Origin of the sequence: Okeania sp. KiyG1 (assembly GCF_014132355.1) — a bacterium.
Lineage (GTDB): Bacteria > Cyanobacteriota > Cyanobacteriia > Cyanobacteriales > Microcoleaceae > Okeania.
In genome coordinates this window covers 1-43,808 of the sequence record NZ_BLZO01000012.1, presented here as the reverse complement: position 1 = coordinate 43,808, position 43,808 = coordinate 1, and the positions used below count along the sequence as shown (strand labels likewise).

Sequence of the window (43,808 nt, the reverse complement as noted above, 5' to 3'; positions counted from 1 at the left end):
ACAATCAAGAAAAATGGGAGGAAATAGAACTGTGAAAACCTTAGAGAAATTTTTAGAGAATCTGGCTAATCAAAATGTCAAATTATGGCTTGAAGGTGAACGCTTGCGTTGTAAAGCTCCAGAGGGAGTATTGACATCAGAGCTACAGACTCAATTAAGCAATCGTAAGCAGGAAATTATTACTTTTTTACAACAAGCTAATTTAAAGAGAAATTTCAAGGAAAACCCAATTAAGCCTATAGAGCGAAATGTCGCTCCTCCACGGTTATCCTATGCACAACAAAGGCTATGGTTTATAGAAAAAATGGCCTTGAGTAGCAACGCCTACAATATGCCATTGACCCTACATCTAGTAGGAGAACTAGACTATGTAGCCCTAGAAAAAAGTCTCAACCAAATTATAGCTCGCCATGAAACCCTGAGAACCACCTTCAGGGAAATCAATGGCACACCAGTACAAATAATTCAACCCCCCTTTGAACTACAACTACCCAAAAAAGACCTCAGTGGGTTAACAGCATCTGAGCAAACTACCAAACTACAACAACTACTCCCACAAGAAAATGAACAAACATTTAATCTAGAAGTAGACCCCCCCATACGGGCTCAGTTGTTTCAACTAGGAACAACAGAACACATACTGCAAATCACATTACATCACATCGCAAGTGATGGCTGGTCACTCACAGTATTAGCCAAAGAACTCTCAGCCATTTATACTGCTACACTGGAAGAGAAACCATCCCCATTACTAGAGCTACCTATACAATATGCCGACTTTGCAGTGTGGCAAAGAAACTACTTACAAGGTGAAACTCTCGAAAGCCAATTCAACTACTGGAAGCAAAAGCTACAAAACTTACCCCAACTGCAACTACCAACAGACCATCTGCGACCCCCAGTTCAAACCTTTAATGGAGCAGGTATACCGATCAACATACCAGCAGCACTAACATCAAAAGTTAAACAACTGAGCCAAAAGCAGGGAAGCACCCTATTTATGACCTTGCTCGCAGTATTTAAGGTATTGTTATTTCGTTACAGTGGTCAACAGAGTATAGCAGTAGGTTCGCCCATAGCCAACCGCAACCGCCGAGAAATAGAAGAGTTAATTGGTTTCTTTGTCAACTCCCTAGTGATGCACACATACCTGGGAGGGGACTTGAGTTTCACAGAAGTATTAAACCGAGTTAAACAAACAGCCCTAGAAGCATACTCTCACCAAGACATACCCTTTGAGAAATTGGTAGAAGAGTTGCAGCCAGAAAGGTCTCTATCGCAAAATCCCTTATTTCAGGTGATATTTGCAGTTCAGCAGAGTGAACAAATGAAACCATCATTCAGCCTGCCTAACTTAGAGGTAGAGTTAGGTTGGGAGCGATGGATGGGAGCTCAAATGACAGTGCGGATGGACTTAGAGTTACATCTGTGGCCAGAAGGAGAGGAAATCAAAGGATTTTGTGCCTATAACCGAGACTTGTTTGAGCCACAAACAATTACTCGTATGCTGTCACATTATGAAAACTTACTATTAGCAGCAGTAGAGAGTCCACACAGACCTATTAGCAAGTTGCCATTAATGACACAGCCAGAGCTAGAGCAAATACTGAGAGAATGGAACAATACCACAACAGATTATCCAGATGACAAATGTATCCATCAGTTATTTGAAGAGCAGGTAGAAAACAACCCCAATGCAATAGCAGTAGTATTTGAAGAGCAAAGCTTAACTTACTCTCAATTAAATACTAAAGCAAATCAACTAGCACATTACTTGCAAAAATTGGGAGTAGGTTCAGAAAGCCTAGTGGGAATATGTGTAGAGCGTTCGTTAGAGATGGTAATAGGTTTACTCTCCATACTTAAAGCAGGAGGAGCTTATGTACCATTAGACCCCACTTATCCATCAGAACGTTTGGCTTATATGATTTCTGATGCCCAAGTGTCTGTATTGTTGACCCAGGAATCATTAGTAACATTATTACCAGAACATCAAGGTCAGATAGTGTGTTTGGATAGTAATAAAAATCTATGGTCTGATTGTTCTCCAGGTAATTTGAGCAGTGAAGTCAAACCATCAAACTTGGGCTATGTCATTTATACCTCTGGCTCCACAGGTAAACCCAAAGGAGTAGCCATGAGTCAAGGTGCTTTGGTAAACCTAATACATTGGCAACGGGAGGAAGCAGTAGTTAGTCAAGGGGCAAAAACTCTACAATTTGCTCCCATTAGCTTTGACGTATCCTTCCAAGAAATATTCTCCACTTGGTGTGATGGGGGGACTCTGGTGTTAGTGTCTTCAGAGCTGAGGGGTGACCCGTTAGCATTGATGGAATTCTTAACTCACAACCAAGTAGAGCGACTATTTTTACCATTTGTAGGTTTGCAACAGTTAGCAGCAGTGGCTTGTGAGTGCGAAAATTTGCCACCATTGCGGGAGGTGATCACAGCAGGAGAACAATTGCAGATAACTCCAGACCTAGTGGAGATGATGCAGCGACTACCGGTGTGTAGACTACAAAATCAATATGGACCATCAGAAAGCCATGTAGTTTCTGCTTATACATTACAAGGAGATGTGGATAACTGGCCGACACTCCCTCCCATAGGTCGTGCGATCGCTAATAGTCAACTTTATATTCTCAGCCGTGAGCAACAACCAGTACCAGTGGGGGTTCCAGGAGAACTTTACATTGGAGGAGTAGGTTTGGCCAATGGTTATTTGAGGCGCCGTGAACTAACAGCGGAGAAATTTATCCCCAATCCTTTTGAGTTTTCAAAAGCCACGAAATTATATAAAACCGGAGACTTATGCCGTTATCTAGCTGATGGGAACATAGAATTTTTAGGGCGCATTGACCACCAAGTCAAAGTGCGAGGATACCGTATTGAAACAGGGGAAATAGAATACACTTTAACTCAATATCCGACAGTTAAAGAAACAGTAGTAGTAGCAACAGAAGATCGCCAGGGTAATAAACGTCTAGTGGCTTACCTAGCGCTAGAAACTGAAACTCCAGCTAGCTCAAACCAAGAGGTATCAGAGATCGAACAAATAGATCGGGTGAAACAGTATCTCCAAGAGCAGTTGCCGGAGTATATGATACCTTCTGGGTTTGTAGTGTTGTCACAACTGCCACTGACTCCTAGTGGAAAGGTAGACCGTAAGGCATTACCTGTAATGGATAATATCGGTAGTGTGTCAACGGAGTATATAGCTCCTGAGACGGAGACCCAGAAAGTATTAGCAGAGATTTTGGCAGAGGTGTTGGGAATAGAAAAGGTGGGAATACATGATAACTTCTTTGATTTAGGTGGGCATTCTTTACTGGCAACTCAAGTTGTGTCTCGAATACGACAAGCCTTTGAGATAGAGTTTCCTTTAAGAAAACTATTTGAATCTTCTACAGTGGAAAGTATAAGTAAGTATATAGATACCTCTATTTGGGCAGCCAAAACACTTCCAATTACCCAAGATAATAGAGCTAATAAACGTAATCAAGGAGTTCTCTAGGTATGAAACAAATACAAATGATAGAAGAGTTTTTATTTGAGCTTCGCAACCAAGACATTCAACTTTGGCTTGAAGGAGATCAACTACACTATAGTGCTCCTGAAGGAAAACTTACACCCACATTGCTAGCTCAACTGCGGGAACGTAAAGCAGAAGTCCTCAGCTTTTTGTACAGTGCCAAACAATCTGTATACTCACAGCCGTATCAAATAAAACCTACTGAGCGAAACGGCAACCTGCCACCCTTGTCTTATGCACAACAAAGGCTATGGTTTATAGAAAAAATGGCTTTGAGTAGCAACGCCTACAATATGCCATTAACCCTAGATCTAGTAGGTCAACTAGATTATGTAACCTTACAAACAAGTCTCAACCAAATCATCGCTCGCCATGAAACCCTGAGAACCACCTTCAGTGAAATCAACGGCACACCAGTACAAATAATTAAACCCTCTTTTGAACTACAACTACCATTAAAAGACCTCAGTGGATTAACACCATCAGAAGCTACCACCAAACTACAACAACTACTACAACAAGAAAATGAACAAACATTTAATCTGGAAGTAGACCCCCCCATACGCGCTCGGTTATTTCAACTAGGAGCTACTGAACACATACTGCAAATAACATTACATCACATAGCCAGCGATGGCTGGTCACTGACAGTACTACCCAAAGAACTATCAGCTATTTATACGGCCCAACTGGAAGATGAACCATCCCCATTACCAGATTTGCCCATACAATATGCCGACTTTGCAATTTGGCAAAGGAACTACTTGCAAGGTGACACCCTAGAAACTCAACTCAACTACTGGAAGCAAAAGCTGCAAGAGGTACCCCAACTACAATTACCCACAGACCATCCCCGGCCTGCCTTTGAAACTTTTCGAGGAGCAGGCATACCGATAAACATACCAGCAGCACTAACATCAAAAGTTAAACAACTGACCCAAAAGCAGGGAACGACCCTATTTATGACCTTGCTAGCAGCCTTCAAAGTATTGTTGTCTCGTTACAGTGGTCAAGAAAGTATAGCAGTAGGTTCACCCATAGCCAACCGCAACCGCAGTGAAATAGAAGGGTTAATAGGTTTCTTTGTCAACTCCCTAGTCATGTACACAGACCTAGGAGGGGACTGTAGTTTCACAGAAATATTAAACAGGGTGAAACAAACAGCCCTAGAAGCATACTCTCACCAAGACATACCCTTTGAGAAGTTGGTAGAACAGTTGCAACCAGAACGGAGTCTATCCCAAAACCCCTTGTTTCAGGTGGTATTTGCGGTGCAGCAGGAGGAAATATTGAAACCATCCTTTAGCTTACCTAACTTAGAGGTAGAGTTAGGTTGGGAGCGATGGATGGGAGATTTAATGACAGTGAGGTTTGACTTAGAGTTACATCTATGGCCAGTAGGAGAAGAAATCAAAGGATTTTGTGCCTATAACCGAGACTTGTTTGAGGCGGAAACAATTACTCGTATGCTGTCACATTATGAAAACTTACTATCAGCAGCAGTAGAGAGTCCAGAGTTACCAGTTGGCAAATTGCCATTAATGACAGAGGTAGAGCAAGAGAAGATTCTGATAGAGTGGAACAACACAACAACAGATTACCCAAAAGACAAATGTATCCATCAGTTATTTGAAGAGCAGGTAGAAAAAAACCCAGATGCAATAGCAGTAGTATTTGAAGAGCAAAGCTTAACTTACTCTCAATTAAATACTAAAGCAAATCAACTAGCACATTACTTGCAAAAATTGGGAGTAGTTTCAGAAACCCTGGTTGGTATCTGTGTAGAGCCTTCAGTAGAAATGGTAATAGGTTTACTCTCCATACTCAAAGCTGGAGGAGCTTATGTGCCATTAGACCCGAACTATCCCCAAGAACGCCTAGAATATATGTTCGCTGACTCCCAAGTGTCAGTGTTGCTAACTCAACAGCAAATATTAGCTCAACTCCCCCAACATCAAGCCCAAGTAGTTTTTCTAGATAGAGATTGGGAAAAAATAGCTACAGAAACACCAGAAAAAGTCAAGAGTGAAGTCAGTCCCCAAAATTTAGCTTATGTAATTTATACATCAGGTTCCACAGGTAAACCCAAAGGAGTATTAGTAGAACACAAGGGACTGTGTAATCTGACAAGAGTTCAAAGTAGAGCATTTGAAGTCAACTCCAACAGCAGAGTGGTTCAGTTCGCCTCATTAAGTTTCGATGCCTCCATCTGGGAAATAGTCATGGCTTTAGGTTCAGGAGCGAGTTTGTATATGGGCAGCCGAGATACCTTAATGCCAGGAGCAGGAATGAATAAGTGGTTGCACAACAACAAAATCACCCATATCACGATTCCTCCTTCAGCTCTAGCAGTGATGCCCAAAGAGGAATTACCTGATTTAAAGACCATAGTAGTAGCAGGAGAAGCTTGCCCACCAGAGCTAATATCGTACTGGGCAAAGGGGCGACAATTTGTGAATGCGTACGGACCAACAGAATCAACAGTATGTGCGACAATGGCCGAATGTTCACCAGAATGTTCAATACCGCCCATAGGTAGGCCGATCAGCAATACTCAAATCTATATTCTAGACAGAAATTTACAACCAGTACCCACAGGAGTAGCGGGTGAAATTTATATAGGTGGGATAGGTTTAGCTCGTGGGTATCTCAAGCGAGAGGATTTAACACTTCAGAGGTTTATCCCCAATCCCTTTGATAACACTCAAAAGTCAAAATTATACAAGACAGGAGATTTAGGCCGTTATCTAGTTGATGGGAATATAGAATTTATGGGACGCCTCGACCACCAAGTGAAAGTGCGAGGATACCGAATAGAAACAGGAGAAATAGAAGCTACCCTAACTCAACATCCCAGTGTCAAGCAAACAGTAGTAGTAGCAAGAGAAGATAACTCAGATGCTCAACGTCTAGTAGCATATATAGTACCTGAAGTTGAAAGCAGCATCACATCAAATCCAGAACTATCAGACACTCAAATCAACAGTTGGCAAAACCTATTTAACCAACAAATTGATGAACACAAGAGTGAAGTAACCGACCCATTATTCAACATCTCAGGTTGGAGTAGCAGTTATGACAACCAATCCTTACCAGAAAGTCAAATGCGAACCTGGGCAGGAGATATTGTAGCTCAAGTATTAGCACATGAACCGGAAAAAGTATGTGAAATAGGTTGTGGAACAGGGTTGCTACTATTTCAAATAGCCCCCCACACACAAGCCTATTTAGGCATAGATATATCCAGTATATCACTAGAGTATATCCAACAACAAATACTAGCCGAACCAGAGAAATATGCTCATGTTAATCTAGCACAGAAAAGAGCAAATGAGATAGGTGACATAGCAGCTCAAAGCTTCGACGTGGTGCTCTTAAACTCGGTGATTCAATATTTTCCGAACGTAGAGTATTTGTTACAAGTAATATCTCAGGCAATTCGGATAGTCAAACCAGGAGGGATGATTATCCTAGGAGATGTCAGGAATTTGCCATTAATGAAAGCATTTCACTCTTCGGTGCAACTGTATCAAGGAACTCCATCACTGTCAGTAGAACAACTCAAGGCAAAGATAGACAGACAAATTCAACAGGATAAAGAGTTGTTAGTGTCACCAGATTTGTTTGTAGCTCTTAAAGAAAAACATCCAGAAATAACTCATGTACAAATCCGTTTACAGAGGGGAACAGAACACAATGAACTGAATAAATATAGGTATAGCGTACTGTTGCATATAAATGTACAGCCAGCATCAGTAATCACACAGACTGTAGAAAGTGGAGCGGATATGAGTTATGAGGATATCAAAGCATATCTGCAACAAAAGCAACCAGAATCAATTTGCTTTAGTGGTTTAGTGAATCAGAGAGTGGCCAAGGATGTAGATTTAGTAGAGTTGCTATCACAGCCAAAAGCAAAAGAGAATGTACAACAGTTGAGGCAGAGGTTAGAGTCAAAGGGAGTCAAAACTATAGACCCAGAAAGTTTATATGAACTGAGTTCGGATTTAGGATATAGTTTAGAGTTGTGTTGGTCAGGACAGGGAAGTCCCCAATTGATGGATGGGGTATTTGTCAGCAGTGAGTTAGCCAAAGAAGGGATAGTGCTAACACCCCTAACTCAAAAATCGGTGCCAGGAGGAAACTGGGTTCATTATGGGAATAATCCTTTGATCTCCCAGTTGAGAAAGGAACTGATACCGCAGTTGAGAGAGTATCTGGAGTCGAGGTTGCCAGAGTATATGGTGCCATCGGGGTTGATGGTGTTGTCACAACTGCCACTGACACCGAATGGTAAGGTAGACCGTAAGGTATTGCCTGACCTGGATGTGGCCAGTAGTGTGTCAACGGAGTATGTAGCTCCTGAAACAGAGACACAGAAAGTCTTAGCAGAGATTTGGGCCGAAGTGTTGGGAATAGAAAAGGTGGGAGTTTATGATAACTTCTTTGATTTGGGTGGGCATTCTTTGATGGCAACTCAGGTTGTATCTAGGGTGCGAAATACTTTGAATCTAGAATTATCCCTACAAAACCTATTTGAGAATTCAAATGTGGCAAGTCTGGCTCAGGAAATAGACACCTTATTAATGATAGCAAAAGATGTTCTCCAGAGTATAGGGGAAAGTTCTGTACAACAAGAAGATGAGGAAAGAGGAGAATTATGAAAACTATTAAGCAGTTATTGTCAGAGCTTCGTAGTTTAGGGGTTAAGCTTTGGGTGGAGGAAAACCGCCTACAATATAGTGCCCCAAAAGGAAAGATGACATCTATACTACGCAGTGAGTTGGCTGACCGGAAGGCTGAAATATTAAGCTTTATGCTTCAAATTAAACAAACTACTAATATTTTTGAGGAGCAAATCAAACCTATTGAGCGAAATGGCAACCCTCCACCCTTATCTTATGCACAACAAAGGCTATGGTTCCTAGAAAAAATGGCCTTGAGTAGCAACGCCTACAATATGCCATTAACCCTAAATCTGGTAGGGCAACTAGACTATGTAGCCCTAGAAAAAAGTATCAATCAAATCATCGCTCGCCATGAAACCCTGAGAACTACCTTCAGTGAAATAGATGGCACACCAGTACAAATAATTCGACCTCACTTTGAACTCGAACTAACGAAAAAAGACCTAAGTGAGTTAACACCATCAGAAGCTACTACCAAACTCCAACAACTACTCCAACAAGAAAATGAACAAATATTTAATCTGGAAATAGACCCTCCCATACGCGCTCGGTTATTTCAACTAAGAACAACAGAACACATACTGCAAATCACATTACATCACATAGCAAGCGATGGCTGGTCACTCACAGTATTACCGAAAGAACTATCAGCTATTTACACGGCCCAACTGGAAGAGCAATCATTCCCATTACCAGAGCTACCAATACAATATGCAGACTTTGCAGTATGGCAAAAGAACTACTTACAAGGTGAAACCCTCGAAACCCAACTTAGCTATTGGAAGCAAAAGCTCCAAAATTTATCTCAACTACAACTACCCACAGACCATCCCCGACCCCCAGTTCAAACTTTTAATGGAGCAGGTATACCCATAAACATACCAGCAGCACTAACATCAAAAGTTAGACAACTGACCCAAAAGCAGGGAACCACCCTGTTTATGACTTTGCTAGCAGCCTTCAAAGTATTACTGTCTCGTTACAGTGGTCAAGAAACTATAGCAGTAGGAACACCGATAGCCAATCGCAACCGCAGTGAAATAGAAGGATTGATTGGTTTCTTTGTCAACTCCCTAGTCATGTACACAGACCTAGGAGGGGACTGTAGTTTCACAGAAATATTAAACAGGGTGAAACAAACAGCCCTAGAAGCATACTCTCATCAAGATATACCCTTTGAGAAATTGGTACAAGAGTTGCAACCAGAACGGTCTCTATCGCAAAACCCCTTATTTCAGGTGATATTTGCAGTTCAGCAGAGTGAACAAATGAAACCATCCTTCAGCTTGCCTAACTTAGAGGTAGAGTTAGGTTGGGAGCGATGGATGGGAGATCAAATGACAGTGAGGTTTGACTTAGAGTTACATCTGTGGTTAGAAGGAGAAGAAATCAAAGGATTATGTGTCTATAACCGAGACTTGTTTGAGCCACAAACGATTAGTCGCATGGTGTCACATTATGAAAACTTACTATCAGCAGCAGTAGAGACTCCAGAGCAACCTGTGAGCAAGTTGCCATTAATGAAAAAGGCAGAGCTAGACCAAATATTGGTAGAGTGGAACAACACGAAAACAGATTACCCTACTGACAAATGTATCCATGAATTATTTGAATATCAGGTAGAGAAAACACCAGATGCAGTAGCAGTAGTATTTGAAGAGCAAAAGCTGACCTATTCGGAATTAAATAGTAAAGCTAATCAACTAGCACATTATTTGCAAAAATTGGGAGTAGTACCAGAAACCTTAGTGGGTATCTGTGTAGAGCGTTCAGTAGAAATGGTAGTAGGTTTACTCTCCATACTCAAGGCAGGAGGAGCTTATGTGCCATTAGACCCAAATTATCCCCCATCGCGTCTCAATTACATGATAGAAGATGCAGAACTATCTATACTACTGACTCAACAAAAATGGCAACATCATCTATCGGACACAAAAGCATCTGTGATTTGTTTGGATACAGACTCCGAAATTATTGCTCAACAGAGTCAGGAAACGCCTAAAAATCAGGTAACAGCCAATCAGTTAGCTTACGCGATCTATACTTCAGGTTCGACAGGCAAGCCAAAAGGAGTAACTATTCCTCATCAAGGATTATTAAATCTAGTGTTCTGGCATCAACGTACTTTTGAAGTGAAACCATCAGATAGAGCGTCTCAAATAGCAGGAGTAGGTTTTGATGCCTCTGTGTGGGAAATCTGGCCTTACTTGAGTGCAGGTGCAAGTTTGCACTTAGTAAACTCAGAAACTCGTCTGTCTCCAGAAGCATTGAGAAATTGGCTAATCTCAGAAAAAATAACAATGAGTTTTGTCCCAACGCCTCTACTGGAGAATTTGTGTGCCTTAGAATGGAGTGCCGAAACCGAATTAAGAACTGTACTCACAGGAGGAGATCGGCTACAAAAGTACCCATCGGCAGCTTTACCATTCCGTGTATTTAATAACTATGGTCCGACAGAGAATACAGTAGTAACTACCTGTGGGTTGGTAGTTTCAGGTCAAGGAAGCACTATTTCACCACCTATTGGTAAACCAATATCCAATACCAAAGTATATATTTTGGATAAAAATTTGCAACCAGTGCCCATAGGAGTAGCAGGAGAACTTCATATTGGAGGAGATAGTTTAGCAATAGGGTACTACAACCGCCCCGAACTCACAGCCTCCAAATTTATTCCCAACCCTTTTGAGTTTTCAAAAGCCACAAAGTTATATAAGACAGGAGACTTAGGACGTTATCTAAGTGATGGCAATATAGAATTTATGGGTAGAATTGACCATCAGGTAAAAGTGCGAGGATACCGTATTGAAACAGGAGAAATAGAAGCGACTCTAACTCAACATCCCACAGTTAAAGAAACAGTGGTATTAGCAAGAGAAGATAACTCTGGTAATCAAGATTTAGTAGCTTATCTAGTGCTAGAAAGTGAAACTCCAGAAGTATCAGAGGCAGAACAAATAGATAAAGTGAAACGGTATCTGAAACAGCAGTTGCCGGAATATATGATACCTGGTAGGTTTGTACTGTTGCCACAACTGCCACTGACACCGAATGGTAAGGTAGACCGTAAAGCACTACCTGTCCCGGATGTGGCCAGTAGTGTGTCAACGGAGTATGTAGCTCCAGAGACGGAGACACAGAAGGAATTAGCAGAGATTTGGGCCGAAGTGTTGGGAATAGAAAAGGTGGGAGTTTATGATAACTTCTTTGATTTGGGAGGCCATTCTTTGAGAGCAACTCAGGTTGTGTCTAGGGTGCGAAGTACTTTGAATCTGGAGTTATCGGTAAGTAAGCTATTTGAAAACCCTACTATCGCTCAATTAAGCAGTGACCTTGAAGCTATAGATGACAATAACCTATCTCTAGCAAAACGACTACAAACTACTTCTAATAACCAAGAAAAACGAGAGGAAATAGAACTATGAAAACATTAGAGAAATTTTTAGACGAACTCGCTAGTCAAGATGTTAAATTATGGGTTGAAGATGAACGCTTGCGTTGTAATGCTCCAGAGGGAGTATTGACATCAGAACTACGCATTCAACTAAGCGATCGTAAGCAAGAAATTATTACTTTTTTACAACAAGCTAATTTAAAGACAGACTCCCAGCAAAACCAAATCAAACCTATTGAGCTAAATGGCAACCCTCCACCCTTGTCTTATGCACAACAAAGGCTATGGTTTATAGAAAAAATGGCTTTGAGTAGCAACGCCTACAATATGCCATTAACCCTACATCTAGTAGGTAAGCTAGACTATATAGCCCTAGAAAAAAGTCTCAACCAAATCATCGCTCGCCATGAAACCCTGAGAACCACTTTCAGTGAAATCAACGGCACACCAGTACAAATAATTAAACCCTCTTTTGAACTACAACTACCATTAAAAGACCTGAGTGAGTTAACACCATCAGAAGCTACCACCAAACTACAACAACTACTCCAACAAGAAAATGAACTTTCATTTAATCTAGAAGTAGACCCTCCCATACGCACTCAGTTGTATCAACTAGGAACAACAGAACACATACTGCAAATCACATTACATCACATAGCCAGCGATGGCTGGTCACTGACAGTATTACCCAAAGAACTATCAGCTATTTACACGGCCCAACTGGAAGACCAACCATCCTCATTACCAGATTTGCCCATACAATATGCCGACTTTGCAGTGTGGCAAAGGAACTACTTACAAGGTGAAACCCTAGAAACCCAACTCAGTTACTGGAAGCAAAAGCTGCAAGAGGTACCCCAACTCCAACTACCCACAGACCATCCCCGACCTGCAGTGGAAACCTTTCGAGGAGCAGGTATACCGATCAACATACCAGCAGCACTAACATCAAAAGTTAAACAACTGACCCAAAAGCAGGGAACCACTCTATTTATGACCTTGCTAGCAGCATTCAAAGTATTACTGTCTCGTTACAGTGGTCAAGAAAGTGTAGCAGTAGGAACACCGATAGCCAACCGCAACCGCAGTGAAATAGAAGGGTTAATAGGTTTCTTTGTCAACTCCCTAGTCATGCACACAGACTTGGGAGGGTTCCCAAGTTTTACAGAAGTGTTAAATAGAGTCAAACAAACAGCTCTAGAAGCATACTCTCACCAAGACATACCCTTTGAGAAGTTGGTAGAAGAGTTGCAGCCAGAAAGGTCTCTATCCCAAAACCCCTTATTTCAGGTAATGTTTGCGGTGCAGCAAGAGGAAATCTTAAAACCATCCTTCAACTTACCTAACTTAGAGGTAGGTTGGTATGAAGGGGCAGAAGCTGAGATGACAGTAAGGTTTGACTTAGAGTTACATTTGTGGCCAGTAGGAGAAGAAATCAAAGGATTCTGTGCTTATAACAGAGATTTATTTGAGGCCGAAACAATTAGTCGGATGCTGTCACATTACCAAAACTTGCTCACGGCAGCAGTAGAGACACCAGAGGAACCTATTAGCAAATTGCCATTAATGACAGAGGCAGAGCAAGAGAAGATACTGATAGAATGGAACAATACTATAACAGATTACCCAACTGACAAATGTATCCATCAATTATTTGAAGAGCAGGTGGAGAAAACCCCGGATGCAATAGCAGTAGTATTTGAACAACAAAAGCTGACCTATTCCGAATTAAATAGTAAAGCCAATCAACTAGCCTGTTATTTGCAAAAGTTGGGAGTAGGTTCAGAAAGCCTAGTGGGAATATGTGTAGAGCGTTCAGTAGAAATGGTAGTAGGTTTACTCTCCATACTTAAAGCCGGAGGTGCTTATGTACCATTAGACCCGCATTATCCCCCATCGCGTCTCAATTACATGGTAGAAGATGCACAACTATCCGTAATCTTGACTCAAGAAAAATGGCAACATCATCTACCTCAAACAACAGCTCAAGTAATATGTCTGGAGTCAGATCAAGCCAAGACAGAAAGCGGAGAAAACCTAAAAGTATCAATAACATCAGAGCATCAAGCATACATGATGTATACATCCGGGTCAACAGGTCAACCCAAGGGAGTAAACATCAGACATCAAGGAGTAGTGCGACTGGTAAAAAATACCAACTATATTACCCTGACACAAGAAGATATATTCCTACAATTAGCACCCATATCCTTCGATGCAGCCACATTGGAAATTTGGGGCAGTCTGCTCAATGGAGGAACTCTAGTAGTAATGCCACCTCATAAACCCTCCCTAGCAGAAATAGGAGTAGCAGTGAGGGAAAACCAAGTCACAACCCTATGGCTGAGTGCAGGATTATTCCAACTGATGGTAGAAGAGGAACTAGAAAACTTACTCTCACTCAAGCAACTATTAGCAGGAGGAGACGTCTTATCAGTTACTCATGTGCAGAAAGTCGTAGAAAAACTGCCTGGATGTAAATTAATAAACGGTTACGGACCAACAGAAAACACAACATTCACCTGCTGTTTCCAAGTCTTGGCGGATAGTAACCTAGAAAAATCAGTCCCCATAGGTAAGCCAATATCGAACACCCAAATATATATCCTGGACTCAAATCTCGAAACAGTCCCCATAGGAGTGCCTGGAGAACTTCATATTGGAGGAGATGGTTTGGCAAAAGGCTACCACAACCGCCCCGAACTCACAGCCTCCAAATTTATTCCCAACCCTTTTGAAAACTCAAAAGCCACAAAATTATATAAAACAGGAGACTTAGGACGTTATCTAAGTGATGGCAACATAGAATTTCTAGGTAGAATAGACCATCAGGTAAAAGTGCGAGGCTATCGTATAGAAACAGGAGAAATAGAAGCAGTCCTGAACTCAGCCCCTCAAGTCAAAGAAACAGTAGTAGTAGCAACAGAAGACAAGGCAGGAGACAAACGTTTAGTAGCATACATAGTACCAGAAACCCAAAGCACAACAACCACCAACCCCGAACTATCAGAAACTCAAGTAGACAGTTGGCAAGACATATTCAACCAACAAATATACGACCAACTAAGTGAAGTAAGTGACCCCCTATTCAACACCAGAGGATGGATAAGCAACTACGACAACCAACCCATACCAGTAGAGCAAATGCGCATCTGGGCAGGAGATATAGTAACTCAAGTATTAGCAGCTAAACCAGAGAGTGTATGGGAAATAGGTTGTGGCACAGGAATGCTGCTATTTCAAATCGCACCCCAGACAAAAAAATATTTAGGAACAGATATCTCCAATGTCTCATTAGAATACATCAAAAAACAAATAGAACAGGAACCAGACAAATATAGTCATGTATCCTTAGCACAGAAACGAGCGGAAGACATGGCAGATATAGCTGAGAACAGTTTCGATGCCGTATTACTGAGTTCCATAGTTCAGTATTTCCCTAGTGTGGAGTATCTATTGCAAGTAATAGAAGAAAGCATCAGGGTAGTAAAACCAGGAGGAATGATTTTCCTAGGAGATATCCGCAGTCAGCCATTAATGAAAGCATTTCACTCTTCGGTGCAACTGTATCAAGGAACTTCATCACTGTCGCAACAACAACTAAAGGCCAAGATAGACAGAAAAATGGAGCAGGAGACCGAGTTACTGGTATCACCAGAATTGTTTGTAGCTATCAAAGAAAAACATCCAGAAATAACTCATGTACAAATCCGTTTACAGAGGGGAAGGGAGACAAATGAACTGAATAAATACCGCTATAGTATACTATTGCATATAGAAGCCCCAGCGGAATCAATAATACCAGGGACAGTAGAAAATGGAGCAGGTATGAGTTATGAAGAAATAGAAACTTATCTGCGAGAGCAAGAGCCAGAATCAATATGCTTTAGTGGTTTAGTCAATAGCAGAGTGGCAAATGATGTAGAGTTGGTAGAGTTGCTGTCACAGCCAGAATCAAAAGATAATGTGCAGCAGTTGAGGCAGTTTTTAGAGTCAAAGCAAGTCAATAGCATAGAGCCAGAGAGGTTATATGAACTGAGTTCGGATTTAGGGTACAGTTTAGAGTTGTGTTGGTCAGCTCAGGGAAAAGGAGAATTAATGGATGCGGTATTTGTGCGCAGTTTCTTAGCAAAAGAAGGGATAGTGTTAACACCGCTGACTCAAAAATCGGTGGTAGGAGGTAACTGGAATAATTATGGTAATAATCCGTTGAGTTCTCAGTTGAGAAAACAACTGATACCAGAGTTGAGAGAATATCTGGAGTCAAAATTGCCAGAGTATATGGTGCCATCAGGGTTGATGGTGTTGTCGCAACTGCCTCTAACTCCTAACGGTAAAGTAGACCGTAAGGCTTTGCCTGTCCCAGATTTTGCCAATAGTCTGTCAACGGAGTATGTAGCTCCTCAGACGGAGACACAAAAGGTATTAGCAGAGATTTGGGCCGAAGTGTTGGGTATAGAACAGGTGGGAATACACGATAACTTCTTTGATTTGGGTGGCCATTCTTTGATGGGAACTCAAGTTGTGTCTCGGGTGCGAAGCACTTTGAATCTGGAGTTATCGGTAAGTAACCTATTTGAAAATCCTACTATCGCTCAACTAGCAGAAGTTTTAGTTGAACAACAATTGGAACAAGTGGACAGCGATATACTTGAACAAATTTTAGCTGAGGTTGATCAATAATGAATGATATAAAAAAAACGTTTGGCTAATCTTTCGCCAAAACAACGAGAACAGGTATTGGAAAAGCTCCGACAGCAGCAGTTGCTCCCAACTGACAAGGAAAGTCAAGCTATTCCAATGATTTCTAGGGAACAGACGATCCCATTATCCTATGCGCAACAAAGGCTATGGTTTATAGAAAAAATGGCCTTGAGTAGCAACGCCTACAATATGCCATTAACCCTACATCTAGTAGGTAAGCTAGACTATATAGCCCTAGAAAAAAGTCTCAACCAAATCATCGCTCGCCATGAAACCCTGAGAACCACCTTCAGTGAAATAGATGGCACACCAGTACAAATAATTAAACCCTCCTTTGAACTACAACTACCATTAAAAGACCTCAGTGAGTTAACACCATCAGAAGCTACCACCAAACTACAACAACTACTCCAAGAAGAAAATGAACAAACATTTAATCTGGAAGTAGACCCCCCCATACGGGCTCGGTTGTATCAACTAGAAACAACAGAACACATACTGCAAATCACATTACATCACATAGTAAGCGATGGCTGGTCACTGACAGTATTACCAAAAGAACTATCAGGCATTTACACTGCAACCGTGGAAGATAGACCATCTCCATTACCCTCACTACCCATACAATATGCAGACTTTGCAGTATGGCAAAGGAACTACTTACAAGGAGAAACTTTTGAAAAGCAACTAAGTTACTGGAAGCAAAAGCTCCAAAATTTATCTCAACTACAACTACCCACAGACCATCCCCGACCCGCAGTTCAAACTTTTAATGGGGCCGGTATACCCATCTATATACCAGCAGCGCTAACATCAAAAGTTAGACAACTGACCCAAAAGCAGGGAACGACTTTGTTTATGACCTTGCTAGCAGCCTTCAAAGTATTGTTGTCTAGTTACAGTGGTCAAGAAAGTGTAGCAGTAGGAACACCGATAGCCAACCGCAACCGCAGTGAAATAGAAGGGTTAATAGGTTTCTTTGTCAACTCCCTAGTCATGCACACAGACTTGGGAGGGTTCCCAAGTTTTACAGAAGTGTTAAATAGAGTCAAACAAACAGCTCTAGAAGCATACTCTCACCAAGATATACCCTTTGAGAAGTTGGTAGAAGAGTTGCAGCCAGAAAGGTCTCTATCCCAAAACCCCTTATTTCAGGTAATGTTTGCGGTGCAGCAAGAGGAAATCTTAAAACCATCCTTCAACTTACCTAACTTAGAGGTAGGTTGGTATGAAGGGGCAGAAGCTGAGATGACAGTAAGGTTTGACTTAGAGTTACATTTGTGGCCAGTAGGAGAAGAAATTAAAGGATTCTGTGCTTATAATAGAGATTTATTTGAGGCCGAAACAATTAGTCGGATGCTGTCACATTACCAAAACTTGCTCGCGGCAGCAGTAGAGACACCAGAGTTAGCAGTTGGCAAATTGCCATTAATGACAGAGGTAGAGCAAGAGAAGATTCTGATAGAATGGAACAATACTATAACAGATTACCCTACTGACAAATGTATCCATCAATTATTTGAAGAGCAGGTAGAGAAAACACCAGATGCAATAGCAGTAGTATTTGAAGAGCAAAAGCTGACCTATTCCCAATTAAATCGCCAAGCTAATCAACTAGCTCATTACTTGCAAAAATTGGGAGTAGTTCCAGAAACCCTAGTGGGCATAAGTGTAGAGCGTTCAGTAGAGATGGTAGTTGGGTTATTAGCCATACTCAAAGCAGGAGGAGCTTATGTGCCATTAGACCCCAACTATCCACAAGAACGTATCAGTTACATTTTGGCTGACTCTCAAGCATCTGTATTACTAACCACAGAAAAGTTAGTTAATAAAGAAGAACATCAGGCTTCAGGAAACCCTTTGTTGAATAAGCAACAAGTAATTTACCTAGATGCTGATTGGGGAAAAATTTCTCAAGAAAATGACACAGATATTACGGAGAGTGGGGTAAGGCCAGACAACCAAGCCTATGTAATCTATACTTCAGGTTCCACAGGTAAGCCCAAAGGGGTACAAATTAACCATGGTTCCCTGACAAATTTCTTAAAGTCAATGAGTCAGATACCAGGTATCACAGACTCAGATAAACTTCTGGCAGTGACAACCATCTGTTTTGATATTGCAGCATTAGAACTATATCTACCTCTAATAGTAGGAGCAGTGGTCATCATAGTCACTAGAGAAGTAGCTAGTGACGGTAGGCAATTGTTGTCCGCCCTGGAAAATTCTGGTGCAACAGTAATGCAAGCAACTCCGGCTACCTGGCAAATGCTTCTGAGTACAGGATGGCAAGAGAATTCTCAGAAATCTTCAAGCACACCACAAAAAAAATTCAAAGTTCTTTGTGGAGGAGAAGCATTACCAGAAAAACTAGCAAATCAACTTCTAGAGACACAAGCTGAAGTCTGGAATATGTATGGACCAACAGAAACCACTATCTGGTCATCAGTGAATAAATTAGAATCTTCAACCAACAGTGACAAAAACGGGAGTTCTCAGCAAGTTAACGGTAAAAAACAATCCATACAGTCTATAGGTAAACCAATTTATAATACTCAAATGTACATCCTAGACTCCAACTTACAACCAGTGCCTGTGGGAGTAACGGGAGAATTATACATAGGAGGAGAAGGACTGGCACGGGGCTACTTGAATCAACCACAGTTAACCAAAGAAAAATTCATACCCAACCCCTTTAGAGAGCAAGCAAATACTCTATTTTACAAAACAGGAGATTTAGCCAGATATTTGCCAGATGGTCAGATAGAATATCTAGGGAGAATAGACAATCAAGTAAAAATTCGCGGTTACCGGATTGAAACTCAGGAAATAGAAACAGTTCTAGCTCAAAATGCCACAGTCAAAAAAACAGTGGTAGTAGCAAGAGAAGACAACCCAGGAGACAAACGATTAGTCGCATACATAGTACCCGAAACCGAAATTGCTGCCAGTTCAAACCCAGAACTATCAAATACTCAACTTAATAGTTGGCAAGACATATTCAACCAACAAGTAGAGACTAGAGATAGTAATATAGCTGACTCCTTATTCAATGCATCAATTTGGCGCAGCAGTTATGATAACGAAGCGATCCCAGAGTCACAAATGCGAGTCTGGGCAGAGAATATAGTGTATCAAGTATTAGCTCATAAGCCACAGAAAGTATGGGAAGTAGGTTGTGGTACAGGAATGCTGTTATTTCAAATCGCACCACACACACAAAGTTATTACGGTACAGATATCTCCAATGTCTCATTGGAGTACATCAAAAAACAAATAGAACAGCAACCAGACAAATATTCTCATGTTACCTTGGCTCAGAAACAAGCTGATGACATGGATGAGATAGCTGATAACAGTTTCGATGTCATACTTCTAAGTTCTATAGTTCAGTATTTTCCAAACATAGAATATCTGTTGCAAGTAATAGAAAACAGCATCAGAGTAGTCAAACCTGGTGGGATGATTTTTCTAGGAGATATTCGTAGTTTCCCATTAATGAGAGCATTTCACAGCTCAGTGCAGTTGTATAAAGCTAGTCCATCACTCTCACTACCCGAACTCATTCAACGCACAGAGCGACAAATGCAGCAAGAGAAAGAGTTATTGCTATCACCAGAGTTGTTTGTTGCTATTAAAGAAAAGTATCCTGAAATATCTCATATACAGATACGTTTACAGAGGGGAAGCGAGCAAAACGAATTGAATAAGTATCGCTATGATGTGTTGTTGTATAAAGAAGCTAAACCAGCAACTGTGATAGAAGTCGCTACCGTCAAAAGTGGGAGAGGTGTGAGTTATGAAGATATAGAAGCTTACCTGCAACAAAAACAGCCAGATTCAATTTGTTGGAGTGGTATAGTCAATGGCAGAGTGGCTGAGGATATACGCTCTTTAGAGTTGTTATCAGCAGCAGGGGAAATCAAGAATGTGCAGCAGTTGAAACAGAAGTTACAGCTGCAGACAGTTAATAGCATCGCTCCAGAAAGGTTATATGAACTGAGTTCATCTTTAGGGTATTCTCTAGAGTTGTGTTGGTCTGATCGTGGTTCTCCAGAATTGATGGATGCAGTGTTTGTACGTTCTGAGTTAGTAACAGACGGCATAATGTTAACACCGCTTACTCAAAAAAACATAGTAGTTGATAACTGGTATAGTTATGGAAACAATCCTTTGGCATCACAAATAGCGAAACAAGTTATACCAGAGCTGAGAGAGTATCTGGAGTCAAGGTTGCCAGACTATATGGTACCCAATAACTATGTGGTATTGTCGCAGTTGCCTCTGACTCCTAATGGAAAAGTAGACCGTAAAGCTTTACCAGCACCAGACAATGCAAGTACTTTGTCAACGGAGTATGTAGCTCCTCAGACAGAGACACAGAAGGCATTAACAGAGATTTGGCAAGAAGTGTTGGGAATAGAAAAGGTGGGAATACATGATAATTTCTTTAGTTTGGGGGGACATTCTTTACTGGCAACTCAACTCATTTTCCGTATTCGGCAATCTCTTGAGCAAGATGTACCTCTAAAAATCCTATTTGAATCTCCTACTATTGCCCAATTAGACCGAACCTTGTTGAAATCATCTCAGACGGAAGACTCATTAGGGTATGAATCTGATGTACCTCTACCCTTAATTGTGCTAGAACCAGAGCAGCGCTATCAACCATTTCCCCTCACAGAGGTGCAACAAGCTTATTGGATCGGTCGCAGTAGTGCTTTTGAGTTAGGCAATGTTGCCACTCATGGTTATATGGAGTTTGATTGTGAAAACTTAAATATAGAACTGTTAAGCAGAGCTTGGCAGCAAGTAATTGAGCATCATGATATGCTGCGAGCTATCATACTACCAGATGGTCAACAGCAAGTCCTCAAACAAGTGCATCCCTATCAAATAGAAGTTTTAGACTTGCACGAGCAGTCATCAGAGACAGTTGCTAACAAGCTGGAAGCAATTCGCCATCAATTATCCCATGAGATATTACCTGCAGACCAATGGCCTTTGTTTAAAATCACGACTACTCGTTTAGATGAAAAGCTCTACCGCTTGCACTGGAGTTTTGATATGTTACTTGCAGATGCCTGGAGTTTGATAATAATATGGCAACAATGGTTACAACTTTATCAAAATCCAGAAACTATACTGCCAAAAGTGGAAGTTTCGTTTCGCGACTATATTATGGCGGAGGTAAGTCTGAAGGAAACTCCTCAATATCGACGTTCTCAGCAATATTGGTTGAACCGTTTAGATACCCTACCACCAACCCCAGAACTACCTCTAGTTAAACCACTTTCCACCCTCAAACAACCTCGGTTTATATCTAAGGGCAATGTACTATCTAAAACAGATTGGCAAAAATTAAAACAAAGGGCTAAAAGAGCAAATCTAACTCCTTCGGGAGTATTGTTAACTGCTTTTGCAGATTTCTTAACTTGCTGGAGTAAGAGTCCTAAATTTACGATTAATTTGACCTTATTTAACCGTTTACCTTTGCATCCTCAAGTCAATCAAATAGTAGGAGACTTTACCTCTTTAACTCTATTAGAAGTCAATAATTCAGTTGCTCTTCCTTTTCAGGAGCGGGCGCAACGTATACAGGGGCAACTGTGGTCAGATTTAGACCATCGCTATGTTGGTGGTGTGGAAGTACAGCGAGAATTGCATCGTCACCGAGGCAGCTATCAACCAATGGGAGTCATTTTTACCAGCACTCTGGCTTTGGATTCCATGAATGATGGAAAACCTGATGACCAATCAGAGGAATTCCCACTCCTACAGTTGGGAGAGCCGGTATATTCGGTTACTAAAACACCTCAAGTGTGGTTGGATCATGGAGTTGTTGAACAAGAAGGAGCTTTAATCCTCATCTGGAATGTGGTGGAAGAACTATTCCCAGAAGGTCTGCTCGACGAAATGTTTAATAGTTACTGCAATTGGTTACAACAGTTAGCAACCTCTGATGAAGCTTGGTCTCAGACTAACCTCCAACTTTTACCACCAGCTCAAATAACCCAACGAACAGAAGTCAATCAAACTACTGTACCGATTTCTGAGGAGACTCTACACAGTCTCTTTGTTAAACAAGTAAAACAGCTTGGGGAAGCGATCGCCGTCATCACTCCAGAGCATACCCTTACCTATCAGGAACTCTACACCCAAGCTCACAAAATTGGGCAGAAGTTACAGCACTTAGGAGCTACCCCTAACACTTTAGTAGCTGTATTAATGACGAAAGGTTGGGAACAAGTCGCAGCAGTTTTAGGCATTTTAATGTCAGGAGCAGCTTACTTACCCATAGACCCAACATTGCCCCAGGAAAGGCAGTGGCATTTACTAGAGCAAGGAGAAGTTAAGCTAGCTCTAACTCAAGCTCATCTCACTGGTAGTTTATCTTTACCAGAACATATCCAATGTTTGTCTGTTGGTGCTGAGGAATGGGAAACGATAGAAGTGAATCCCTTAGACTCAGTGCCAAGTGTTTCTGATTTAGCCTATGTTATCTTTACTTCCGGTTCCACAGGCACCCCGAAAGGAGTAATGATTGACCATCGCGGGGCAGTTAATACTATATTAGACATCAACCAACGCTTTGAAATTCAACCTAATGACCGAATACTAGCTGTCTCAGCCTTGAATTTTGACTTGTCAGTATATGATATCTTTGGTGTTCTGGCAGCGGGAGGAACTATAGTCATGCCCAGTCCAGATGGAGCCAAAGACCCGGCACACTGGGTAGAGTTAATGAGTAAACACCAAGTCACTCTCTGGAATACAGTGCCAGCATTGATGCAAATGTTGGTAGAATACCTATCCCAGCACCCAGACCGCTCCTCATTTCCACTAAGATTAGCACTATTGAGTGGAGATTGGATTCCATTAAATTTACCAGAACAAATCAAAACTTTCTGGTCTCAAGCACAAGTAATGAGTCTAGGAGGGGCAACAGAAGCATCAATTTGGTCAGTCTACTACCCAATTACTACTGTAGACCCAGAGTGGAAGAGCATACCTTATGGCAAACCCCTAGCTAATCAACGTCTATATATACTCAATGAAAGGATGGAACCATGCCCGAATTGGGTTCCCGGTCAACTCTATATTGGTGGTATTGGTATAGCTCAAGGTTATTGGCGCAATGAAGAAAAGACAAATGCTAGTTTTATTATTCATCCTCATACTGGAGAGAAATTATATAAAACTGGAGATTTAGCTCGATATTTACCAGATGGGAATACAGAGTTTTTGGGTCGTGAAGATTTTCAAGTAAAAATCAGTGGTTACCGTATTGAACTTGGAGAGATAGAAGTTTCCTTACAGAAACATCCTGCTGTCAAAGAAACGGTAGTCACAGCAGTAGGTGAATTAGAGAATAAGCAGCTTGTCGCTTATATAGTTCTTCACCCAGAAACAACTGCTACAATAGATGAATTGCGCGACTACTTACAGCAGTGTTTGCCTGAATATATGGTTCCTCCTAATTATATTTTCCTAGAAGCACTGCCTCTGACTCCAAATGGTAAGGTAGATCGCAAGCGGTTGCCTGCTCCTGAGCTGAAATTTGCTCCAACTACTGAGAATTATGTCCCACCTCGTAATAGTCAGGAACTACAATTAGTCAAAATGTGGGAAGATATATTAGGTGTTCAGCCAGTAGGTGTTTGTAGCAATTTCTTTGATTTGGGTGGTCACTCACTCCTAGCAGTACGCTTAATGAACCGAATAGAGCAAGAATTGGGACGATCTTTACCTTTATCAACTCTATTTCAGTCTTCAACTGTGGAGCAGCTAGCTAGGATTTTACATCAAGAGCAAGTGGTTTCTGACCCTTCTCCTCTAGTTCCAATTCAGCCTCAAGGTTCCCAACTACCCATATTCTGCGTACATCCTGCTGGTGGTACAGTGTTCTGCTACTTTGAGCTAGCCCAACTTTTGGGTACAGAACAACCATTCTATGGTTTGCAATGCTTGGGTCAAGTAGAGGGAGAAGAACCTTTGACCTCTGTAGAAGATATGGCCGCTGTTTACCAGAAAGCTATTCGAGAAGTCCAACCAAAAGGTCCTTATATTTTGATGGGTTGGTCTTTTGGAGGCATGGTAGCATTAGAGATGGCTAACAATTTGCTAGTCGAAGGTGAGCAAGTTGCTTTTTTGGGTTTGATTGATACCTATGCTCCCTCTCAAATGCCCGATGAGGAAAATTTATCAGAAAATGTAGAAGTTGTGTTAGAGTTGTTTGGGGGGGACCTTTCATTACCTTGGGAGGAAATTCGGCAACTCCCACAGGAGAAACAGGTGGCTCTAATTTGGGAGCAAGCTCGACAGGCGAATCTAGTTCCTCCTGATTTTGACGCAACTCAGTTAGAACGGCTTTTGCATATAATGAAGCTTAATCACAAGGCTATGCGCAGTTACTCACCACCAACTTATCCTGGCATGATTACTTTGTTGCGAGCCGAAGCAGGTTCAGTTGCTATTTCACCAGAAGTAGTGACAGTTGATGCCACTTTAGGTTGGAAAGAAGTAGCGATCTCTGGTGTTGATGTATACACTGTTCCTGGTTATCACGAATACATGGTTCACCAGCCCAATGTAGCCATTCTAGCTGACCAGCTAGCATCCTGCATTGAAAAATCTCTGAGTACATATCAGCAGAATTCATCCCAGGGATGATTTTTGTTGCCACATTAACTGAAAATTTTTACTATGCTCAAAAACTACGAAATTATTGATGCTGACAGCCATGTTTTAGAACCATTAGACCTCTGGGAAAAATATCTAGAACCAGAGTTTAAACATTTTGCTCCTAAAGAAAACTATATGCTTGATGGTGAATCTATATTGTATAAGTTCAACCCATCTGATTTTGTGGAGTCAGAAGCGGCTAAAACTGCGCAAAAAGACCCAGATATGTATAAGGGAGCTTATGACCCTCAAGCACGAGTTGAGTTGATGGATAAGATGGGTTCTAACATGACTTTTCTCTATCCATCAATGGGATTGTGGATGTGGTCTATTGATACAATGGACTCGAAGTTAGCAGGAGCTTTTGTTCGCTCCTATAACAATTGGTTACATGATTTTTGCAATCACGCTCCTCAAAAATTGAGGGGTATAGGAGCCATTAACCAACACGACCCAGAAGAAATGGTACCTGAGTTACAACGGATTGTGGAATTTGGTTGGAAGGCTGTATTTATCCGTCCTAACCCTGTAAAGGGAAGGATTTTAAGCGATCCCGCCTACGAACCATTTTGGAGCGAATGCGAACGTCTGAATGTAGCAGTAACTGTTCACGAAGGAACTCACAGTCGTCTACCTACTACTGGTGCAGACAGATTTAACACTCGCTTTGCTCTTCATGCTTGCTCCCATCCTATGGAGCAAATGATGGCACTTTTGGCACTAATTGAAGGGGGAGTTTTAGAACGTCATCCACAACTCAGAGTGGGATTTTTTGAATCAGGTTGTGGTTGGCTTCCTTACTGGTTATGGAGATTAGACGAGGAATATGAAAACCTTTATTTTGAGGTAAAAGATAATGTCAAGATGAAACCTTCAGAGTATTTCCATCGCCAATGTTATATCGGTTTTGAGGTTGATGAGCCTTATTTAGCACAATTAATTGAATATATTGGTGCTGATAAATTACTATTTGGTTCAGACTTTCCACATATGGATCATCCGAATTTTATCGAAAGTGTGGATGAAGCTCTAGCACTTCGAGAAAGGTTACCAGAGGATACTATCAAGAAAATTCTCCATGATAATCCTTTGCGTTACTATGGATTAGCTTAAACACACTGGAGAGCTAACAGTTAGTTTATTGAAGAAGTGTGGGAGATTTGAAGCTAAGTTATCAAGGCTGCAATACCTAAATCGTCATAAAAGGCTTGGTTCTGCTATCTGCAAAAGACTTTTTTAGCAAACCCTAATAGATTGATAGATTATAGGTGCATAAGTCGATTTTAACTTCTCTGGCGTTATATTTTTCCCTTGCTAGCATCAACTAGACAGGACAGGAAGCTATTGTAGATAGCTTCCATCCCACATTCCACCGGAACTGTCGGCAGCACTCCGTCCACAGGCATCAACGGTCAAGCCGACCGCATCCAATTAGGCCTTGCTGATTAAATCTGTATTTACAGATAAAGGTTTTAGCCTTTTTGGGGCCTTGAAAAAGTGCCTGGTTTTCAGCTCTTCACGCTCAAAAAGGAGCGTATTTTAGGCGCATAGTTGGGCAGAATAATCTTGGGACAATTCTTACTCCTACCTCCTCTAATATCATGTCCGGTTGAATACTTATTATTAAGGTAGTAGGGGAGTAGGGGAGTAGGGGAGTAGGGGAGTAGGGAAAATAGAAAGATTTACTGTTTAAGCACTCGTGATAAGTTTTTTCATCACTGATTATCCGGACATGATATAAATTCCCTTTTCTCCTGTCTCCTGTCTCCTACCCTCACCTACAAGACTTTTTCAGCAAACCCTAATTACCAAACTCCTTACGCTCCAGAATATTTACACAAGCTAATAAGACTCTAAAAGTCAAACCCCCACCAATTAATATTCCTACCCACTCCAAATATGGTAAACGAGGCAACTGTCTTACAACTTCATCAACAACTTCAACATTAATAGGTTGAATAACCCCAAAATATTGCTGATAGAGGAATACATACAGTGTTCCAAACCCACCTATCAGCAATACAGATGACAAAGTACGCAAAATCACCGCCAACGATAAAGCAAACTTGTTAACTGTTAACTCAAAAGGTATAGTTCGCTGTCGGACTTGAGGCAGAATCAGATCGTTATACTCAGCAACAGTTTCTGATAATATATTCATTGATGCCATCATACTCTCCGGGCGCAAACTTTGAATTAAAGCACGACGCCCCGATTCTTTACTATACTTTTTGCTAACCTTGAAGTAATCAAAATCTGGCAACAAATACTGAAGCGAACCATCTAACGTTAAAAGAGACCGACTAACTTTCAGAAATGACCAGTTACTGGGAATACCATATTTAATTAAAACTTGAGAAAATTCTGCTGTAGCTCCACCCAGAGATTTTTCCTTGTATGATAACCCCTTAAGTCCCGATCTAGCTGCCCAAGTCTGAGTTGCTTGTGCTATCTCTACCCGTGCTTTAGAAATATTTACCTTGGGTATATCCACAGCCAACCGTATAATATAATCAGCAGCTTTAGTAAAATCTCCCTCTGATAAGGCATTATTGTATTTCACATATGTAATTCTCAATTCTTTGTCTAGAGAACCCGTACTTCCTAAATCAATCAGCACAAACTTGTTCTTACGCAACAAAATAATGTTACCTGGATGTAAGTCACCATGATAGAGATTATCTTCATATATCTGTCGCAATAATGATAAGTATAACCTTTCCCCTACCTTTTCTGGGTCTACGTCGTTTTCGTCCTCCCATCTTCTGGCTTTGGCGCGATCGCGTTGATAAGTCCTAATATAATCTGACATCAATACACCATCAATAAATTCCATCACCAAGACTCGACGTTTAGAATATTTATCATAAACTTTCGGAGCATATATCTTGTGTGCCTTTAGTGTTTTTTTCATCTGACGAATACTAGATGCTTCATAGCGAAAATCTAACTCTTCTCTAAAAGTTTTCTCAAGTTCTAATACAGCTTCATCTAAACGTAAATAACTACCAACATTTAAAGATATCAACAAATTGATAAAAACCTTAATTATGTCTAAATCTCGTTTAAAAGTATCTTCTAAACCAGGACGCTGAATCTTGACCACCACAGGAATTAGCTTTTTCCGCTTCCGCAAAATGGCTTTATGAACTTGACCAATAGATGCAGCTGCTAAAGGTTCCTCATCAAAAGACTCAAATATCTTCTCTATTGGTTTACCTAATTCTGATTCAATAGTTGACCGTACTATATTAAAAGGAAACCCAATAGCTTCATACTGTAACTTGAGTAGTTCATCACATACTTCATCTGGAAATAAGTCACTTCGCAGTGCTAGTATTTGACCTGCTTTTACCCAAAAACCACCAAACTCTTCAAAAACTTCTCGTAATTGAGTGGCTGTTTTTTGCACATCCGACTTACCAGTAAATTTGCGATATTGTACTCCTAAAAAATAAACTATGAATCGCCAAATAACGTAGGGGGTTGATAACCGACGGTCATCAAGATTCTCCACAATTTTGACTTTTTTTCGGTCTTTTTTTTCAACTATAGGTGTAGGAATATACTTCTTCTTTATCATATTTTCGACTATACTAATAAATTATTTATTAATTGTGTACTTTACTATTGGTACTTACACATTTTTTTGCAGGAAAAATACTTCCAAATCAGTCTAGACAAGGGAATTACGTCGATGCCTTAAAAATGGCTAGAACATATCCTTATTCAGGATTTATACCTTTTTGACGTAAAAGCCTCTACCCATCTATAATTTGAGTCTATATTTATGGCTTTATTTTTTGTAAGTCCCACTACTTTGTTTCACCGTTGACTTTTTAGATTTACTTTTGATTAAAGTCTAGAAAATTACTCAGAGTTCATATTAAAAACACTCAGATTTTGAAAAATCTAAAATTCATTTACAATACTTTTTTAGTTATCAAACTGTAGATCAGTTACACCTTTAAAGTAATATTTTTCATAATGAATATTATCATATTTAATTAACTATATAGTGAAAACTCTTTAATTATTTTGGAAAAATTGCTAGATATCAAATATTGTATGCAACAACGATCGCTAACTAATTTTTTATTTCATACTTATTTACTTAGGTATCAAATCAAGGAAATTTTTACTCAAATAAATCATCATTAACTATCGTAAATTTAGCTAATCTAAGATTAAATATTGCGGTCGCAATATTAAAGTCTCATTTTAATTAGGTTTGGATTCATCGTTCAATAACAAAATCAACTCTTTGCGTCAATTTATATGATGCAAATATCATACTAATTGCTCGCTGATTTTTATCTTTTTTTTATAAAAAAATTAAATATATTTTGGTGATTTCGGTAATTTAAAATTATAAACTTGACAACAATAACAAAGATTGATAATTGAATAAATTACTTTAGCGATACTGCTGACGCAACGCTCCGTGAACGCCTACTCCCTCATCAATAAATTCCTCCCTAATTTTTGCTCAATCCATTATCAAAAACTAACTAACTTCACCTATACAATAAGCTTTTATCCCCTGAGAGGCAAACCAATTAATCGTTATTTCTGCTTGAGTCGGTGACACCAAAACCACAAAACCAATCCCCATATTAAAAGTATTAAACATCGCCTCCTCTTCAACATTTCCAACGGCGGAAATCCACTTAAAAATAGGAGGAATATCCCAACTGCTTTTATCTATATCAATAGACATTCCCTTTGGCAAACAACGAGGTAAATTTTCTGGTAAACCACCCCCAGTAATATGAGCCATACCATGAATATCTAAACCTGCTTTTTGTGCTGCTAAAATTGGTTTGACATAAATTTTTGTTGGAGTTAATAATGCCTCTCCTAAACTTGTTTTATTCAAATAATCTGGGCAATCTTGTAGAGAAATATTGTACTCGTCAATAATCTTTCTCACCAAACTAAAACCATTACTATGAACACCACTACTTTCCAACCCGATCGCCACATCGCCCACTTGTACCTGAGAGCAATCCAAAATCAAGCTTTTTTCCACAATTCCCACACAAAAACCAGCTAAGTCGTACTCACCAGGTGGATAAAAACCAGGCATTTCAGCAGTCTCTCCTCCAATTAAAGCACACCCCGCTAAACGACATCCTTCAGCAATACCAGAAACCACTTCAGTTAACTGTTGCTGATTCAATTTTCCTGTTGCTAAATAATCCAAAAAAAATAGAGGTTCCGCCCCCGATGTCAACACATCATTAACACACATAGCAACCAAATCAATACCAACAGTATGATGACGGTTAAGAGTATTTGCTAATTTTAATTTTGTGCCCACACCATCAGTACCCGAAACCAAAACAGGTTCTGTGTAGCCACTCGGCAAAGCAAATAAACCACTAAACCCACCTAATGCTCCTAAAACTTCTGGTCGGTGGGTGCTAATAACCATATTGCGGATATTATCTACAAATTCACGACCCGCTTCAACATCAACACCAGCTTGTTTATAATCCATCATGTCTTAGGCCAAAACTTTGATTGTGCGCTAGACAACAAAATATTAAGAAACCCATTTCTGAAAGACTCTCGATCTTACAAAGGCAATTTCATAAATCCCTGCTTTTGTCAGGATGTCTAGCCTTTAGAAGTTTATCATCTGTATTGCCTCTATGAAATTAACCAAATTTTTTTTCTAATTTGATTCCCAATCTGAAAAGTTTGTGATACTCTATTGCAGTCTCTTAATAATACTTAAACATCGAAGAGTTTGGGTTATCCGGAATAGTCTTAGCTGGACTATGCCCAGATAAGTTCAATTCAACGAGTGCTCCTTGACATACTCCCGACGTTGTACTTTAGCGACAATCGGGGATTCTTCAACCCGCACGCGGAGTTGCAGTTTATACAGAGAGAGGTGATGTCCTCCCCCTGTCTCCCTCAGTATACAATGTTCTGGCTCTCCCATACGGCGCTGAATCAAATATTACAGCGCGGGAATTCCCGCCAGGAAAGTTAAAAAAATAGGTTTATGAAGCACAAAATTTGGACTTTTCTTACTACTTTCTTGATATTTTCTAGTGTAGGTGTAGGTTACTCTTATGCAGAGACTCTTCAAGAAGACAACTTTTATAAAAAAAACGAACCAATAGATAAAAGCTTAGAAACAAATGATAACTTACAGAAAACTGTTGCCAATAGGCAGACAGATGTGATGAAAGTTGGAGAATACCAGTTAAATACAGGACAAGGGAAAGATACTGTCACTGAAATTTTGGCCCATGAACTAACTGGTCGTCAAGCTGCAACTCTCTATGTTCGTAATATTCCAGTTCTTACTTTTCTTGATTCTCAGGATAAGAAGGCAAATAATATTAGTTCAGAGTCTAACTCAGACTCTTCGGTGAAAGTAGCTACTATTCAATCTTCTCATTCCAATCAACAAAAAGATCCTGTGTGGCGAGCATCAATAGTTGCCTCGAAACTAAATCAATTGATGCAGGAAAGTCCCGATCTGGAGATTACAGCTAAGTGGGATACATATACCGAAAGCTACATGATTCTGGTCAATGACCAAAAGTTAGTAAAAATAGATGGACAAACTATTCTTCCAGATACTACTAACGATTTAGCCACAGATACCCTACAAGCAACTAACCGTCTAAGACGACAGGTTAATAATGCCCCTCCTTTAAAAGAAATAATGGGTAAACCAAAACCAAAACCACAGCCAGAACCACAAAAAATAGCTGTTGGACCTATTACTTTCCAATATCAAGGTTGGGCTTCTTGGTACGGCCCTGGATTTCATGGTAACTTAAGTGCCAGTGGCGAACGTTACAATCAATATGCCATGACAGCAGCCCATAAAACTCTGCCTTTTGGAACCAAGGTACGAGTAACTAATCTCAATAATGGTAGTTCAGTCATTGTCAGGATTAACGATCGTGGTCCATTTATTCGAGGCAGAGTTATTGATTTATCTGCTGCGGCGGCTCGTATTTTAGGTATGATTCAGAGTGGAGTTGCTCCTGTAAAAGTTGAAGTTATTGATACTCGTGGGTCTTAATTTTGGTATTTACAGGACTTACGCAAATTGACCTTTGAAGCACCATCTGTAGGGGCGAATGGCATTCGCCCTAGCCATAAGTAGAGTCCCTGGGTAAGTCCTGATTTATTTATTTAATTTTTCACTCTACATGACTACAGGAGTAGTGACTCTATTGACATCCGATACTGTTTTGTTAAGGTTTGCTAACAATGCACAGCAAGATTAACCTGCTTCAGGGGTATCTCCCAATGTCTACAAGAAAACCTGTAGACGCAAATGAATTACTTACCGAAAATTTGTGGTATAAAGCCTCCCCTTTTAAGGGGATAAAAAGCGGTCGTAGTGCAGCTTCCCGAAGGGTGGGATGGCGAGGAAACCTGCGCCATATCCAATCGACCAAGAGAAGAAAAAATTTCATGATTAGTCAATCCTATCCGTTTTAAAGGAGAGGTAATTCTAAATTCGCGCATTCTAAATTCGCGCATTCTAAATTCTTGAAATCGCCTTGGTTATCGGCTCAACAGAAGTTTTAATTACTTGACCATGAAGCGCGGCAACTTATCAGGATAGCGGTTACTTAGTGGTCTGGTGAGCGCACCACAAACTACTCTGTTTGCTAGATTTTAGCATAATCTATACAACTAGGTCGGTATAGCTGTATCAATATATATAAATATTAGTAAATCAACAATAGTTAATTAGCCTCCTTTTTTCTGTTGTTTAAGTAAGTACCTGTGCAAAATTAATTTAACATTTGTCACTAGGAAATAGGGAATAGGGACAGGACTTACGCAAATTCTTAGACAATACGCTATCGGTAGGGGTTAACGGCCGTTAACCCCTACTAGATATGGCGCTTGGTGCGTAAGTCCTGAGGGAATAAGAAATAAAATATGCTTATGTTTGAGCAGTCGGTCTAAAAATCAATTTCCTTACTTATTTAAAAGAGCATTAGACATCTCCAGAAAAGAGGCAGTAGGCAGTAGGCAGTAGGCAGTAGTGGACTGTTTGATCTTAAATGTTGCATTAGAAAATGGGGTGATGGGAACCCACCTAACCCCTCCGGTGGAGGGGAATTTGGGGTGATGGGGGGATGGGGTGACGAAAAAGCGCTCTGCACTATTTTAGGTGAAACAGTCCAGTAGGGAGAAATAATTGGTAGTGCGTCAAGGAAGTGTGGGGAGGGTGGGAAGTTGGTTCCTGTGGATTGATAATTTATGGATAAGAATTGATTTGATTTTTGATTTTTGGAGATGTCTATTAGATTATTGGGGTGGGGGCGGGTTCATCTAATTGGTTAAGACTTATTAATTTAAGGTGAAACCCGCCCCTACTATTGCAACATTTTAGGTGTGTCACGCCACTACTTAATCTTTTGTTTACAAATAGCCTCTAATATCATGTCCGGTTGAATAGTTATAAATAAACGACTCAGGACTCAGGAGGAAAGAAAGAAGAAGAAAGAGAAAGTTTTTTTTATCACTAATTATCCGGACATGATATAAGATGACAATCAAATATACAATTAATTTTGTAATTTTACTTGACTACTTGGGTAATTATTCAAGAATTTAGAATTAAGAATGCGCGAATTTAGAATTACCTCTCCTTTAAAACGGATAGGATTGATTAATCATGAAAATTTTTCTTCTCTTGGTCTGATGGATATGGTTAGAAAACCCATCCATCCCACCCTTCGGGAAGCTGCGCTACGACCGCTTTTTATCCTCTTAAAAGAGGAGGCTTTCAACCACGATTTTTCGGTAATCGGAGGCAAATTCATGTGAATTTGTACAAAATAAACTTGAGTAAGGCAATGCTTTTAAAAGCTCTAGTTATATGCAGCTTCATCAATATTAGATATGATTTTACAGCGCTTTTCATTTCGATAGACTATTGTAGGGACGAATGGCCATTTGCTAACGCAAAGCTGCGCTAACGCCCCTACACAATTTTTGTTTTGTTGTGACGATGTGGTTTAGAGATCGGCAAAAGCGCTGTAATGTTTTTACTGGTAAATCATAATAACTTTCTTCTATTCTCTCCTAGGAAAAAATATTTCTGTTACTATTACCAAGACCCAATTATCAATATTATTTTTATAAAAAATGCGTTTATTTACTACTATTGCAGGTTTGCAATGCTATTTAAACTTATTGAAAAATGACCTCAAAAAATCTCCACATACTGTTGGTTTAGTACCAACAATGGGAGCTTTACACCAAGGACATTTAAGCTTGATTAAGCGTGCTAGAGAAGAGAATAAAATTACTGTTGTAACTATTTTTATTAATCCTTTACAGTTTTCTCCTACTGAAGATTTCCAACAATATCCTCGACAGTTAGAAACAGATAAAGAACTATGCGAACAAGAAGGAGTAGATATTATTTTTGCTCCCACTCCTGGAACGATGGGGATGGAAAATGAGCTGTCTACTAATGCTCAAAATCAGACAACTACAGTTGTTCCTCCATCTAGCATGACATCAATTATGTGTAGTCTTTCTAGACCTGATTTTTTTCAAGGAATTGCCACTATTGTAACTAAATTATTGAGTTTAGTTCAGCCAAATAATGCTTATTTTGGGCAAAAAGATGCTCAACAATTAGCAATTATTAAGCGGCTAGTAAAAGACCTCAGTTTGTCAGTTAATATTATTTCTTGTCCAATAGTTCGTGAAGCTTCAGGATTAGCTATTAGTTCTCGCAATCAATATTTAACTGTCGAACAAAAACAACAAGCTGCCATATTATATAGCTCTCTTTGTCATGGTAGAAAAGTATTTTTAGAAAATCTAAATGCAGCAAATATTGTAGAAAAAATTAAAAATGCTGTGCAGGAACAATTGGCAACTTTACCATTTATAAAACTAGAGTATGTAGAAATAGTAAATCCAGAGAATTTACAACCTTTAGAAAATATTCAGGATATAGGTTTATTAGCGATCGCTGCTCATATTGGTTCTTGCCGTTTAATAGATAATATACTTTTGAGAAACCGCAAACCAATAATTGCCATTGATGGTCCTGCTGGAGCTGGCAAATCAACAGTAACTAAATTAGTCGCACAAAAATTAGGACTTTTGTACTTGGACACAGGGGCAATGTATCGAGCCGTAACATGGATGGTTTTACAGGCTAATATCCCAGTAGAAGATGAACCCCAAGTAGCAGAATTAGTCAGTCAATGTCAGATTAGCTTTAATGACCCTGAAAATAACCATGTCATTATTAATGGCCAGGATGTTACAGAAGCAATTCGGACCAGGGAAGTTACAAATAATGTTTCAGCTATTGCAGCTCAGGCAACTGTCAGGTATTTTATGGTAGAACAACAACAAAAATTTGGAACGAAAGGAGGAATAGTAGCAGAAGGACGAGATATTGGTACTCATGTATTTCCCAATGCTGAACTAAAGATTTTTTTAACAGCTTCTGCTGAAGAGCGATCGCGACGACGACTGCTAGAGTTACAACAAAAAGGTCAAACTAATATCAGTTTAGAACAGGTAAAAAAAGATATTATTCAACGAGACCAAAAAGATGCCAACCGGAAAATTTCTCCCTTAAGAAAAGCTCCAGACGCTATAGAAATTAGTACCGATGGTTTAAGCATAGCTGAAGTTACTCAGAAAATTGTAGAACTTTACACACAAAAAAATCCACAAATATAGTTCATTTAATCCGGAAAATACTTATTAGATTAAGATTAGTGAGATGAAACTCAGGAGGAGAATCAAGTATATTATTTTTCTCAATAAAAATATTTTTAAGAATAGCTATTATTTTCATTAATTGATAATTGATAATGGATAATTGATAATTACCTCGGGTTTTAACCGTTACGGAATTGAATATAAGGAAATATCCTAGCACTTTTTTTACCATTAAAAGGGTCGGCTTTAAACCATAATTATTTAATTATTAATTATTATTATTTTATTAATTATTCGGTAAAAATAATAGTTATGTCGCCTAAAAACTAGAAAAAAACTTAAAGATAGCTGAAAAAATCAAACAATTAGAATCACAAAGGTGTGTAGGAGAAATATGACAAATTTAGATTCACTATCCAGACAAGGAAAATCTTTAGCAACAGTGATAGCTGCTAGTGGAAGTTTCTTAATCGGGATGTTATTGCCCATGGAAATATGGACAAATCAACAAACAAATACAAAAGCAACTACAGTTAAAACAGCAACAAATACAGATACAGTTAAAATAGCAACAAATACAAAACAAATAAATCAGTCAGCAAATAACAAAGAAACTCCATTAGAAGTAATTAAAATTAGTTCTGTTGTTGCTAAAAAAATTAATAATACCAAACAACAACTGAGGGAATTAGAATTAAAAACCTTTAATTTTAGCGTGCCCAAAAGATTCCAAAGTCAAACAATTAAAAATGTTACTCTTAATAGCAAACAAAAAGTTATTTCCTTAACCTTTGACGACGGTCCGTGGAACAAAACCACAGAACAAATATTAGAGATTCTCAAAAAACATAATATTCGAGCAACTTTTTTCGTAGTCGGCCAACATTTAAACGTACGTCAAGAAATAGGCAAAAAAATTGTGGAAGAAGGTCACGTTATTGCTAACCACACATGGAACCACCCTTCTAGAAGTAGTAAAATGAGTTCAGACCGGATCAAAAGCGAAATTGGACGTACAGCAGACCTCATATATAAAATCACAGGTAGGACTACCAACCTATTTCGTCCTCCTGGAGGTGTCCTGGTTAATGGTTTAGCTGACTACGCTAAAGAACGGAAACACACTGTAGTCTTATGGTCTGCTGATTCCGTAGACTGGTATTACAGGTCAGCCCAAAAAATTACTAAAAAAGTTTTGAATAAAGCCAGTAATGGTGGAATTGTCTTACTACATGATGGTGGTGGCCCAAGAGGTCACGTTGTTGAAGCTCTACCCAATATTATTGCTGGGTTGAAAAAGCAAGGTTATGAATTTGTTACCATACCAGAATTACTAACAATTAAAGATAGAGAGCTACATCAGGAAGAATTAGCAAAAAAAAGAGAAATTAAAAAACAAGAAACAAAGGCAGAAGCGAACAAGGAGTAAACTATATAATTAATAATTAAATAATTCAGGTTAAAATCCTTCCCTTTCAAGGGGAAAAAATTTCTTTTTTTCCTTGAGCTTCAACCCTCTCCCTTTTCAGTTATCAGTTATCAGTTATCAGTTATTAGTTATTAGTTGTAAAAATTATGAATGGTGAAGTGTTAGACTGGTGTACCTTAAATAATATGAAATACGCTGTAAATCCAACGGCATAAGAGAAAGATTTGATTTTTGATTTTCTACTTCCCGAATAATTAAGGTTTGCTGATTAAATCTAAAAGTACTGAAATATAAAGATTTTAGCATTTTTTAGTTAAAAAAGTCCAAGCTTAATGGTCATAATGGTTCAAAAAATTAGCATTTTAGGCGGCTTTGTTGCCCAGAATAATCAAGGGATTATTCTTCCTCCTACCTCCTCTATAATTCCCATTTCTCCTGTCTCCCCCTCCTGGGAGGGGAAGACCCACCCTAACCCCTCCTGGGAGGGGAGGGGCGAGGGGTGGGTTGTCTCCTACCCTTACCCATAAGACTTTTTCAGCAAACCCTAATTGTTGATCAACCCATCTATTAGTACCTTTGACCAAAACAAAATGGCTTCTATAGCTCGCAAAAATTTATTAGAAGATATTCCTCGATTTATCGTAGCCCAAGCAGGAATATTATTTGCAGTCAGCTTAGTGACAATTCAAACAGGCATATTAAATGGGTTTGCTCGTTCCACAACCCTACTAATAGATAAATCCAATGCAGATATTTGGATCGCCTCTAATGAAATGGTCAACTTCGAGCTGACAGAACCCCTAATTTATGGTCAATTGAATCAAGCTAAAACAATAGAAGGTGTCCAACAAGCAGAAGCTTTAATTTTAGGCTCAGTGAGATGGCGGCCTCAGAATGGAGAAATGAGTCCATTAATGGTGGTGGGATTTAATCCAGATGGACAACTGTTTAACCCAGGAAAAGTCATTGAGGGTAACGTCAGGGACCTAAAGCAACCTTTCGCAGTGATGGCCGACCAAAGCAGATTATCCAGTATGCTTGCAGAGGGAGTAGGAACAACGGCGATCGCAGGTTCCCTACCAGCAAAATTAGTGGCAGTGACAAAAGGTACTCAATCAATTGTATCAAGTACCTTATTATTTACATCCCTAGAAAACGCTAACACATATATTAGTGCAGGTATTAACGCTGAAGTTAACTGCAAAGTTGTAGGAGCAGGAAATCTTCAATGTACAAAAGTAGTAGAAAAAAAAGACCCCACTCAAAAGTTGGAAGAAACACCAGCACCAAAAAATTTAGAAGTAGCAGATCCGATCGCTTATATATTAGTCAAAGCTAAACCAGGTGAAGATTTACAAGTATTAAAACAAAGAATAGAAGAGGCGATACCAGATACCAATGCTTACACTAAAAATGAATTATCTGAAAAAACCAGATTTTTTTGGTTGGCACGAACAAATATTGGTTTAGTTTTGGGAATGGGTGCAGTAGTAGGTGTAATTGTAGGCATAGTAGTGGTTGCCCAGATTTTGTATTCATCTGTGTCTGACCACCTGAAAGAATTTGGTACTCTCAAGGCAATGGGTGCATCTGATAAGGAGTTGTATGCAGTAATTGTGGAGCAAGCAATTTGGATGGCAGTTTTAGGTTATCTCCCTGGGATGTTGGTGTGTTTAGGGTTGAGTGGTTGGGTGGCAAGTAAAGGAATTATTATTTTGATTACACCTTTGTCTGCACTTGGAGTATTAGGTGTAACTGTTTTTATGTGTGTCGGGTCAGCTTTCTTTGCTATTCAAAAAGTAACTCGTATCGATCCTGCAATTGTATTTAAAGCTTAGAGATAATTTCAATTGTTGGTCGCAAGTCGATTTGAAGAAGGTTGTAGGTGGTAGTTTTAAGTTTGGTAGTTCTGGTCGCGTAATGGTATATGGGAGCTAACAACACCTAGTAAAGTAGTAGTAGTAGGGCGTCTAGACTAAAATTGTGAGTAAAATCTAACCCTCCGATCCCCCCTATCCCCCCTTAGAAAGGGGGGACTGTTTTATTCTCCGTAGACACGGGGACGCGGAGACACGGGGATAGAGGCTTTTATAGCAGTCGAAGTAAAGGTTAGGACAGGTCAAAAGCTTAAAACTCAGACAACGTAATACTTTTCCTTCTTCCTTCTTCCTTCTTCCTTCTTTCTTCTGCTATAATTTATGATATTAAGTTGACTTTTCACCATTTTAGTCAGAGCAAAAGGGACGCTTATTGGCTGAAAAATCGGCAAATTTTGATAAATTTCACTGTTCCACGATCCCCATTACTCCCGTTCTCTCGCTCATCGTTAATCTACAATACTTTGAAACAGCCCTGCCCTTAGAAAACTATCCCTGATAAGGAACTCCTGAAACCTTGATGGGAGGGTGGGGAGGATGGGGAGGTGTGGGGAGTGTGGTCCGTAAGAATATTCAAAAAAACATCTAATTCAATACACTTTTCTGAGGAAAAAGCCTCTCAAATGATTTACACATAACTTCTCACTAATGTCCGCGTTTTATGTTAAGAAAGATGTTTATAAAGCATAGCTTAGAAAGGGGGGTTGGGAGAGGTCTTCATTTTCTCAAACTTACCTAAATTCTAAAGCTAGAGGTGCTAGTAGCAAAATCATATCATAATCGTATTTTTAAGATTGGTATAACTTTTTATGCTAAATAAAATCAATGAATTCAGAACAACTTATTTTTTTATTTATAATCATACCAATTTAATGCGAGACTTTACAGAACAGGACTTATACCAAATCCCGTACAGATATACCCGTTATATTCCACCCTATAGAGACTTTGTATGCAAGGTATCTACAGAGTTTTCGCGGTTTTTTCAAAACGGGTCTGTTGGACTCGGATTTGGTATTACGCAGGGACTCTACAGATAGCTACTCCCTTCCCGGCACAAGATTATAATTAGTGTAGTACTAATGCCATTTGCGTTCCGCAGAGCTGCCACTAATATCAAATCCGTTTGAGCGCAAACCCTAGTTATTGACACTCCACGGGATAAATCCGCGTGGATTCGTGACTAGGAGTTGTAAATCGGGTTAAAACCTCGATTTTCAAATTGCTCGCAACAACCACATTGCCAGTACCATACCGTAGTACGTATACAACAGCAGTCCACGCTTACGGTGTCAATTGCCACTACTCTCTCCGGCCAAAAGACCATTGAGCCTACTTTTTAAGTTTAAGGTTAATTATAACACATTTTTTGACTACGGATTAAAATCCGCGCCCGTCGTTTCCATCCACTGCTTAAAAGACGGTGGTTTCCCACTTACCGAAATTTTACGATGAAAACTGCTATAAGCAATCTATAACTGTTTAACCGAATTTGATATTAAAAGTAAATTTGCGTAAATCCTACAGAGTTAGGTGTTACCTATTAGGTGCTATACCAATTTGATGTGAGACTCCACAGAATGATGAAATTTATTAACTTGTCTGTTTCGATCTACAGTTAACTCTGATTAAGATATTATTCTATGCAACTTTATATTAATTTAGTATTAAGTTTTTGCACTTTGAATCAAAGAGCGGTTAAATTTTCCAGAACTCAAATCTACCGATCAAAAAGTAGTTTTTTAAGTGTCTATCTAATCTTTACTATCTTTGACAATCTTTACCTAGCTAAACCAACAGATATACTCTTTATCCTATTCCTATAAAAATATAGAATCTTAAGCAAATTGGATGTTTTTTCATCAAAAAAAGCCAAAAATACATTGATTTTTCTTAACTTTAAGTAAAGCTATTATCTAAATTTTTCTAGTTGTTTATACAAATAGAGATAGTATATATCAAACCCTTCAATCAATTTTTGTATAGTAAAAAACAGTATATTTGGGAAAATCAACTCATCATTAATATTCAACTAGAACTCATAATTTTGATATGAGTACAAAATTAAGTAATTTTACTGATTATTAAATGTATAATTTTAAATTTATTAATTATAAATTATAAGTAAATACAACTAAATATTGAATAAAATGATACAAATAATGTGATTTGCCTTGAGCTGAGTCACTATGACCTAGTGATATAGAACAAAATTTACGCCATAATGCTCACTAACACCCCGAGATCCAAATCACTATTCTTACAATACAATTACTGGTATATATAAATTAATAAAATAACTTAGATCGTCAATCATATAAGTATAAAATTGAGGACAGACTAAAAATGTCTAATATCAGCAAAAGTAAAATTGAATATAACGAGCGATCGCTTAGAACATTAGCTAGAGCTTTAACTATGTCTGAGGGTGATTTTTCCCTAATTTTAGTCCGTTGTAATTCTCCAGAATTAAGAGAACAGATTCTCGAAAAACTTAAACAAGAATACCCTGTAGAATACCAAGAGTTAGCATTAGACCACTCTACTGATACCCTTTACTCTAGTATCAACCAAAATTTAGGCCCGATTTCCCCAAAAGCTTTGATGGTTAAAAGTTTAGAATCAGTTAATACTCTAGACAGATTATTAATAGCAGCTAACCTACTCAGAAATAAATTCCAAAACTTTCACTTTCCATTAGTATTGTGGGTGACAGATGAAATCCATAAAAAATTAATTCGTGTAGCACCAGATTTTCAAAGTTGGGCATCGGCAATTAGCTTTAATCCCAAATCTGCCTAAGCCTAACTTTAAAATTTTAAATGATTAGTATAATTTAATTTTATAACTCGTTCAAATTATTTATCGTTTACCGTTGAGTATTTTCTGAAAATATCCAGATGAAATATGCCTTCTCAGTCTAGACAATTATCAAAAAAGTATAAAAAGATACATATTAAATTAGTGCTTAGTGATATTGCAAGAGAATTAATAGAATTATTAAACATTTTTGATATCTAGCTCAAAAGCCGAATTAACCTTTATTCTGTCAGTGGAAATGCTAAATTTTGCTAATTTGGGTTGACAAAGACAACTCCCCATAGCGCAAGAAACCTGCCATTAGTATTTAGCCAACACCATTAAATTTGACAGAATAAGGAAGAAAAAATATGGAGACAGGTATTGAATCAATCCAGGCCAGAGAAATTCTCGACTCCCGTGGTCGTCCAACAATAGAAGCAGAAGTCCAACTAGCCAATGGTATAGTTGGCCTGGCCCAAGTGCCCAGTGGTGCATCTACAGGTAGCTTTGAAGCCCACGAACTTCGGGATGGGGATAAAGGACGCTACGGTGGTAAAGGAGTACTCACAGCAGTAAAAAACGTTGAAGAAAAAATTACCCCTGCCCTACTAAAAATCAATGCTCTCAACCAAACCTCAGTTGATAGCAAAATGATTGAAACAGACGGCTCCCCCAATAAAAGTAATTTAGGCGCTAATGCTATCCTAGCTGTCTCCTTAGCTACTGCTAAAGCGGCCGCTAATGCTGTGGGTATGCCACTATACCGCTATTTAGGAGGACCACAAGCCAGTCTGCTACCAGTACCTTTAATGAATGTAATTAATGGTGGTGCCCACGCTGCTAATAATGTAGACATTCAAGAATTTATGATCGTACCTGTGGGTGCGCCCTCATTCAAAGAAGCATTGCGCTGGGGTGCAGAAGTCTTCGCTACCCTCAGTGGAGTTCTAAAAGACAAAGGTTTACTAGGTGGAGTAGGAGACGAAGGTGGTTATGCTCCAAACTTAGGCTCAAACCAAGAAGCATTAGATATATTAATTGCAGCTATCGAGAAAGCCGGTTACAAACCAGGAGAACAAGTAGCTCTAGCATTAGACGTAGCTGCTAGCGAATTTTACAAAGATGGCAACTATATTTACGACGGCGCAACTCATTCTCCCACTGAATTGATTGATTATTTAGCTAGTTTAGTCGATCGATATCCCATCGTTTCCATAGAAGATGGCCTACATGAAGACGACTGGGACAGTTGGGTACAGCTCACCCAAAAATTAAGTAGCAAAATTCAATTAGTGGGAGATGACTTATTTGTTACCAACCCTTCTCGTTTACAAAAAGGCATTGATATGAGTGCTGGTAACTCAATTTTAATTAAACTTAACCAGATCGGTTCCCTGACTGAAACTCTAGAAACTATTGACTTAGCTACTCGTAATGGTTTCCGCTCAGTTATCAGTCACCGCTCGGGAGAAACAGAAGATACAACTATTGCTGACTTGGCAGTAGGAACACGAGCAGGTCAAATCAAAACAGGTTCTCTCTGTCGAAGCGAACGAGTAGCTAAGTATAATCGACTTTTACGGATCGAGGATGAGTTAGGCGATCGTGCCATTTATGCGGGTGCAGTAGGTTTAGGACCAAAAGGCCGAAATTAGGTTAGTGGTCTAATATCATCAAAAACTAAGCAACAACAGGAAAACTATGAGGGATAGAAACTCAAATGGGTTAATACCAGAGTTTCTTCCCATTTATCACCAATTAAGCCAAAAGTTGACTGTTGACTATAGTAACTTTCTCAACTAAACTTGAAACTATCAAATCTGTTAAATCCTTAATCAGGAAAGTTTTTGATGGAAAATCAAACTAACGTTTCATTCATTGGCACAGGGACAATGGGCTGTCCAATCATATTCAAATTACTTGACAAAGACGAGTGGAAGAGAGTGAATCAAAGAGATAAAAAAGCAACAGAACCAGCGACCGCGATAGGCGTAAGTACCTT

The 43,808-nt window shown here is 39.4% G+C and carries 14 protein-coding genes; 12 read left to right on the top strand and 2 right to left on the bottom strand.

The window, feature by feature from the left end:
* Positions 1-31: 31 nt before the first annotated feature.
* The 6 genes from SAGCYANO_RS01435 to SAGCYANO_RS01410 are packed head-to-tail and all read left to right on the top strand — an operon-like array spanning position 32 to position 26,119.
* Positions 32-3,514, top strand: a complete 3,483-nt coding sequence (locus SAGCYANO_RS01435) for an amino acid adenylation domain-containing protein (protein WP_237395520.1) — start codon at positions 32-34, stop codon at positions 3,512-3,514.
* Between the two features lie 2 nt (positions 3,515-3,516).
* The gene (locus SAGCYANO_RS01430; RefSeq protein ID WP_202218458.1) at positions 3,517-8,196 is read left to right on the top strand and encodes a non-ribosomal peptide synthetase; all 4,680 of its coding nucleotides are present in this window, start codon (positions 3,517-3,519) and stop codon (positions 8,194-8,196) included.
* The gene (locus SAGCYANO_RS01425) at positions 8,193-11,645 is read left to right on the top strand and encodes a non-ribosomal peptide synthetase (RefSeq protein WP_202218457.1); all 3,453 of its coding nucleotides are present in this window, start codon (positions 8,193-8,195) and stop codon (positions 11,643-11,645) included. Before SAGCYANO_RS01430 ends, SAGCYANO_RS01425 begins: the two co-directional genes overlap by 4 nt.
* Positions 11,642-16,300 (top strand): non-ribosomal peptide synthetase, encoded by a 4,659-nt coding sequence (locus SAGCYANO_RS01420; RefSeq protein ID WP_202218456.1) that lies wholly within the window; start codon positions 11,642-11,644, stop codon positions 16,298-16,300. Before SAGCYANO_RS01425 ends, SAGCYANO_RS01420 begins: the two co-directional genes overlap by 4 nt.
* 21 nt (positions 16,301-16,321) lie before the next feature.
* A complete protein-coding gene (locus SAGCYANO_RS01415) occupies positions 16,322-24,994 on the top strand; it encodes an amino acid adenylation domain-containing protein (RefSeq protein WP_237395518.1) in 8,673 nt (2,890 codons plus the stop codon).
* 33 nt (positions 24,995-25,027) lie between these two features.
* Complete coding sequence (locus SAGCYANO_RS01410) at positions 25,028-26,119, top strand: amidohydrolase family protein (RefSeq protein ID WP_202218455.1); 1,092 nt, start codon at positions 25,028-25,030, stop codon at positions 26,117-26,119.
* Between the two features lie 688 nt (positions 26,120-26,807).
* On the opposite strand, the gene SAGCYANO_RS01405 is transcribed toward SAGCYANO_RS01410, so the two are convergent.
* Both SAGCYANO_RS01405 and purM read right to left on the bottom strand, forming a co-directional pair.
* The gene (locus tag SAGCYANO_RS01405) at positions 26,808-28,589 is read right to left on the bottom strand and encodes an AarF/ABC1/UbiB kinase family protein (RefSeq protein WP_202218454.1); all 1,782 of its coding nucleotides are present in this window, start codon (positions 28,587-28,589) and stop codon (positions 26,808-26,810) included.
* Between the two features lie 924 nt (positions 28,590-29,513).
* Complete coding sequence (gene purM / locus SAGCYANO_RS01400; protein WP_202218460.1) at positions 29,514-30,509, bottom strand: phosphoribosylformylglycinamidine cyclo-ligase; 996 nt, start codon at positions 30,507-30,509, stop codon at positions 29,514-29,516.
* Between the two features lie 513 nt (positions 30,510-31,022).
* Here purM and SAGCYANO_RS48785 point away from each other — a divergent pair.
* The 6 genes from SAGCYANO_RS48785 to eno all read left to right on the top strand — a co-directional run bounded on the left by SAGCYANO_RS48785 (position 31,023) and on the right by eno (position 43,461).
* Positions 31,023-32,060, top strand: coding sequence for a septal ring lytic transglycosylase RlpA family protein (locus tag SAGCYANO_RS48785; RefSeq protein WP_202218453.1), 1,038 nt, complete (start codon positions 31,023-31,025; stop codon positions 32,058-32,060).
* A gap of 2,090 nt (positions 32,061-34,150) precedes the next feature.
* Positions 34,151-35,716 carry a bifunctional pantoate--beta-alanine ligase/(d)CMP kinase gene (locus SAGCYANO_RS01390; protein WP_202218452.1) on the top strand — a complete coding sequence of 522 codons (1,566 nt, stop codon included), beginning with the start codon at positions 34,151-34,153 and terminating at the stop codon, positions 35,714-35,716.
* A gap of 376 nt (positions 35,717-36,092) precedes the next feature.
* A complete protein-coding gene (locus tag SAGCYANO_RS01385) occupies positions 36,093-37,127 on the top strand; it encodes a polysaccharide deacetylase family protein (RefSeq protein WP_202218451.1) in 1,035 nt (344 codons plus the stop codon).
* Positions 37,128-37,717: 590 nt separating this feature from the next.
* Positions 37,718-38,965 carry an FtsX-like permease family protein gene (locus tag SAGCYANO_RS01380; RefSeq protein WP_202218450.1) on the top strand — a complete coding sequence of 416 codons (1,248 nt, stop codon included), beginning with the start codon at positions 37,718-37,720 and terminating at the stop codon, positions 38,963-38,965.
* A gap of 2,385 nt (positions 38,966-41,350) precedes the next feature.
* Positions 41,351-41,806, top strand: a complete 456-nt coding sequence (locus SAGCYANO_RS01375) for a hypothetical protein (protein WP_202218449.1) — start codon at positions 41,351-41,353, stop codon at positions 41,804-41,806.
* A 368-nt stretch (positions 41,807-42,174) separates the two neighbouring features.
* A complete protein-coding gene (eno, locus tag SAGCYANO_RS01370) occupies positions 42,175-43,461 on the top strand; it encodes a phosphopyruvate hydratase (protein WP_202218448.1) in 1,287 nt (428 codons plus the stop codon).
* Positions 43,462-43,808 lie beyond the last annotated feature (347 nt).

Bases quoted from the DNA above. Each gene is read 5' to 3' on its own strand.
- SAGCYANO_RS01430 (WP_202218458.1), top strand. From the start codon at position 3,517: ATGAAACAAATACAAATGATAGAAGAGTTTTTATTTGAGCTTCGCAAC.
- SAGCYANO_RS01425 (WP_202218457.1), top strand. From the start codon at position 8,193: ATGAAAACTATTAAGCAGTTATTGTCAGAGCTTCGTAGTTTAGGGGTT.
- SAGCYANO_RS01420 (WP_202218456.1), top strand. From the start codon at position 11,642: ATGAAAACATTAGAGAAATTTTTAGACGAACTCGCTAGTCAAGATGTT.
- SAGCYANO_RS01410 (WP_202218455.1), top strand. From the start codon at position 25,028: ATGCTCAAAAACTACGAAATTATTGATGCTGACAGCCATGTTTTAGAA.
- SAGCYANO_RS01405 (WP_202218454.1), bottom strand. From the start codon at position 28,589: ATGATAAAGAAGAAGTATATTCCTACACCTATAGTTGAAAAAAAAGAC.
- purM (WP_202218460.1), bottom strand. From the start codon at position 30,509: ATGGATTATAAACAAGCTGGTGTTGATGTTGAAGCGGGTCGTGAATTT.
- SAGCYANO_RS48785 (WP_202218453.1), top strand. From the start codon at position 31,023: ATGAAGCACAAAATTTGGACTTTTCTTACTACTTTCTTGATATTTTCT.
- SAGCYANO_RS01390 (WP_202218452.1), top strand. From the start codon at position 34,151: ATGCGTTTATTTACTACTATTGCAGGTTTGCAATGCTATTTAAACTTA.
- SAGCYANO_RS01385 (WP_202218451.1), top strand. From the start codon at position 36,093: ATGACAAATTTAGATTCACTATCCAGACAAGGAAAATCTTTAGCAACA.
- SAGCYANO_RS01380 (WP_202218450.1), top strand. From the start codon at position 37,718: ATGGCTTCTATAGCTCGCAAAAATTTATTAGAAGATATTCCTCGATTT.
- SAGCYANO_RS01375 (WP_202218449.1), top strand. From the start codon at position 41,351: ATGTCTAATATCAGCAAAAGTAAAATTGAATATAACGAGCGATCGCTT.
- eno (WP_202218448.1), top strand. From the start codon at position 42,175: ATGGAGACAGGTATTGAATCAATCCAGGCCAGAGAAATTCTCGACTCC.